Genomic DNA, 57,671 nt, shown 5'->3' with positions numbered 1-57,671 from the left:
CCGACGCTGACGGTTGTCACGTTATCGGTTGCCATATGAGAAACCGCCACAGCAAGCGGGTGGATCCGATACAGGATCCCCTCGGCGTCCACCAGAAAGTGATAGCTCGCCCCGGGCATCCCGAGCCGCTCCACCTGGTAAGCGGCGATCTGCAGAGGGGTGATCCCCGCCTCCGTCCCCGTCTGATGCAGAATGAGGCTCCGGATGTGCCCTAACGGGCGCAGCGGAAAAGCGGTTCCCGAACGGGTGGGGAGGCTTCCGGTCAGATCCCGCCACGCCGGCTCCGGCACCCCGGGCACCGGCATGCGGGCTTCTTCCAGGATCCGGCGAGCCGTCTCCCGGATCTTCGCGGCGTAGAGGGGGACATGACGAACGCGCTCCAGAGCCGATCGGATCCCAGACTCCTCCCCGAATGGAGCTCCCCCCGGGAAGAGCTCCTCGATGGCCTGGATCTGCGAGGGCCCCAGCCGAAGACGGGCGAGGAGCCACGCGCAGAGGCGAGCGGTTTGCTCGATTTGCGGCGGGGCAGGATCCTGATCCGCGCGCCATCCTGCCAGGCCGATCCCCACGCTCACCCGCCCATATCCCCCCGCATGACCGGTCATCGCTTCCAGAGGGAGCGTCCAGAAGATCTGCCCATCGGCCGTGATGTAAAAATGATAGGGGAATCCCGGTTGTCCCCCTTGCTCGACCAGGAAGGCCGCCAGGGCTTCCGGCGACAGATCCCCTGGAACCCTCAGGGGATGCAGGACCAGCCAGCGGATCCCCTCCAGAGGGCGCCGCGGCCACGGCGAAGGCTTCCGCCGGTGAAGGATCGGCTCCACCCACAACAGGGACAGGTTGAGACGCTGGAGATCCGCGTCGGTCCATGGGCGGGGGACGATGGGCACGGCCCGCGGATCCCCTTCCACGTTCGCATCGATGGCCCGGATCCATCCGATATGCGCATCGAACTGGGCTTGCCACCACCCTCGATCCGCGGTGGCCATCCGGGCCACCCCCCGCTGGCCTTCTGGAAGCTCCAGGACGGCCGGAGCATGAGCGGACGGGGCCATGCGAAGCGCCGCGGGCCGTCGCAGCGAAAGGAAAATGGGGCCCGGCGAATACAGCGGGACGCTCTGGGGATCCCCCTGGAGGATGAGGGCATCGCGGGGCAGCCACCCATGACGGCCGGTCTCTGGATGGAGCCACGCATACCATTCCCGATCCTCCGTGCAGGCGATGGCCACACCGGCCAGGCCCTCTGGAAGGGAAGCTCCCTCCATCCTTCCGCCCGGGCGATCGCAGGGCCGGATTTCCTGACGGACGATCGCCCGGGGATAGCGCTGGAACCCTGCATCCCAGCGGAAGCGCGCCGCCAGCGCCCGATCCAGATCGTCCAGCAAACGCTCTTTGCCCTCCATGAACCAGGGATCCACCCGCCGCCAGCGATAGAGGATCATGCACCGGATGCAAGAATGGGGCATCTCCGCGTTCCAGCGATGGATCTCCGCATAAGCTTCCGAGATCCACCCTGTATCCGCATCCGGCCAGGGGATCGGATGCCCCTCCTGGTCCCCCATGGAGGCTTCCGTGATGAAGATGGGCCGATAGCGCAGATGGGGAGGGATGGCTTCGATGAAATCGCGATACGCGCGGAAGCCACGACGACGGGCTTCATAGGGTGGGGGGAAGCGGTCCTCATCCGCAATGGAACGCGGGTCCGGGCTCTGGCTGGCGACGTGAAGGGCGATGCCGTCCAGATCCTCCCCGATCGCCGTCAGGACATCGTGGAAGTAAACCACCCAATCGCCCGTGGGGTTCCCGGGATAGCGGAGCGCGGCGGTGAAGGGCGCCACAGCGGCGGGGATAACGAGATCTTCCTCGTGGCCGGGCTGGCTGCGGATCTCCTCGCGGCATCGCCGGAAACAGCGTGCGTAGCGCTCCGGGGTGATCCACTCGGCCGCCTCGAGGCGCCGGGCGGAGGGATCCACCCGGGCGCCGGGCTGCTGCTGCGGGTGGTTGGGCTCGTTCCCAATGACCCAGATGTGGGCGCCCGGGGATGCCGCGACGAAACGGGCGCAACGCCGGGCGAAGGCCTCGTAGCGGTCAGAGGTCGGAAGCGTGCCGTTGGGATATCGGCCGTAGTTCAGCACAACGATGACCCCGAATCCCGCCTCCGCCCATGACTGGTAGGTCGAACCGCGCCCGCTCATATCCCCCGGATCGGCCCCGATGGTCTCTTCGAAAACCACCCAACCGGTCATGCCGGCCGTGCGGAACCGCTCTCGCCACGGGCCCGGGTCGTGGATGCCATACAGGTAAACCGGCCAGGGAATTCGAAGCATATCCGGTCGCGCTTTGCCCGATGGGGATCTCCAAGGGTGGGGAGCGGCCTTCAGCGGCCTGCACCCCACGAAAGAGCTCAGATCGAATGCGCGGCCCCTGCCCCTACCTTATCCCCATTCGCATCGAGGCGCTAATGCGCCTCGCGGAGGAACCCGGCCTGCACCACAAAGCGGCGAACCCGCTCCCGGAACTCCGGCTCGAAGAGCATAGGATCCGCGGTGGTCAGGATAGCCTGCTCTACATCCTCCAGGGCTCGGAGCAGATAGCGCCGGCGCTCCCCGTCCAGCTCCGCCATGACCTCGTCCAGCAACAGGACGGGGCTTTCCTGAAAGATAGAAGCCAGCCAGCGGGCAGCCGCCAGCTTGAAGGCCAGGATCGCTGTGCGCTGTTGCCCGCGAGAACCATAAAGGCCCAGGTCTACCCCGTCCACAACGAACCGCAGATCATCCCGATGGGGGCCGATCCGGGTGGTCCCCCGCCGGATATCCAGCGCGCGCTCACGAAGCAGAGCGCGCCGGAAAGCTTCCCGCAACTCGTCTTCCGGGAGGGTCTCCCCCCACGTCATCCCTCCCAGCGCCATCTGACCCTCCGCCTGAAAGGGATCCAGGCCGGGCACATATCGCAAGAACATGGGTTCCCCCCCGCTGAGGGCTTTGTGGATGTCCTCGGCATGGCGGGCGATGGCTCGCAGGGCGCGGGCCCGCTGATCCATCAGCGGGGCCCCATAGCGAGCCACCGCCTCATCCCATAGATCCAGCTGCGCCGGGTCGCCGCCCTCCTCCTGGAGCTGGCGGAGCAGCGCATTGCGCTGGGCGAGGGCGCGCTGATAAGCGGTTAGCGTCCGGGCGAAGGCTGACGAGGTCTGGGCGATCAGGAGATCCAGCAACCGCCGCCGCTCCGCCGGCGGCCCCCCCACCACCTCGACATCCTGCGGGGTGAACAGGACAACCGCGGCCTGTCCGAAGAGATCCAGCACCCGATGGGGAACCCCGTTGATTCGCACCTGCTTGCGGATGGAGGCGGCCTCTGGCGTGAGGGTCAGGCGGGAGGGTATGCCTCCCTCCGCCACCAGCGTGAGCTCCAGACGAACCGGGCCGTCCTTCCGCATAAATTCGGCGATCACCCGGGCGAACGGCATGGGGTCCTGCCAGGCCGACCAGTGGATCAGCTCCCGATCGCTGGAGGTGCGGAACGAGTGCCCCATGGCCGCATAGGCGATGGCCTCCAGGAGGTTCGTTTTCCCCTGGGCGTTCCCGCCGTAAATGATCATCACCCGCGGCTCCAATCGCCACTCGAGCCGCGCGTAGTTTCGAAACTGAGTCAGGCTGAGCGCTCGAAGCCACATCCCGGAACGCCGCGTGAAAGATTCCAGACGACATCCATCTCAGACTATAATCATATCAAATCATCGACGCTTATCCGATCGGGGCTGGCCGTAATTTCCAGCGCACGCTTGCAGTCAAGATGATGCTTCGCCCAGCTATGAAGCCGGATATGGGCCCCGAACCCTTGAAAAGGCGGATGACCCCTTTTCAGAATCCCGGTAAATGGGCGAAGCCATCCGCAGCGTCCATGGCGCGGATCGAGCAAATGGGGAGGAGGCGAGGATGGAGAAGCGCCCTCAGGATCCGGCTCCCACCATCGGCGCGCCCCGGGTCGCGCAACGGACGGTTCCCGTTCCCCGATGGCTGCATGCCGCGAGGGAAATCCGGCGGCGCCTGGAGAGCGCGCTGCCGGTTCTCCTGCTCACCCCCTCGGTGATCGCGGTGCTGATTTTCGTCTACGGGTTCATCGGGTGGACCGTCTACATCTCGCTGACCCGATGGAACGATGTGCTGCCGGATTACACGTTCGTCGGCCTGCGAAACTATATCGGGCTGTTTCAAACCCCACGGTTCCAGGCGGACATCCGCAACGTGATGGTCTTCACGACCCTCTTCCTACTGGGGGCGATCGGGGTGGGCTTCTTCGCCGCCCTTTTGCTGGATCAGCGGGTGAAGGGGGAGACGTTCTTCCGCAGCGTGTTCCTGTTCCCCATGGCCATCTCCTTCATCGTAACCGGCATCGCATGGCAATGGCTGTTCAACCCCCAAACCGGCATCAATCTTCTTTTAAAATATGTGGGCTACTCTGGACCGCTGCCGCGCTGGTTCACGGATCCTACCATTATGTTCGGCGTGAAGGCGGGGGCGATTCAGGTGGGGCTTCCGGTGGCGTTGATCCCGGTGGTGATCGCCGCCACGTGGCAGCTTTCCGGGTTTACCATGGCCATGTATCTGGCCGGCCTGCGGGGGATCCCGGAGGAGCTGCGGGAAGCCGCCCGGGTGGATGGGGCCAGCGAGTGGCAGATCTATCGCCATGTGGTCCTGCCGCTGCTCCGGCCGGTCACCCTGAGCGCTCTGATTGTGCTGGGGCATATCTCCCTCAAGATCTTTGACCTCACCGTGGCGATGACCGGCAGCGGCCCGGGGTTCGCCACAGACATGCCCGCCTACTTCATGTTTGAAACCACGTTCCGGGGGAACCATTTCGCCCAGGGAGCCGCGATCGCCACCATCATGCTCCTCACTGTCGCCGCCCTGATCATCCCCTACCTTCGCTACAGTCTGAGCCGGGAGACCGAGCTATGAGGCTGGGACGCGTCGGGATCTACGCGGCCTTATGGGCGCTAGCTCTCTTTTATCTGCTGCCCGTTTATGTGCTGCTCCTTACCGGCCTGAAGAGCTTCGCCGAGGCGGATCTGACGCGCATGTGGAACTGGCCGACCCAGCCCTCGCTGGCCGCTTTCGCCAAGGCATGGGAAAAGCTCTCCCCGAACTTCATGAACAGCGTCTACCTGGTGATCCCGGCCACCGTGATCTCTTCCTTCATCGGCTCCATCAACGGCTACATCCTGGCCCGGTGGCGCTTCCGAGGCTCGGAGCTCCTCTTCCCGGTCATCCTCTTCGGCATGTTCATCCCCTATCAGAGCATCCTGATCCCGCTGGTTCGTTTCCTTCAGTCCATCGGCCTCTACGGCTCCATACCGGGGCTCATCCTGGTCCACGTGGTTTACGGCATCCCCATCACCTCCCTCATCTTTCGCAATTACTACGCGTCGATCCCCGGGGAGCTGGTGGAGGCCGCCAAGATCGATGGGGCTTCTCTGCTGGGCATCTATCGCTGGGTGATGCTCCCCCTTTCCCAGCCTGGATTCGCCGTGGTGGCCATCTGGCAGTTCACCCAGATCTGGAACGATTTCCTCTTTGCGGTCACGGTGACCAACAAGCCGGCTCAGCAGCCGATCACGGTGGCGCTGCAGAACCTGGCGGGGAGCCAGATCGTCGAGTGGAATGTCCAGATGGCCGGCGCGCTGCTGGCCGCCCTGCCTACGCTGCTGGTTTACATCTTCCTGGGCCGCTTCTTCCTGCGCGGGTTGCTCGCGGGGGCCCTGAAAGGATAGACGAGCATGCCGATCAGGGGATCTCCCGAGCCCTGGGAAGGAGGAAGCCGTGGATTTGCGCCCGTGGGAAACTCGAGGATATATAAAAACCCCGGCAGGGGGCCGGGGTTCTGGTGCCCGGGGCGGGATTTGAACCCGCACGGCCTGAAGGGCCAGCGCCCCCTCAAGACGCCGCGTCTGCCTGTTCCGCCACCCGGGCAAGGCCATAGCAATTATACCAGCGGTCCGTCGCATCGACAAGATCCATCGCCTCAATTCGGTTTTTAACTGACATGAGGAGGCTGACCGTGAATAGCTTGCTCCGACGCGCAGGAAACCTTCTTCTATTCGCTATCCTGGCGACCGGATTGCTCGGCTCCGCGTTTTTAAGCGGGTTCGCCGTCGCATGGGGAATGCACCCAGCGCCTTCCCGGACCCGGTCCGCCGCGCCGGCGGTGACCACGCCAGCCGCGCCGCCCCAGGATCTCCAGCAAGCTTTCGGGATCTTCTGGGAAGCGTGGAAGCTGGTTCAGGAGGAATATTACGGCGAGATCCCTGCCCCCCAGACGGTGGTCTACGGCGCTGTGCGGGGCGCCCTGCAGACCCTGGGGGATCCCTATACGTCCTTCATCGAACCCAAGATCGCCCGGATCCTGGAGGAGGACGCTTCGGGGCAGTTTGAAGGGATCGGGGCCTTGGTGCGCATGAACCGGGACAACAAACTGGAGATCGTGCGCGTCTTCGAGGGCTCCCCAGCCCAGAAGGCCGGCATCCGGGCCGGGGACCTGGTGATCGAAGTCAACGGGCAATCGATCGTCGGCTACAGCATCTATGAGGCCGTGGCGCTGATCCGGGGCCCGGCCGACACCTCGGTGACCCTCACCATTGAACGCCCTGGGCAGCGCGAACCCCTCCGGGTCACCGTCACCCGGGCTCGCATCACCATCCCCGTTGTGGAAGCCCGCATGCTCCCTGAAAACATCGCGTATATCCGGCTGCTCGACTTCAGCGCCCAGGCGACCCGTCAGCTCCAGGAGCAACTGAAAGGGCTGCTGGCCCAGAACCCGCGGGGCCTCATCCTGGACCTGCGCGATAACCCGGGGGGGTTCCTGGACCAGGCTATTCAAGTCGCCGATCTCTTCCTGGACGAGGGAGTGATCGCCTATGAGCGCACGAAGGACGGCGAGGAGCGGGTGTTCCGCTCCAAGAGCGGCGATATCGGGGAAAAGATCCCCATGGTGGTGCTGGTGAACGCCGGAAGCGCCAGCGCCACAGAGATCGTGGCCGGCGCTCTGCAGGATCGCGGTCGGGCCCGACTGATCGGCGAGCGAACGTTCGGGAAGGGATCTGTGCAGCTCGTCCATACCCTTTCCGACGGCTCCGAGCTACGGGTCACCATCGCCCGCTGGTTCACGCCCAGCAACCGGGCGATCCACGGGGAAGGATTGAAGCCGGATATCGAGGTGAAGGCAGAGCCTGGAGCGGAAACCGGAGGGGTGGATCCTCAGCTGCAGCGTGCGGTGGAGGTCCTGCTGCAGGGGCAATGAGCCTTTATTGAATCACCGGCATCCCTTCGGGATCGTCGACAGCGGGATCCTTCTGGCCCTCGCCGGGTGGATCGCCCTCCTGTTTTCCGCCTTACGGGGCAATGACAGCTGTGTGGGTCCATGCTACAGCTGCCATGTCTCCCCCCATGCGTTGAGGCGCGTCCGGTAATCGGGGCGTTCGTAGCGATCCAGGGTGAAGGCGGAGGCGTAGTCCGGAAGCGGCTCCCCCAGGATGTGGGCGGCCAGGAGCTCCCCTGCCCCCATCGCCGCCATAATGCCGAAACCGGAGAGCGCGCCGATCAGATAGGCTCCCTCCACCGGCATCGGGCCGATCAGCGGCCGGTTCTCCGGCGTTCGGACATAGTATCCTCCGTCCACAACGGGGCGGGGCATACGGGCCCGGTAGACCTGAAGCCCGGGGATCGCTGTCATCAGGCCTCGCAGCACCACCTCCGGGAACAGGGGATCCTCCGGGAGCGGGAAGATCGGCTCGACCGGCTGTGCCGCATAGGGCCAGAGCATCAACACGTAGGGGCTCTCTGCGCCCCCCTCCGGCCGCAGATGGGCACCCCCGGGCAGCTCCTCCAGCAGCTCCGAACGCCCCATCTCCCTCAGCAGCTCCCGCTCTTCTTCCGACCACGGCAACCGCTGAGGATCCGCCCAGATCACCAGCGGCGCGTCCCGCGGGATCACCCGCTCCACATCCGGGAACATGGCTTTCCGGTGCAGCTCGCAAAAGACCGGCAGCTCAACCCCCATCATCCGGGCCACATCCGCGACAAATGGGCCTGCCGCGTTGACCAGACATCCGGCACTCACCGTTTCCTCGCCTCCGGGGAAAGCCAGCCGGACCGCCTGGAGACGGTTCCCTCGCACCGCAACCGCCTGGAGCGCCGCGGTGCGGAACACCACCCCGCGAGCCCGCGCCTGCTCCAAAAGCCCCATGCCCAGGCCGTAAGCGCTCAACCAGCCACACCGGCGAACGTGCAGGACGGCCACGGTTCGCTCGGAGAGATAGGGGAAGCGGCGGCGGATCTCCTGAGGATCCAGGAACACATCCACGCCGTCAGGCAGCCCATCGAAGCCTTCAGGCGGTGATGGGAGATAAGGGGAATCCGAGGGGGAACCTGCGCGCCGGCGGACCGGGCCGGCGCCATACCGGGCGGCCTGTTCGGCGGCCTGGAGAAGCTGTTCCGCCCGGGAGGGATCGGCGGTGGCGTAGAGGTAACCCCGACGGTTCATGCGGAAGGCGTTCTCACCGGATCGGGCCAGCTCCTCCAGGAGATCGATGCTCCGGTTCATCAGACGGACCATGGCGTCATCCGGACCGGGCCACCAGTTGCGATAGGCTTCCGTCGATTTATCGCTGGTGAGACCGAGAGGCGCTGCCCGATCGATCACGAGGATCCGAAGGGAGGGCTGGCGGAGGCTCAGATGATAGGCCGCGGAGATCCCGGCGATCCCCGCCCCGCAAATCACCACGTCCGCTGTCGCCATCACCGATTCCTGGACCTCATCCAAAGGGTCTTCGGGCTGGACGGCGGGCCTTCGCCCCCCCACCCAGCCCCCACAAGGCGGAATCCCCACCCGCAGGCGCTCGCTATCCGGAGTTCTCCCCGTTCCCTCCATTGCGCCGACCGCAGGTGCAGTTCTCCCCGTTGTGGCATGGCTTCTCCGCCTTCTGCTGGAGCGCTTTCAGCTCATCCAGGGGCTGGAGCTGATCCCTGGGAACCTCGTGGAGCTGATCCCCCACGCGGACCAGGGCGGCCTCTTTCAGGGGAAGCACCTCCACCACCACGCCTTCCCCATGGGGGGTCATCACCGCCTTGCCCTTCTTCGGCAGCTCCTGTTTCGCTCGAACGTATTGCTCGTATTCATAGATCAGGCAGCACCGAAGCCGCCCACACATGCCGGTGATGTCCTCCGGGTTCAGGGAAAGGCCCTGTTCCTTGGCCATTTTGATCGAGATCGGGCTGAATTCGGTCAGGAAGAGGGAGCAGCATCGGGTCTCCAGGCCGCATGCTCCCATCCCGCCGACGATCTTGGCCACATCCCGTGGGCCGATCAACCGCAGCTCCACCTGTCGTCCCCGGTAGGCTTCCTCCAGCCGCTGTCGCAAAGGCTCCAGATTGACTTTCTCCTCGGTGTGATAAAGGAACGAGATATGCTTCCCATCGAAGGAGATCTCCACCTTCACGATCTTGATCGAAAGCCCGAGCTGGCGGGCGTGGTCCCGGGCCACCACCAGGGCCTCGATCTCCTTGCGCTCCCAGTATTTGCGGATCGCCAGGTCCCGATTGGTGGCCGGCCGTTCCACCGGCCGCAGCGGTCCCTCGATCCGGCCGCTGCGGGGCATCCCTATGGAGACCACCTTGCCGAGCTGCTTGCCCCGCGGGGTCTCCACGATCACCCAATCGCCCACCTGCAACGCATAAGGTCCGGGGTCGAAGTGATAGATCTTTCCGACCGGATGGAACCGAACGCCCACCACCCGCTCGCTGGCTGAAACCATCTCTGCGGCCATCGCGATGCTCCATCCCCCATGGGTTTTCGAGCGGGAAGATCCAGGCCCTGGTGCCTCGCTGGGGGCGCGCCGCCCCTTTGAAGGCGGGTCACTCGATGGCGATCCACTCCATACGGGGGATCACCAGCCGCCAGCGGACATCGAAGCGCCACAGGCCGGCCTCCCGCGCGATCCGGAAAGCTTCCTCCATCTCCCGACGGAACACCCGCCGGTTGATCTCCGCATAGCGGGGATCCGTCTTCGCCTTCCAGGCCGGATAATATTGATCCATCAGGTTGACGTAGGTGTCCCGCGAGAGCCCGGCCAGCCACCGCATGATCTCCCGGGTTTCATCCAGAAGGCCGGGCATCACCAGGTGGCGCACCAGCACCCCTCGCACCGCCAGGCCCTCCTCATCCACCCGGAGCTCGCCCACCTGGCGGTGCATCTCGGCGATCGCCTGACGGGCCACCTCCGGGTAGTTCGCCGCCAGCAGATACTTCCGGCTCCGCTCGGGGGTCCACAGCTTGAAATCCGGCATGTAAATATCCACCAGCCCTTCCATCACCCGCAAGCTCTCCAGGCTGTCGTAGGCGCTGGTGTTATACACGAGAGGCACCCGCAGGCCCATCTCGATGGCATACGGGAGCGCCTCCACGATCTGCGGCACTACGTGCTCCGGGGTGACGAAGTTGATGTTATGGCACCCCATCTCCTGAAGTCGGATCATCAGCCGGGCCAGCTCCTTCGGCGTTAACTCCTCTCCCTCCCCGAGCTGACTGACCTCATAGTTCTGGCAATTTGAGACTGCAACAAACGAAGCAACATAAGAATGATCGGGATCATCGACCTCCAGGTTATAAACAAATCCATCGTATTTCTTGGTCTCAATTTTGCGTATAGCAACCAGATAGAAATCTCCCACATCTTTACAAAAGCCACGCTTTCGTCCTTTTTTCGGAAGCTTGACTATGTATACCGGGGATGGCTGCACCCATCGACCTTCAATCTGTTTAATCGGTTGTGGTTCCCATTGGTAAATAGAAGGGAAATATCCGAGACGAAAGCCTATCTCCAAGGCACCGAAAGCAAGCTTCCTGGACGTTGTGGTCAGGACCTCATCAGAGCGCTCGCGATGACCATCTCCCGCCAGCAAGCCATTCATGAAAGACTGCATTATGGCCTCTGAAGACAAGAATATGATTGAAGGAACCCTTTTGTTTTTCGAGTTATTGCCACATAGATGGTAGAATAACAGGGCAAGCGAGGTTTTACCGACCTCCACTGTAACAGTGGTTCGCCGCTCAACGTATTGAGGACGGATGCCGAATCGACGTTGGATGATCTTGGCCACACGGGCAGCCAGCTCCCTCTCATGAAGGCCAAACGAGAAAACTAATCGATAAGCATGAGGACGATTTCGAATCTTGGACACATGTCCTTCCGCACAATATATGCCCAGAAGCCAGGCAAGATCGGGAGTCAATCGAATACGCTCCGGTATCCCTGGGCGCTTCTCTGTCTGAAAGCGAATTTTCCCTTTTTCTACAACCAGAGTGTTGCTTGTGGAGAGCTCCGTCCCAGGATTCAAGCGCCCGCGTCGCCACATTCCTCGAAGCTTACGCAGATAAGCAGGATGATAGCCAGTCAAACCTGCCAGGTCCCTGGAGGTCAGAGGCTGAGCGAAGAGTGCGCTCAAATCTGTTACGGACAAACGCCGGGGCACTGCCTTGCGGAACGATCCTTCCTCCCTTGAAAGGAGCTCCCGGAGCCCCAGGATTTCCATCGCCTGAAATCCAGTTCGTTTGGGAACCAGAAGCCAGTGCTCACCGGTCAGTTGATCGGCTCGAACCCTGAGCACCTGATGCGGGGCGGAGGGATGAACCGCAAACACCTCATGGTTCGGAGTCAGAAGCAGGGGAGGGCCATAATAAGGCTCGATGCGGATCAGATCCCCTTTATAGGGATGTCGGAACGCTTTGCTCACCCATGCCAGCCGGGAATGCCGGGTGAAAACCCTCAGGGATTGATCGAAGAAGCGCACCTGACCTCCTGCATAATCCAGCTCCCGCTCGCCACGCTCAAAGATCTCACGGATCGGCAGCGGCCCTTCTTCCGTCATCACCATCGTGTCCGGCGGCATGCAAAAGACACAGCGCAGGTTGCACCAGGAGAAGAAGATGGTGCCTGATCCACGCCAGCCGCGGAGGACGTCCTCTTCCCCGAAGTGCGGGAACGCGCTGGCCACGCGGGCGTAGCGCCCCACCCGGCAGACCCCGAAGGCATTGGCCAGACGGTCCACCCCTTTGCACAGACGCGGGCACACCCGGCAGGAGGGCCCCAGGTGCGAAAGGGCCTCCTCCACCTTCTCCTTCAGACGGCCCTCTTCATAGGTCTTCAGATAGGCAGGGATGAACTCGCGGCGGGGGATCAGGAAACGGCCGTTCCCATGGACTTCCGGCGGGATCACCCAGCGCCCCATCCCTCCCTCCTTTCTTGAACCGACAGCCCGGCATCCAGGACTTCAGAGAGATGGCGAACCTGGATCGCTGATCCAGATCGACGGGCTCCCCACTCCAGCTGGAGCATGCATCCCGGGTTCGCGGTGACCACCACGGAGGCGCCGGTGGCAGCGATATCGGCCATCTTCCGCTCCAGCAGCCGGCGGGACATCGCCGGATGGGTCAGGTTGTAAATGCCCGCGCTCCCACAGCAGCGGGTCGCGTCGGGCAGCTCCCGGAACGTCGCCCCCTGCAGCCGGCGCAACAGCGCCCGGGGAGGCCGCCGAACCCCCTGCCCATGGCTCAGGTGGCATGGCTCATGATACGTCAGGCGGAGCCCCGGAGCGACCGGCTGGAGGTCCTCCGGCCAGATCACCTCCAGCCACTCCGTGAGATCCCGGACCCGGGAGGCGAAGGCGCGCGCGCGGTCCGCCCAATCCGGGTCATCCGCCAGAAGATGGGCGTATTCTTTGAGGAAGCCGCTGCACGCTGCGCAGTCGGCCACGATGGCATCGAGAGGCCCCAGGGCCTCGAAGGCAGCGATGTTCCGGCGGGCGAAGCGCCGCGCCGTCTCCCGCAGGCCCTGATCGTCCTGGGGCGCGCCGCAACAGACCGGATCCGGGGGGACGATCACGGCGCACCCCAGGCGCTCCAGCAGGCGGACGCTGGCGCGCACGACGTCGCCATACACCGCATTCATCACGCATCCCAGGAAGAAGCCCACCCGATAGCGCGGCGCCGGCGGGGAGGCCCGGCGCGTTAGCTCCTTTCGAACCGGACGGGCCGGCCGCGGGGCGAGATCCAGCAGCTCCCCCAGCGAGGGGAGGAAACGAAAGAGGCGACGGGCGAGAGGGATCAGGCCCAGGCGCCAGGCCCAGCGGAGGGGCGCGGCGGCCCATTCGGCCGCCCGGGGCGAGCCCAGGGCGCGCTCCAGGAGCAGACGCAGCCACCATGGGCGCGGACGCTGGACCGCGGCCGCCGCCCGTCCGGCCACGATCAGCTCCCCGATGGGGATCCCGGCCGGGCAGACCGTATTGCAGGCCCGACAATCCAGGCAATGATAGAGGTGCGCCTCCACCGTCTCATCCAGGGACAGCCGTCCCTCCTCCACCGCCCGGAGGAGCGCGAGACGCCCCCGGGGGGACTGCACCTCATGGAGGGTCTCCTGGTAAGTCGGACAAACCGGAAGGCAGCGCGCGCACCGGACGCAGGAAAGCAGGGCCTCATAATCCGGCCCCTCCGCCAGCGCCACCTGCCGGCCCGGGATCGGCTCGAACAGGCGAGAGGCGAATCCCTCCATTCATTCCCCTCTATCCATTATGCCATCGGATTCCAACCTGGAGCCCGGAAAACCGGAAAGCCAGCATGCAGGGATCCGACATCTTCAGCCGATTCGATGAACCAAGGACATGATTTTGAGGTCCGCTGGTTCCAGACAGAACTTCCATCACTCATTCTACCCCACGCAGGCCGATTTTCGAATACCCTATTGACAGATCCTCGATACAATGTTAGCATGTCGTTGGTTTGATTTTTGTTTGACCCCAACTGGAAGTTGAAGGAGCCCCGATGGTTCATCGCATCCCGATGGGCATGCTGATTCTGGGGTTGACCTTCTGCGGGAGCCCCTCGCTACCGATGTCTTCTCCTTTGCCGACGGTGGAAGCGACCGGGGTTCCCTCCTCGCTGCCGGCCTTCCCATTATCGATGGCCTCCCCGCCTCCGGCCCATGCGACCTCCACGCTCCCGGGGATCTCCCTCGCAATTTCCGCGACCGCAACCTACCGGCTGTATCTACCAGGGGTGTTCCGCCAGTTCGCCATGAGCAGCACAGACGAATGGACCCAACATGCCCACGACGCCCAGCGAACCAGTTCCACCAACCAGGTGGTGCCCCCTCCATGGCGCTGGAAATGGGCCTGGAACGGGCCGGATGCCCAGGGCCGGGTGAGCCCGGGGAAATTCCGCCTTCCCCGCAACAGCCAGCCGGTCACCGGCGGGGGGAGGGTTTACATCGCCGCCGGCGATCGGGGTGTCTTCGCCCTGGACAACATGAACGGACAGGTGATCTGGAACCGAAATCCTGGCGGGGCGCGGATTCACTCCACTCCGGCCTATGATGCAGACACCGGCTCCCTGTTCGTTCTCTCCACCAATGGAACCCTCTACCGGCTGAATGCTGCCACGGGGGAGATCACCGGGCAGTTCCCCACCGGGGCCTCCAGCGATCTCCCGCTCCCACCCGCCCTGTTCGGCGATCGCGTCTTCTTCTCCATGGGAAACCGCGTCTACGCGATCCACAAGAGCTCTATGTCCCTGCTCTGGTCCTATGACGCTGGCTCCTCAGTTCACACACCGCCCGCTTACTCCCCCTCCCGAGACCTGGTGGTCGTGGCCTCCCAGGATCTTTACGTGCACGCCATCCGCAACTCCGATGGATCCCGCGTCTGGCGGGTCAAGCCCACCCCTCGCCAGCCCGGAGATCCCGGGTCGTCTTCCAATTACGCGGAGGTTCGAAACGGCTGGCCGGTGATCGCCGAGGGTCATGGTCTGGTCCTCATCAAGCTGCGCCTGGATTGGGAGGCCATGTGGAAGCCGTGGAGTCCATGGCCCGGCGATAACGCTGCCATGCGAAGCGGGCTGTCCGCCCAGCCCCAGTATCAGGCCCTGCTGGCCCTGCGGCTGGCGGATGGATCTCCCGCTTTCATCGCCAATGTAGGCCACGGCGGGTTCGGGGATGGCGGCTATCTCCCTATGGGCCCCCAGCCGGTCGTTAAGCGTTTCCCGGATGGTCAGGAGGTCGCCTACGTCGTCATGCGCGGATCCCCATGTCTTCAATCCCCATGCGATGGGCGCTACGATTCCCGTCTGGGGGAGATGATGCTGGATGACACCACGGTCCCGGGCTACCGGGCGGGAGATGTTCGCTTCATGCAGAACACCTTCTTCCCTACGGATGAGCAAGCCAACCTTTCCATGTCGGGGGATTCCATCTTCGGGGCTCACTGGATGTTCGGCTTCGCCCACCAGATTCTGGATCGCTCCCCCTCTCGAGGCACTGGAAGCAATCCGATCCCCACTCAGAACCTGCCGCACATCATCACCTCAGCCAGCAACTGCGGTTTCAGCCCCAGCCACTACTGCCCGGACTTTTTAACTCAAGACGGCGACTCGCGGACGATCCCAGGAGGCTTCTACATTTACTACAATCAGGGGAAAGTATATGATCAGTTCTGGTCCGAATACGCGGCCTGGGTGATCAGCAACAACACCATCTACTTTGTCAGCGCGGACGGAGCAGTGATCGCCCTGGAACACGGGGATCCGCTCTCGGTCTCCTCGGGCTCCTCTCCAAGCCTTCCGGACGCCCGCGTGGAAACCTCATGGCCGGAGAAGGAGAGGCCTGCCGAACGCGCTCCGAACCTGAATCGACCGATCCCCGCTTCGCTCGCGGCGATGCACGTGGGAAAGGTCGGGGAGGTGGAGGGGGTCATCCGCTTCGTGTTCAACAACGGGAAAGCCGTTTACCTGGGATTCCAGAACCCACATCAAGGCGCGTTGAAAATTCGCATCCTGCGCCCCTACTGGGATCGCTTCCCGTTGCCGCCGGAGCAGATGATCCGGCCCGGCACCGCGATCCGGGTGCGCGGCCAGATCGACTGGTATCAGGGAGACCCGCAGATCCTCGTAGAACAACCAGATCAGATCCGCATCGTGGACTCCCCGTGGCTCACCGATCTGGCGCTCCTCCTCCGCGCCGGGGTCGTACGCCCATAGCGGATCGAGGAAAGCGCCCATCAAGGCGGGTAAACCACGTCCAGGGGACGACAGGCCACCCGATAGTCATACAACGCCCGGACGGTCTCCCGGCCGGCCTCGCCGATCCGGCGTGCTTCCTCGGGACATCGCAACATGGCCACCACGGCCTGAGCGAAGCCCTCTGGATCGTCGGCGATCCAGATGTTCTCCCCATGATGGGCTATCAGCCCCTCGCAGCCGATCGAGGTGCTCACCACCGGCATCCCCCGGGACCAGGCCTCCAGGATCTTGACCCGGATGCCGCTCCCCGCGTGGAGCGGGACGATCACCACAGCGCTCTGTCGCCAGTAGGGGGTGGGATCGGCCACGAAGCCCGGCACGACCACTGAGGGATCCCGGGCCGCCCAGGCGCGCAGATCCGCCGGCGGACGAGCGCCCACCAGGAACAGCCGGGCCTCCGGCTCCGCCGCCCGCACCCGTCCCCATACCTCCCGCAGGAACCACCGGATCCCCTCTGCGTTCGGAGGCCAGTGAAGACCCCCGATATGCAGAACGCCCTTCGCTCCAGGCTCCCGGGGAACCGGCGGGAAGTCCTCCGGATCCAGAGCGATCGGCATGATGAGGGCCGGAAGTCCCCTGCCAGCCGCTTCCTCCAGGGCCTCCCGATCGCTCTCGCTCACCGCCAGCACGTGATCGAAGGCCCGGCAGATCGCCCCCTCATAGCGCTTCAGGCGTTGTGCTTCCTGTCTCGCCAGAAAGCGTAATGGCCCCGCCGGCATCGCCCGGGCCAGCCGCTCGGCGATCCGCCAAACGGCGTTATGGGCGTCCAGCACCCGCCGGGCCCGCACCCGGAGCGCATAAGGGGCCATGTTGAGCTGATCGGCGTGAACGGCATCGAAAGCGCCGACCCCATTCAGTCGATCCAGCAGGCGATAAAGGGCCGGCCGATGATCCCGAGTGATCACAAAGGGCTCGCCGGTGATCACAGCCCGCAGGAGGGCGAACCCATCCCGGAGCCTGGAGCGGGGGAGGATAACCGTGTGAATGGCCTCGCAATAAGGCCGCAACGCCTCAGCGAACCGGGCCTCCCGGTCGGAACGAATGAAGGAAACCAGGGTGACACGATGATGCTGGGCCAGGTAGCGCAGGGTGTAATGGCTCTTGATCTGCGGTCCGCTGGCCAGCGGATAGGGCAGCACCTGGGTGAGCATCAGGATCCGCATCGATCGCCGCTCCGATCGGGGAAGCTCATGAAAGCCGCCGCAACGCCCACCCCCCGATGGCGCCGAGCAGAAGGATCGCGCCCCCGATCAGGCCCACCAGACGCATCGCCTCCGCGTCCGGACGGGGTTGGCCGGCCGGCAGCGCCGGATCGACCGCGCGGGGAATAAACGGCGTGGGAGAAGGAAGAGCCAGCACCCCGGAGGGCGTGGGGGGCAGAGGCGTCGGAGTGCGGGTTGGGATCGGGGTGCGCCAGACCGGCGGGGCATCCGTCAGAGCTGTGCTATACCAGACCGTATAGCGGGCTGCGTCCGAGTTATACATGTTCTCGGGATCCCGCTCGAACCAGACCAGGTGCAACCGGCGGCCTTCCGAAACCGCGATACGGGTCCACTCCGGGAAGTTCCGATCGGCCGAGACCAGGAAAGGCCCTTGCCACCCTATCCCATCCCCCATGAGATGCCAGACCCCCAACTGGCCTGCCGTCCCCACCGCCCCGACCCCTACAAAATGAAGACGTCCCAGACTGTCCGCAGCCACATCATAATCATCATACGGAATCTGGGTCCATGGGCGGGCCCGAAATCCTGGGAGCGGCTCCGGAGAGGACCAGGTCTCGCCATGATCAGTAGATCGCTGGAAGTAAACCGCCTCCCCCTCTGCGATCCGCCAGATCAGCAGGAGGACTCCGCGCCCATCCTCACCGATCACCGCCTGCTGGGGAGAGCCGACGGTCGACGTGATCCATATCGGATCCCGCCATGTGCGGCCCCGGTCCGGGGAACGGGCGAGACGCACGCCGGCGGGCTTCCCGCCCCCCACGAAGAGACCTTCGCTCTCCTGCCATGTCACATACAGCCAGCTCCCCCGACCAATCCAGAGATGAGGCTTCAGGGAATCGTGCCTGGGAGACTGAGAAAGATTCACCGGAGATGACCAGGTCTCTCCCTCATCGTCGGAATAACGATAAAAAATATCGGCACATCCCTCACAGGCTGGAGCTGCTCGGATCTCCGACCAGACCACATGGATCCGCCCTTCGGGATCCACGCCCAGCTCATTGTAGTAGGCCACATTGGATCCACTAAGCCGCCGGGGCGACGTCCAGGCCCGGGCCGAGGTCGCCTGATCTGCAGAGGCTTTCGAGAAATACAGGATCGTCGGCACCCGAAAGGTCACCAGCACATCCCCATATTGATCCAGGGCGATCGAATTGCGAACCGCATAGCTCATGTTCCCAACGATGGGGACGGCCTGGATGTCCACTGGCCATGACCATGACCCTTGCCGGAGCCGGGAAAGCATCAACGCATCGAACCGGGTCCGCCCCCGTCGGGCACCGCCGGACCAGATCACGATCACATCCCCCGCATCGCTGGCGGTCACATCCGGGAACCAAGCCAGCTGATCTGGATCGGAAAGCCGCACCGGCTTCTCCCACCGAACCTCCGCGCCCTGTCCCCAGGCAGGGGCCAGCCTCCCCGCCTCCAGTGCGAGGAGCCCGAGGAGCAGCCCCAGCCATGCGAACCAGAACCGCCTTCGCTTCATGGTTGAAGGCCCCCTTCCCCGGAAGGCGGGACCGCGCATTCCCGGGGGGCATACAGGCGATAGGGCCCGAAGGCCGCCACCGGACGCGGACAGTGTTCCTCCAGCTCCCGATACAGCTGCACCCACCGCCCGAACGCACCGACCAGGACGTAATCGGGCCGGGCGGAATCCCAGGCATAGAAGGCAGCAGGCGGCGGCCCGCCCAACCAGATGAACTGCGCCGCAACTTCCAGCAAAACCTGAGGAGGTTGATGATATGAATGATCGGTCAGCACCATCATCTCCGGCTCCCAAGTCTCAATCCGGGCGCTCTCCGGGATATGCTCCCGAAGGTATCGGGCCATTTCAAAGGCCGAGCCGTCCCCCTGTCGAGCAACCCGGCCCACGATGACGCCGGCGGAACCCACCAGGAGAAGCGCCAGCCATCCCATCAACGCCCGGCGGAGCGCCGGCGTTGCCACCCGGCTCCGCAGATCCTCGAGCATCCCCCCCGTCCCCAGGCTAAGCAGGGCCAGGCCGGGATAGGCGTAACGCAACCATCCATTGGAGGCCACCACCAGCCATCCCAGGTTCGTGGCAGCCAGGATCCCCACCAGCCCCCAGCGATAACCCTCCGGATCCCGCCGCAAGGCTTTTCCAAAAACATAGAGGGCCACCGGGAGCAACGCGCCATCGAAAACCGTCAACAGGCTTCGGGCCGTCGCCCCCATGCGGGGCGAGGGGAAAGCAGCCACGCTCCCCCCCGCGATCTGCCGCAATTCCCCCATGGTCCGGGCCGGATCCGGGATCAGCGCCCCCCACAGAATCCCCTGCCACACGCCCCACAGCCCGACGGCCACCCCCGCGGCGACCAGGTTCCCCGCCCACGATGGATCCCGGTAGAACCCCCTCCCCAGGAGGGCCATCGCGATCAAAGCCGGGATCAGGAAAAGCCCCCACTGGTTCTTTGTGATCATGGCCAAGCCGAAGCCCAGGCCGGCCAGGATCAGCCCTCCCTTCTGGCCCCGGGCCATCCGGGCCCAGCCGATCAGCCCCAGGGCGAGAAAGGCCATCCCGGGCACCTCCCCCAGCACCTGGCGGCCCAGCGTCAGCGTATCCAGGCTGCGGGCGAACGTGAACCAGAGCGTCGCGAAGGCCGCCCCCCACCCCGGCACCCAGCGACGGGCCACCGCGCTGAAAAGGCTGACGCCCAGCAGGAGGTAGCCCACCATAACCCATCGCGCGGACCACAGATCGATCCCAAAGAGGCGGAAGGCCCCGGCGATCGGCACCAGCACGGTGGGCCCCACGCCGAAAATCGGCCCGGAGAACCGAAAGCCCTCGCTGCTGTAATCGGCATAGACGCCCCAGCGGACCAGCGCCTTGGGCACGTGCAGATGGGATCCCTCATCGAACCATGTCGGCGGGTAGAGGGTCAGGCGGTAGAAGGCCAGGGCGCTGAGCCCGAGGATCCCGATCGCCCCAGCCCAAACCGGTTTCCATCGCTTCATCGCGGGCCATCCGGTTGGGATCTCGATACGTTCATACGCACCGCCAGCACCTTCGCGTTCGGACGCCGGAAAACCGGCACCAGCCACGGCGTTTCCTCGATCCCCCCATCCGCCCGCTCACGATCAGCTCCCACGATCACATAAGTGATCCCATATTGCTGCACCAGAGCCCGCCGCTCCGCCTCTTCCATCGCCGGGCTGTAGAACGCCCGGGTTTGCTCCCGCCGCTCGAAGAACCGCAAAGTTCCCGTCCAGTGGGCGAGAAACGCGCGGCATCCCGTCCACATCGGCACGAAAGCGCCCACCGCCTCGGGGGCCATCACCACGCCCCCTTCGCAACCGTGCTCCGCCACCCAGTCCAGGGCGGCCACCTCATCCCGATGCAGGCTGTAAGGCGGCTGCCCCCGGCTCAGATCCAGAACCCGCCAGCCCAGCAGATACAGGTTCGCGGGGAGGGAGAGGAGCAGAGCCCACCGCATCGCCCGGGAGAACGTGAGGGCGGGTCGCCGTTGCGTCCATCGTTCAACGCCGCGCACCGCCCAGTACGCCATGGGGACCTGCCAGCCGTTCAGCAGATGGATCTGAAAGCTGAGGGGCAGGTAGGCCAGCGGGAGATGGGCCAGGAACCACACCCCCATCCACGCCTCCACCGGCGTCCAGGCGTGCCAGCGTCGGGGATCCCCCAGGCCGATCAGGGCCAGGAGGAACGGGAGGCCCAGAAGCAGGAGGAGCTGGAAGGGCGGCGGGGTGAACACCCCGGCGTTGACGAACTGGGCCAGCACCTCCCGCCATGTGGGATCCCGCCCCGTCAGCCAGGCCATGTAGAACGCCCCGGGCGCGGCCATCCCCATCACCAGGGCCGCATGGGCGATCCAGCGCCATGGGACGGAACGGCTCACCGCCGTGCGCCACAGGACCAGCCCGCCGAGGACTGCTCCGATGGTGAGCAGGTCGTAAGTGTGATGGAGGCTGAGGGACAGCGCGAGCAGGCCGGCCCCCAGGCTGGCCCGCCAGCGGCCGGCCACCATCCCCTCCACGGCGAGCCAGAGAATGGCCGCGATGGAGGCCAGGGCGATCAGGAAATGGGGATAGGCGACGGCGGAAAAGAAGGTATTGGGTTCCGCAATGGAAGGGACATAAGGCGCCATCAGGGAAGGAACGGGAATCCACCCTTGCAGGCGTTTGGCCAGGGGATGCAGCCAGGCGAAGCCGCTCCCCAGCAACGCCATGGCCAGCATCGCCCGGGCCCTCGAGGGCGCGGGCGCCACCCGGCGATAGAGCAGGAACAGGACGACCACCCCGAGCAGGATGGCCAGAGCGCGCAATCCCTGATACGTCGCCTCGTAGCCCAACCCGACGACCCGGGAAACCCGGGCGAGGAGCCACCAGAGCAGGTTGAAATACGTGGGCGGCGTCGGCTCCGGGGTGAGCAGGTTGGAAGCCAGAAAGCCCCGCTGAAAGGCCCGCCACCAGGCGAAATACTGCACGTGATCGCTGACGTTGAAGGCGAAGCCCATAAACCGCCGTTCCGGGCCCACAGCGAGATAGCCAGCGCCGTAAGGAAGGCTGGAGACCAGCCCGATCCCCGCCGCCCAGAGCCCGACCTCCAGCCACTGGCTTCTCCGGGCAAACCATCGAAATCCGTCGATGAGTTGCATCCCCACCTCATTGGGAAAAGAGCTTTCTCACGGTTCCCCAAATAATCCGAATCCCTCCGGCCCGTAGATCCAGCGATCGCCTGGTCCCCATTCCCAACCCGGCAGCCGCACGCCGTTGTGCGCCCACCATCGCCACGGGCGGGATCCCGGGCGCACCCAGCGGGTCAGCTCCGGCTCGAAGAGGACGATGGCCTCTGCCCCGCCGGATGCCTCGTGTGTAAAAATCTGCTCCGCCCGGGGACGCTCGGCCGGATCCTCCAGGCCGAAGGGCAGCACCCGATATTCCGGCGCGTAGAAGTCAAAGAACCGCCACTGGGAAGCCACCACCAGCGTTCGTTCCGGGGGGAACTGCGCGTGAAGCAGGGCGAAACGCCCCGCCAGCGCGGCGTCGTGATTCCTCAGGGCGGAGAGATTCAGCAACCGGATCCCGTCCAGACCCATGGGATATTCGGGGGCCAGCAGGAAAATCCCGACATTCAGAAGCACCCCGGCCGCCCCCAGCCACCGGCCCCACGAACCGCCCGTTGCGGCTGCCCAGGCGGCCAGCAGGATCAGCGCGGGCAGGAACACCAGCACCAGGCCCTGCTGCCCCATGTGGATGAACGTGTAGAAGCTCAGGCTGGGCGTCACCCAGAGCCCCCACCCCAGCGCCGCCGGCCATCGCTCGGAAAGACGCTGGAGAACGGCGGGGAGAGCACGAAGTCCCCGAATCAGGACCAGCCCGGCCCCGGCGACCCCGTAGGCCGTGTAGGCGACCAGCTTGCCCGCATTCCGCTGGAGCGCGGAGAGGCCCCCAGGCCCGAAGACCAGCGTGGAGGTCCAGAAATGGGCGTTGAAGGCCCGCGAGATCTCCAGATAACGCTCCACCCCCCCACTGAGGGCCAGCAGAGGGATCAGCCATAGCATGATGAACCCGCCGAGCCAGAGCAGCGCCTCCCCCCGCGCCCGCCATCGCTGGCCAGATAGCCCCCAGAGGAAGATCGGCCCGAGGAACAGCAGGTTCTGCGGCCGCAGCCCGGAGGACACGGCCAGGGCCAGGGCGAGAGGGCGATGCATCCGTTCCCCCCGGGCGCACCGCCATGCCAGCCACACCACCAGCAACACGAACCCGGCATCCAGGGCATGGGGGAGGGCGATCTCCCCGTAGAACCAGACCAGGGGGCTGCTCAGCCAGAAGAGCGCCGCCCACTTCCCGGCACCGGACCCCACCCATTCCGCCCCCAGCCGGTAGATCAGGACGGCAGCCAGAGCGGTGCCGGCGACGCTGAGGGCGACCAGAGCCGTCTGCGCGTCCCCGAAAATCCAGCGGCTGATCCGCCCCAGCCCCACGTAGAGTGGGTAGCCCGGGATGTGCGGCTGGCCCCGGGCCACATCGAAGTGGTCCAGGGCCAGGGCGAAATTGACCGAGTCCCAGTGATAGAGCCATCGGCCTCGCAACGGCCATCGGGTCAGAACCGCTAAGGCAATCAGGACCCCCTCGGGACGCAGGGCCAGATCAAGGGCCCGATCCGTCCAGCGCCGGAGCCTCGTGATGGGGATGATCGAAGCGATGTTCACGGCCGGCCCTCCAGAACACGCGGTCCGATGCGTTCGGCTGCGAAACGGCGAGGCGGACGGGCGAGCCACCCGAGGCCCAGCCCCCATAGGGTCCCCAGAGGGAGCAGGCTCGAAGGTCCCCGCAACCCCAGCAGCATCCCCCAGTTCCGCGCGATATCTCCCGCCTGCCACCGGGGCCAGACGTATTCCACCAGAGGGAACCGTTGATATTGAGGGAACTGCTGACCGGCCAGGCTCTCGAGAACGACCATCCCGAAGCTCCAGAGCCCCAGCACGGCCACCAGCCCGATCCCCGCGCGACTTCGGGCGATCGCTGGAACGGCGAATCCAGCCGCCAGGGCGAGGAAGGGCACCATCGGCAGCAGATAGCGCGGCCCCACCGCGAACCCTCCGTCCCACATCACCGAGGACGCATTAAAGGCGATGAAACTGAGCACCGCCCATGTCGCCAGCCACCCTTCCGCCTGCCACTCCGGATCCCGGAGCATCCGCCATAGCCCTACAAAGCCGAGGAGGAGGAAAGGCGATCGGAAGAACAGCCCGCGATACGGGTTGAAGGTGATCCCCCACAGGGCCTCCAGGGAAGGCCCTCGCAGGCTGAAAAACCCCTGCCGATGGACGTCCTGCCAGAGGGCGGAATAGGCGTAACCCAGCCGGAAGGGGGAGCCGAACACCACGGCGTTATGCCAGGCGGCGAGCAGAAGAGGGATAGCGCCGCCCAGCGCCATCATCAGCGTCCATCGCGCAATGCGGCGGGGAGAACCCCCCTGTCCCCACAGGCTATACACCGCGATCCCCGCGGCGATGAGGATCGCCGGATACTCGGAGATCACGGCGTAGGCCAACAGAAAGCCCAGAGGGATCCGCCCGCCATCCCCGAGGAGTCCCCGTCGGATCCCCCAGGCGAGGGCGAAGGCGGCCATCAGCAGAGCGGCCACGAATTGATGGCTCACAAAGAGGTTCGCATACGCGAAGGCTGGCGTCCCGAGCCCATAGACCATGGGCAGGATCCAGGACACCGGGTGGGACCCGAACCGCTCGCGCAAGAGCCCGTGGAGCCAGATCCCAATCGCGGCAGAGGGGAAGGCGACCACCAGGGCGCTCAGAACCACCAGGGCAATGGCAAGGCGAACTTTCCAGGGGGAAACTCCGGTGCCAGCTGGATTCAGCGTGGCTCGGAAGGCTGCCGATCCCTCCAGATACCGGGCGAGCGGGGCGGCCAGCGGGTGCACCAGGGCCTGATGGAGGAGCGCATACACCGGAACGGCCGCGAAAGCCAGGCCCGGCGCTTTGTCGCTGTAGAAATGCCCCCCGACCACTGCGTAATCCCCGGTGTTCTCCACGAAGGCATCAATGCGAAACGTCCCCTGCTCCACCAGGGCCAGCACCAGATCCAGGCGGGAATTCTGATTCCAGTCCGCCCAGCGAGGGAAGGTGTAGATCGTGCTCAGAAAAAGGAGCATGAAGAGAAGGCCAGCGGTGGGTGTGAAGAAGATGCGGGCCCAGCGAAGCCACCCTTCCGGATGGATCACCGCGCCGTAAGCGGCGGCCTGCTCCCGGCGCCCGAGAAGGGTCATCCCCAACCATTTGAGAAGCGTGATGAGCCAGACCGCTGCCTGGTAAAGCGCGGCAATCAGAGGACCCCGGGCCCGACGGAGGAAGCGCGCCTTGCCGGCATACAGCCACCGCCGGCGCATGCCGTCCATCCGACGGGCCGTCGCGCTCCCCAGATGGATCACCCGGGCCTGGGGGACGACGGCGACCTGCCAGCCGGCCCGCCGGGCCCGCCAGCACCAGTCCACCTCTTCCCCATACATAAAATAACCTTCGTCCAGACCCCCGATGGCCTCCACCACCTCCCGGCGGACAAGGAGACACGCCCCCGAAACCCAGTCCACCGGCTTTGGGGACTCCGCCGGAGGATGAAAGGGGAAATGCGGGCCGCGGAGCCAGCGCCCGATTGGACCCGTCAGCAAAAGCAGCTCCGTCCCCAGGGTGGGGAAATCGGCAGCGCATCCCTGCGGGCTGCCGTCCGGGTTCAGGAGACTTCCCCCTGCTATCCCGATTTCCGGATGCTCCTCCAGATAATGCACCAGCGCGGCGAGAGCCCCCGGGCGCGGGATCGTGTCGGTGTTCAGCAGCAGGAAATAGCGACCCTGAGCCCGGGCCATGGCCTGGTTGTTCGCCGCCGCAAACCCCCGATTGCTCGGATTGCTCAGGATCTGGATCTGCGGATAGTGGGTCTGCAGCCAGGCCAGGGTATCATCCGTGGAACCGTTGTCCACCACCCAGATCTCGTAGGGGATTCCTGTCAGCGCCGCGGGGAGGGCCTCCAGGCAGCGGGCCAGGAGCTCCCGCGTGTTGTAGGTGACCAGGATCACAGAGACCATCGGTCTCATAACGCCCCTTTTCATCCTCATCCAGAGTGGACGCCGCTGGGCTCGAATCGGCCGCGAGCCCTCAGGTCACCAGGAGGCAACCGGTTGCGCAACTCCTGGCTTCCCCGGATGGACGCCGCATAGAAGAGCTGCAGCCGGAGGCTCCGATAATAGCGTCCCATCGCCACCGCCGCCCCGGCGAAAATCCATCCCCACACGGTATAGCGATAGCCGGCAATCGTTTGCGTGTAAGGGAACGGAAGGAACCAGTCCCCCAGACCCATCGCCACCAGCAGCCCGGTGAACCCTCCCATCAGCCCGGCAACCAGAGCGCGCGCCTGGTGATCAGACGCACGGACCCAGCGCCAGATCTGATAGACCTCCCGTCCCAGAGCCGCCAGGAACCAGAGGAAAAACCCCATGCCGATCAGGCCGGTCTGCGCCAGGACATCCAGATAGTTGTTGTGGGTGGCCATCGCCTGGTCCGGGAAATACGTCATGTAATAGGCGGCATATCCCGCCGGCCCCGTCCCGAACAGCAAATGCTCCCGGGTCACCTGCCAGTTCCGAAGCCATGCCTCCAGGCGGGTTACCCCACTGGTCTGGTAGTTGTAATCGAACATCCAGAACTGAAGCGGCCCCCAGTAGATCACGGTCAGCAACAGCAACACGCCGAACACCAGAGCAAAAAGCCGTCGGGATCGAAGCCACACGACCACCAGGAGGGCGATGATCGGCGGCAACCAGCCGCTGATCCAGGAGATCCCGGGGACCAGGACATACCACCCCCAGATCCCCAGCATGAGCCCGAGCCCCAGGCGAAGCCAGGCCGCCATCGGCCGGAACACCAGAAAGGCCACGCCGAAGCTGAACAGCCAAAGGGGGAACAGCCCCCCCGTGTTCAGAAAGGGGAATAATGGCTGCCCGGCCAGGATCTGGATCGCCCCCAGCGCGCCGGCGATCAGGAACATCCCCACCAGCCGATCCATCTGCCGGGGGTGGCGCAGGTGGGCGGCGGCCAGCCAGAGGGCCAGGGGCGAAAGCACCATCACCCCCAACCCCCCCAGCCGCGCCCGATACAGAAACCAGGATGGGATCATCGGATCCCGCCAGATCTCGCTCCAGAAAAACGAGATCACGGAAACCCCTATGAACCCCAGCAGCGGAACAACCGCGGGGGCTTTGGGCCAGTGCTCTTTCTCCCGCTCGAACACCCGCCGGAGCAGCCAGATCCCCCCGAAGAGGGCGGTGAGGAGCAAGCTGGCCACAATGGGGCTCTGAGAGCCCGTGGAGATCGTGAAGGGAACAAAGAGCGAAGCGAACAGGATGATCTCCACGGTGTAGCGGCTGAGGAAGAGCAGGATCGGAAACCCAAGCACCCCCAGCAGCCCGATCGCGACCCACTGACCCCGGGAGGTGAGCACCAGAACCCCGATCAGGGGCGCCAGGAGAAGCCCAGATCCGGCCCCCCAGACCGCAGGGGAAATCCGATCCCACCATCGGGACCCCCGGTCAGGCGATCGCGGCCATGCGATCCCGCTCATGGATCGTCCTCTCCACCAGCTGAAGATAGCGCTCCCCGATCCGCGCCCAGTCGTAATCCTCAACCGCCTCCCGGGCGATCTGTCCCTGCCGCATCCGCTGGTCCGGATCGTCCAGCAGGGCGAGGACAGCCCGGGCGAAATCCCGGGGGTCCTCTGCAATGGTCACCGCCCCTTCCCTTCGAAACGCCAGCCCTTCCGTCCCCTTCGGGGTCGAGACCACCGGCGTCCCCAGGGCCATGGCCTCCAGGATCTTCAACCGGGTCCCTCCACCGAACCGCAACGGCGCCACCATCGCCCAGGCGCGAGCGATCCACAGCCGGATATCCGACACATAGCCGGTGTAGATCCATCCGGGCGGATGGGGGAGCGGGGTGCCCTCCGGAAGCCGCCCTGTGATCCACAACCGGGTCGATGGGCGGCAGCGATGGATCTCCGGCCAGATGGCTTCGGCGAAGAAGACGAGCGCATCCCGGTTCGCCCAGTAAGTCGGCGCCCCCGTGAAGATGAGGGTATCCGGCTCGGGAGGCGCTTCCACTCCCCTATATCGCCGGAGATCGATCCCGTTGGGGATGACCGCCACGCGAGCATGCGGCGCGATCCCCCGAAGGATCCGCGCTTCCACCTCCGAGACCACCGTGCACACCGTGAAGTCGCGCGCCAGATCCCGCAGGAACCGGGCATACTTCCACCACATCAGCCACCGCCGCGCCCGCCGGAGCGAATCCCGAGCCAGGCGAACCTGATCCAGGAACAACCCGCTCTCGACCTCGTCCAGGATCTTCGGGACACCATCCAGGGCTCGGACATAGCGGGCGGATGGAAGCTGGGAGGCGATGATGAGATCGAACGCCCGCTCGGCGCAGAGATGGCGCACCCGCGCATGGACCTCCGGCAGATCCACATCGATCAGCCAGCGGGGCGTGGAGGAAAGGAACCCCCGGATCGCCCGCCAGCGGGTCGGCTGGAACTCGCGACGCGGAAAGATGTAAAGCGCCTCGCATCGGGCGGCCAGCTCCCCCTGGTAGCGTTCGATTTCCGCCTCCGGATCCGCCAGCACCACCAGAGTCAGCCGATGGCGAGGGGCCAGGGTGTCCAGGAGCTGGGAAAGCCGGATCCGCACCCCTTTATCGGGCGGCAGGGGAAACCAGCCCATTACCCAGAGGATACGGGCCACAGCGCCTCCTTTCCGGTTTTCCACGAAGCCGTTTCGCTCCCCCACGCCCCCCACCGGCGGGCGAAGAAATCATAGAGCCCCTCCCAGACGGCCTGGGCATGGGAAGGCTGATCTTCCCGTTCATACCTCCGCGCCAGGCGGATCGCGCCGTGAACCGCATGGAGGAGCGCTATCCATCGTCCCATGGATCCCCCATGCTCCCAGAAGAAGAGCAATCGATTTCGGGTCATGTAATAGAGCGTCGCGGGAGGGAGATCTTCTGGGTGAAGGGGAGCCTTGTGCCACATCTGCGCCCGGGGATCCACCTGGATGGAGAACCCAGCGCGGCGCGCCCGCTGACACCAGTCGGCCTCTTCCCAATACATGAAATATCGCTCATCGAAGCCCCCCACCGCCTCCAGCGCCTCGCACAGCAGCAGCATCCCGCAGCCAGGAACGAAATCCACCGGATGGGGATCGCGCCGGGAGGGCTCCGCGCGCCCGGCTTCTCGATGAGTCGTGTAGGCCCGGCGCCAGTGGATCTCCCCGCCCAGCGCCCAGATCCCCTGGGAGGGAGGCCATGCCCACACCAACGGCCCCACTGCCCCGATATGGGGCGCGGATCGCGCCGTCTCCAGCATTGCGACCAGACATCCGGCATCCACCAGCGTGTCATTGTTCAGGAGGAACACCCCTTCCATCCCCTGCTCCAGCGCCATACGGAGGGCCCGATTGTTCCCCGCCGCGTAGCCCAGGTTGTCCCCCAGCTCCCAGACCTGGACCTCGGGGAACGCCCGGCGGATCGCCTCCGGCGTCCCATCGGTGGAGCCGTTATCCAGGGCCACGATGGCTCCCACCGGTCCCTCCAGCTGCCGGACCGATTCCAGGCAGGCGAGGGTGTCATGCAGGCGGTTATAGGTCAGGACGGCGACCAGAACCCCTCCCATGGGTTGCGCCTCAGATCGGTTCATGGGCCACCGCCTCTTCCGCCGTCCCGGGGACCCGGACCTTCCCCGCGATCTCCGAATACAGCGCGATCCAGGCGGACATCGCCTGCTCGAAAGGGAAGACCGGCTTTGCGCGCATGCGCAACTGCTCCAGCCATTCCCGCTCCCGGACGGATCGGATCAGTGCCCGGGCAATGGCCTCTGGATCCCCGGGAGGCACCAGCCATCCGTTCTCCCCATGGCGGACCACCTCCGGGATCCCCCCCACCGCACTGGCCAGGACGGGAACCCCTGTGGCCAGGGCTTCCAGGACAACCATGGGGCTGTTCTCCAGCCAGATCGACGGCAGGGCCAGCCAGTCCGCCGCTATCAGCGCCTCCCCCAACCGCTCCCGGGGAAGGATCCCGGCCAGCCGGATGGTGGAGTCCCCCCCGATCTTCTGTTCCAGCAAGCGGCGATAAGCCGGGAACGCCTGGAGGTCCCCATAGATCGTCAACCGCAACATGCCCGCCTCATCTATGCCGAGACGATCCTTCGCCCGTTGCACCCCATCCATCAAAACATGAACTCCTTTGTGAGGAGCAACTTGACCGATGTATATCACGTGGACTTCACCGGTATCTTTTCGCTCTCGAGGCGAAGAAGATGGCCTCAGATCTGGAGGAGCAAAATTAGGGATGATACGAATACGATCCATGCGCATCCCGAAAGCCTGGTGAAGGCGGATCAGGAAACGCGAAGGGCTATGGATCTCGCGCACCTGATTCAGCTCCGCCATCGTGGTACGCCGCCGCGTTTCCATAACCTGAGCCCACGGCCGGAAGAACGGCCACAGTCGCAGGAAACGCCCGGCTTGCCGATGGGGAGATCCCACGCCGAGACGCGCCAGCCCTTGCTCCAGCCATCGGTAGCGACGGCCCTGGCTGAGCCAGCAATATGCGCAGCCAGCCGGATCCTCCGGCCCCGGGCAGACCTGCCCGCTGGGCCGCAACAGCGTGTGATGAGCGCACAGGAACCAGAAATCATGAAGCGAGACCACCGTGGGGACCCCGGCTTTCCTGGCCGCTCGCAACGGGGCGACGGTCAGGAGATACCCGCTGTGCAGATGGAACACATCCGGGCTGCAGCTGTGGAAATACGCCTGGAACCACAGCTGCATCGCCGGATTGTCGAAGCGATCCCGCAACCCCAGCGGGCCCTTCCGCCAGCGCACGGTCAGCCAGTGCACCGGGAATCCCTCTGATCGATCGACCCGCGCGGTCACCCGGGGAAACGGCCCGTATTCGATCCGTTCGACAGCGATCACTTCCACCCGGTGGCCCTGCTGATGCAGCCACCGGGCCAGGGATTGGACATAGAACTCCACACCCCCGATGTTGCGCGGCGGATAGTGCGGCGCGGCCAGGGCGATCCGCATGGCTCAACCCACCTCGCCGGATGCAGGCGTTCGCTGCGCCATCCGTCGAAGGAACTGCCATTCCGCCGATCCCACAGCCCCCAGTCCCCACAACGCCAGGCCATACACCAGCGCGCCGAGGGCCAGCAACACCGGTAGGGGAAATCCCTTCAAGATCCAGAGGATCCCCCCCATCGCCCCGGCGGCCAGCATCGGCTTCCCGAAAGAATCGAACGCCAGCCCTCGCCACAAACGAAGAAGGGTAATGTATTGCCCGACCAGCAGGAGCTCCGTGAACAGGGTGATCCAGGCAGCGGCCATCAGGCCGTAACGGGGGATCATAAAGAGATTCAACGCGACGTTAAACGAGGTGCTCAGGATCAGGGAACGCGCCACCAACCACTCCCGGTTCCGGACCAGGATCACATAGCCCAGATATTCCGAGAGGAACATCAACGGAACGACCCCAATCAGGATGTGGAAGGCTGGGACGGAGGGAGCAAACGAGGGGCCGTAAAGGGCGGGGATCAGGCGATCCCCCAGCACCCATCCTCCCACCGTAAAGGGAATGGAAAGCAGCCATAGATACCCCATCGCACGACGGACCACCGAGGCCAGGGCCTCCGGATCCGAGAGGGCGGCCATCGAAGGATAGAGCGCGACGTTGGCGGCGTTGGAGAGGATGGCGATCGAGAAGATCAGATTATAAGCCGCGTTATACCAGCCGACGACCCCCGCCGGCCACCAGATGCTGAGCAGGATGGTATCCACTTTATAGGAAAGATTAACCGCCAGGCCGATCAGGCCGAAGGGAAGGCCGGCGCGCAGCAGGAGGGGCCAGAGGCGCCATCGCGGGCGTTGAACGATCAGGAGGCCCAGAGCGCGAGCGGCCCAGGCGGTCAGGGCCAGCGCCGCGGCGGTTCCGACCAGAGAGGCGCCGATCAATCCATAGAAGCCTACACCGGACCAAAGGGCGAGCGCGCCCAGGACCACGAAGACCAGCTGCTGCAGCACGCCGGCCGCCGAGATCCAATCCAGCCGACGCGCCCCCTGCAGGGCCGCTTCCAGAGGTCCCTGGAAGGCATACAGGAGAAGCGAGAGCGAGGCGAGGGCGATACCTCCCAGCAAAAACATCGGCTGCCCGTTCCATTGCGCCAACCCCAAAATGAGCCCGATGGTTCCGAGGGCGAGCAGAAACCGGAGGGCCATCGCATTCCCCACCAGCTCGCCAGCCCGCCCCCGATCCCGGGCGATCTCTCGGACCAGATAGGGGGCCAGCCCCCAGTCGGAGAAAATCGCGAAAGCGGTCACATAGGCCAGGGCCGTTGCATACAATCCAAAGTCTTCCTGGCCCAGGCGCCGCACCACCCATACGGAGAACGCGAAAGCCAGGATCTTCACCGCGAGGCGCCCACCCAGCCCGAACATGGTGTTCCGAAGGACGGTGACGGCCAGCGCGCTCATCCGGATCGCTCCTCCGTTGTCTCCGAGCTGTCGGCGGAGGCAGACAGTTCCTCCTCGGCAGGGGCAAGCGTGGTCAGCCACTTCGAAACTTCCGCCAGCAGCTCGGGATCGATCTCTACAAACGGAGGGGCCGAAGGACGCCCGGCCTGGGAATCCTCCGAAAGCGACGGCGGCGCGGTTTCCAGACCCGGCTCTTCCTCGGGAAGGAAAGCCCCGATGAAGGGTCCGCTCCCCTCCGGGATCCCGGTGGGTTCCTCCACCGGAGCGATCTCCGGCGCCTCAGCCGGCTGCGCGGGCGGCGCAGGAGGAGGTGGGACAGGCGGCGAGGGCCTCACCAGAGGCCGAGAGAATTGTCGAACCATCCGCTCCCGCTCATGGCGCGGTGGAAGCGGCCAGGCCGGCGGATAGGGCTCCTGCGCCGATGGCACCGGGCGCCTGGCCCGCCACGTCTGGATCCCCCGGGAGATCCCCTCACGCCATGCCTGGAGCACCCTGGAGGCTGCAGATTTCTGGGGCGACCTGCGATCGTAGCGATAACCCCCATAAGCATAGCCATAGCCCGGCCCCAGCTTGCGGCGCGGGATGTCGTTGACCACAATCCCCAGGATCCGCTGACCCCGCAGGGCATACCGGGCCTGTCTGACCAGCCGTCGAGGCGTCTCTCCATCCCGGATCACCAGGAGGATGCCATCTGCAGTCCGGGCCAGGAGCTCGAGCTCCGCCAGGAACAGCGTGGGGGGCGCATCCAGGATCACCACCTCATAACGCGCCCGCAGCTGGTCCAGAAGAGATCGCCATCGGGGTGAGCTGAGCAACAACCCGGGATCCCGCGGGATCCCTCCGAGGGGAAGAATCGAGAACCTGCCATCTACCGGAAGGAGCAGGGCCTCCAGGTCCGTCGTGTCCACCTTCCCTTCCAGGTAATCGACGATGCCCCCACGGATCTCCTCCGGGGCCAGAAGAGCGACTGTGCCCCCTCGCAGATCTGCCTCGACCAGCACCGTCCGCAATCCCGCCTCCCCCATCGCCATCGCCAGATTGCTGGCCACAAAGGACTTGCCGTCCTCCGGCATGGGGCTGGTGACCAGCAGGGTCCGGGGGGAGTTTCCCTGCAGCATCTGCATGATCCGAAGGCGAAGGGAGCGCACCGCCTCCGCTTCCGCGGAGTCCGGCGCGGCGCGAACGATCAACGGGTCCTTCCGGTTGCGCCAGTGGGGAAGGACGCCCAGAACGGGGAAATTGAACATCGTCAGGCTGCCGTCCCAGCGCACCGCCCGGCCCATGAACAGCTCCAGGGCCATCAGCACGCTGAGACTGAGGAGCAATCCGGCTCCCCCGGAGAGGGCCAGATTGCGCGGCAGACTGGGGGAAACGGGGCGCGTGGGCGGAAGGGCCGGCTCCAGCACGCTGAGGGTGTTCACCCGCCCCTGGCTGATGACCGAGACCAGCTGCGCATACGTCTGCTGGTAATCCCGCTTCAGCTGCTCCATGGCCTGAAGCTGATCCTGGGCCTCTCGCAGCTCCGCCGCCGAGGTCATCGTCTCCATGCGACGCCGCAGTTCCTGGATCCGCTGGTCCACCTCCTCGATCTTCGCCTGGACATCGGCCAGCTGGCCGCGCAGGAACGGCTCGTCCGCCTGAGAGCGCGCCCCCGGAGCCTGTTCGATCAGGGTCTGGGCCAGGGCATTGGCCAGCGCCGCCGCCCGATCCGGGTCGAAGTCATAAACGTAGATCTCCAGGAGAGCGGCATTGAACACCACCCGGGTCTCCACCGCGCGGGCCAGGGCATCCGGCGAAAGATCCAGCTTCAGCCGCTTGATGGTTTGTTCCAGCACCGGCCGCCGGCGGGCCATCTCCCCGTAGATCTGGGCCAGCGTGCGGCTCAGGCCGATCTCCTGCGGATCCGGGCTGGGGCTGGTGATGCTGGAGCCCACCATCAGGGTCACCCGGGCGGCATACACCGGCCGCTGCTGTCGGGTGTAGAAATAGCCGCCGGCTCCCGCCAGCACCGCGCACAGCACCGGGAACCACCACCAGCGGCGGAGAGCATCCAGATAAGGTTGCAAGCGCTCCATTTGGGTTTTCCTCAGGGAGATAGAAGGGTCAGGCGGGGTGCCTTCAACGCTCCGCTCAGCCTCCCGAGGGATCCGCTGCGCCCCTTCCACCCCGGATCCCCTGGAAACACGTGAAGGCACATCACTGGGCCACTGACCCTCATCGGAGCCGATCCCGGAAAAAGGCGACGGTCCGCTCCAGCCCCTCCTCCAGATCCACCCGTGGCCGCCAACCCCAGGCCCGATACACACGATCCGCCTTCAGATAGATGCGGAACGTCTCCCCCACCTTCGGCGGGCCATAGATGGGCTCCCACCGATAGCCCGTGATCGCGGCCAGCATCCGAAAGATCTCGTTCACTGTTGTACCCCGTCCGCTTCCCAGGTTGAACACCCCCGCCCCCCCGTCCTCCAGCGCCATCCGGTTCGCCGCCACCACATCTTCCACATACACGAAATCCCGCATCTGCTCCCCCGTCCCATGGATCACCACCGGCTCCCCCCGGAGCATCCGCCCGATGAAAATCGCCACCACCCCTGCCTCGCCGTTCGGGTCCTGCCGCGGCCCATACACATTGGGATAGCGCAACACCGTGTAGCGGAGCCCGTAATGCTGATGGAAGAGCGCCAGATATTGCTCCACGATGAACTTGGTCACCCCATACGGGCAGAGGGGACGGATCGGATGGTCCTCATCGCACGGCAGGTAAACCGGCTCTCCATAGACCGCGCCCCCGCTGGAAATGTAAATGAACTTCTTCACCCCATACCGCAGGGAGAGGCGGATCAGGTTCAGGGAGCCCAGGACGTTCACATCGGCGTCATACATGGGATCGGCCATGGAAACCCGCACGCTCATCTGGGCTGCATGGTGATTGACCACCTCTGGCCGCTCCCGCTCGAACACCTCCGCCAGGGCCGGGCTGCGGATGTCGACTTCATAAAACCGCGCCCGCGGGTTTAGATTCTCCCGCCGCCCCGTGCTCAGATTGTCCACCACCACCACCTCGTGGCCATCCTCGATCAGCGCATCCACCACATGAGAGCCGATAAACCCCGCCCCCCCGGTGACCAGACATTTCATGGCTTCGCCTCCTGAGCGAGTCATGCTATCCATCCATCGACATCCTCTCGACCGAGGCCAATGGGGAAGATTGCGGACAGAAACGATAGCCCACCCCCCACACCGTCACGATATAGCGAGGCCGGTAAGGGTCGGGCTCGATCTTATTTCGCAGGTGGCGGATATAGAGCTTCAGGTAGTGAGGGTCCCACCCCTGATCCTCCCACCCGGCCCGGAGCAGCGCCTCGTGCGGGACCACGCGGCCCGCGTTCTCCAGCAAGCATGCCAGCAGCCGGTATTCGATCCGGGACATCCGAACCCGTTGCCCGCGGACCCGCACCTCCTGAAGCCGCAGATCGATCACCAGGTGCTCATCCGCGTAATAGGTGATCGTCCCCTGTTTCCCCCGCCAGTGGTAGCGGCGCAGATGGGCCTGCACCCGCGCCCGGAGCTCAGCGAAGGCAAAGGGTTTGGGAATGAAATCGTCCACCCCCATATCGAAGGCGTGGATGATGTCCCGATCGGAGCGAACCGCGGAGATCACCAGGATGGGGCTGGAGGTCATGGCGCGGAGCTGCTGACAGAACCGGAAGCCATCGTGATCCGGAAAGGCCAGCTCGGTGAGGATCACATCGGGGGTCACCACCGGGACCAGCGCCAGCGCTTCCGAGGGACGGGCGGCGACGAACACCGACATCTGCCCTGCGCTGAATTCCTGCTGCAGCAGGCGCCGTATCTCCGGGCTGGGATCCACGACCAGGATCCGCACTTCCGCACGATCCTCCGGCCGGTCTCTCGGGGAATCCAGCGGCTGGGCCATCCGGTCCTCCTCCGCTCCTGGTGATCGCAGCATCCATCACGCAACGCGGCCAGGCGATCGGTTCGGGAACGATCCAGAGGTCGCCTTTTGAGCGCCTGGCCTTTCGTTCTTCAACACTGTAACGGAGAGAAGTTTGAAAAGGTGAAGATTTTGGTTTGAATTCATTTAGAAGACCACGCCCCCTGCTGATCTCTCAAGGGGCAAAAAAGAGGGGGTTCGGGCGGATTTCCGCACCGGCCCGAACCCCCTCCGTTGCTGGGGCGCGCTGGATAGGGAAATCAACGGTGTCCCTTGCCAGGTTGGCGCGTTAATCACACTGGAACCGATATCCGATCCCCCATTCCGTCAAAATATACCGTGGGTGTCGAGGATCCGGCTCGATCTTCTGACGGAGGTAATGAATGTAAAGCTTGAGGTTATCGATGTCCTCGGCGTATTCCGGCCCCCAGACCTGAGTGAGGAGATACCGGTGGGGAAGCAGGCGCCCGGGATTCCGCATCATCACGCTCAGCAGCCGGAACTCGAGCGGGGTAAGCGACACCGGCCGCCCCGCAACGGTCACCGTGTGCTGATCCAGATCCAGCACGATCTCCCCACAGCGGTAGACCCCTTGCTCGGGCAGCGCCCGAGCGCTTGCGCGCCGCAGGAGCGCCCGGATCCGGGCCAGGAGGACATCCGCCTGGAAGGGCTTGGTGACGTAATCATCCGCCCCCAGCTCCAGGCCATACACCACATCCGTGGTCATCCCCTTGGCCGTCAGCATCAGGATGGGAACCGTGGAGATCTGCCGGATCCGTCTGCAAACCTCCCAGCCATCCATCCCGGGCATCATAATGTCCAGGATCACCAGATCCGGGCGCTCGGTTTCCAGCATCCGAAGGCCCGTTTCCCCATCCAGAGCGATCAGGAGCCGATAGCCAGCTCCCTCCAGGCGCTTGCGGAGCAGCTCCACAAACTCCCGGTCATCATCGATCACCAGCAAGGTGGCCATCACTCCGCCCTCCATGACCGAAAGGCTTTTGTTGCTGGCATGGGGAGAGGGAGACGATCCCTCCGCCTTTCTCCCCGCCGCTCTGGGGAAAGGGGACTCCCCGAACACACCCGTTGCCTTCCTGGCTCCCTATGGCCCCAAAAGTCCCTATCAGGCAACGAGGCAGATCATCTCGAAGGCACCAGCAGGCGCGTCGCGGGAACCCCGGTCAAGCGCAGAACGTGCGATCCGACAGCTGAGATGAAAAGCACAAAGAGCTCAGAGCAATCACAAAACAAGCAACAAGTTGTTTTGAATTTATAATAACCGAGAAACCTTCTTTGCGAATAGGACTTTTGTCCCACTCCACATTTCTTTGGGCCATCGAGGGGAGACCTTCAGAGCGCCCTGCCCTGGGGTTCAAACGGGGGGAGCTTACAACGATTCGCCAGAGGGAAGAAGACCGCTTACCATGAGGGTTCGGAAACCGTTCCAGAGCGAGGCGTTTCCCAGATCCATAGAAGGGACGAGAGCCACCGATGCGACGCGGCGTTCGAATCGACCGATGGCTGATCCTGATGATCCTGCTGGCCTTCGCCCTCCGGCTCCATCGGATCGCCGTCCAGAGCTGGTGGTGGGATGAAGGTTACAGCACCTATCTGGCCCGTCACGGCATCCTGACCGCCATCCGGATGACGGCGGTGGATATCCATCCCCCCCTTTACTACATCCTGCTCTCCATCTGGGGGACGTTCGTCGGTTACACCGAGTTCACCACCCGTTTCCTCTCCACGATCTTTGGGATCCTGATGCTCCCCCTGCTCTATCGGGTCGGCCGGGAGGGAGCGGGGCGCGCCGTGGGGCTCCTGGCCGCCGGGCTGGCGGTGCTGGCCCCCGCTTATGTGTATTATTCCCAGGAAACCCGAATGTATACGCTGTTCGCCCTGGAGTATCTTTTCGCCCTTTTCCTCCTCGGCCGCCTGATGGACGCCCAGCGCTGGCCCCCCGGCCTCCTGACGGCCATGGGCCTCACGGAGGCGGCGATGATGTATACGCACTACTTCTCCGTGGTCGCCATCCTCTTCCTGAACCTGGCTGCCCTTTTCCTGCTCCTGCGCCAGCCCATCGAAGATCGTCGCTGGAATTTCCGCCGCTGGGCCCTCACCCAGGCGCTGGTGGTCCTCGCTTACGGACCCTGGTTGCCCCCCGCCTACCGCCAGACAGGCCAGCACAGCGACGAGCGAGCCGCCTTCCCCACGCTGTTCGAGTTCCTCTCGCTGACCTGGCATTTCTTCAACATCGGCATCCGGGAGGTCCTGGGGAAGATGGGCGAGCCGCCGCCGCGACCCGGGTTTGTGGCCGCCTCGGCCGCTTATGGAATCGCCTTCGCCGGTGCGCTGGCGCTCGCCGGGCTGGCCACGTGGCGCCGCCATCCGCCGGTTCCCATCCGCCCTGCCATGTGGCTGGGGGCCTTCGCCCTTCCCCTGCTGCTGGTCTTCGGCATCACCCGGTGGAAACCCATCGTCCACCCCCGCTATATCCTGATGCTCACCCCGGCCCTCCTGCTCACCGATGCCTTCCTGATGGCGATGCTCTGGAGGGAACGCCCCCCCTGGCGCCTGCCCGGCCGGGCCCTGACCGCAGCGCTGGCCCTGGCCATCGGGGCAACCTTCCTGCAGGGGCTCTGGATCGTCTACTATGATCCAGCCTTCTTCCGGGAGGATGTGCGAGGAGTAGCGGCCTATCTGAGCGCGGTCACGACCCCGGATGACGCCATCGTGGTGGATTCCGAGGAATACACGTTGCAACAATATTACACCGGGCCCTCCCCGATCCAGGGGATCAAGATGCGAGGCCGGGAGGCGGAAGGCCTGGCCGAGCTCCAGGCGATCACCGCAGGCAAGCGGCGGGTCTTCCTGCTCCACTGGTTCCGTTCGGTGACCGATGACAAGCGCTTCATTCCGTTCCTGCTGGAATACGCCGGCCGGCTGATCGATCACCGGGAGTTCACCGGCTACACCCTGTGGGTCTATGAACTGGAGCGCGCGGTGGCGATGCCGCCGCTGCGACCGGTCTCGATCAACTTCGGGGATCGCCTGTGGCTATCCGGGGTCTTCATGGAGACCGAGGCACATGCCGGGGAAGGGGTGGCGGTCGCCCTCCGCTGGCGGATGCCGGCACCGATCCCGGAGAACCTGAAAGCCGCCGTCGCCCTCCTCGACGCCGGACGACAGCGGGTCAGCGGCATGGACTGGATGCTCATGAACGATCTCCACCGCTACACCGCCCGCTGGTCCCCCGGGGAAGAGACCACCACGTATTTTGTGGTCCCGGTTCCCCTGGGCGCGCCTCCCGGGCCTTACACGCTGACCGTGACGCTGTATCGGGAACCCGACCTGAAAGGGTTGGACATCCTGGATGAGGCCCACAACCCCGGGGGCCGGGCCCTAACCCTGGGCACTGTGGACGTGAGCCTGCCTCGTGCCATCGCGGATCCCTACGGGACGATGGCGGGGATCCCTCGTCTGGAGACCCCAGTGGCTCTGGGGGACGGCCTGCAGCTCCTGGGATTCCAGCTCCCGGCTTCGCCCCTCGCTCCCGGGGAACCCATGCGCGCGTGGCTGCTGCTCCAGTCAGACCGCCCGGGCCTGCCCGATCTCCCGTTGTCCCTGGAGATCCGGCGCGGGGAGGAGGTCCTGGGCCGCCAGGAGGGGGATCCGGGCTATGGTCGCTATCCGGTTTCCCGATGGATTCCCGGGCTGCCCGTTCTGGAGCGGCGAGCGGTCTGGATATCGCCCCAGGCGGGCGCCGGACCGGCGGAAGTGTGGCTGCGATGGGGAAACGGGCCCGGCGTCCCTCTAAGAACCATAGAAATCGCCGGGCGGCCGCGCCGGTTCGAGCCGCCGCCTTATGACATCCCGGTGGGCCAGCGCTTCCCCGGCCTGGCCGAGCTGGTCGGGATCTCGCTGGATCGCACCACCGTCCGGGATGGGGAAACCCTGAACATCCGCCTGGTCTGGCGCGCCCTCAACGAAGATCCCATCGAACGCCCCTACGTGGTTTCGGTGCAGGTCCTGAACGCCGGGGGGCGCCTGGTCGGTCAGGACGACCGGATGCCGGCCGATGGCGCTTCGCCGACCACCTCATGGGTCTACGGGGAATTCATCGAAGATCCCCATCCGGTGGCCTTCCGCGAGCCCCTCTCCGGCGAGGGCCGACTGATCGTCGTCCTCTATGATCCAGATACCATGCAACGAGTGCGAGCGGCCGATGGGCGCGATTACATCGAGCTGCCGGTGCGGGTCATGGGAGCCCCATCTCCATAGCAGGGCAACGGCAAGCCGTTGCCCTACTCATCGAGGCTCAACCGCGCGAGTCCTGTTCCACCTTTTCCACAACCATAAAATGGGAAAGGCCCAATCGGTTCATGGGGGTGTGTTCGAGGAAATCGGCCAGGCGGCGCAGGAGACGGCCCATCCCAGGATATCGCCGCTCGATCCGATCGAAGGCGGGGAAAATCCGCGTGTGATAGAGGACCCGGACAGGAAGGCCGGCGAAGAGGCGACGCAGGGCGCGGCCGCTGTAGGCCCGCACATGAGGCGCCAGACGCCGGCGCAAGGGGTCCGGCAGGTAGTTGATGAGCGGGGTGTTCCCGAAGTGGTAACGCCCTCGCCAGTAGTGCCCATGGGTCTCAAAGGGGAACCAGCGGTTGGGACAGAACAGGAGGATACGGCCGCCGGGTCGCAGCACACGGACCATCTCGGCCACCGCGCGGCGGTCATCGGCCACGTGCTCGATGACCTCGTGGGAAAGCACCACGTCGAACGTGTTATCGGAGTAGGGGAGGGCTTCGGCGGCGGCCACGACCAGGAGGCGGATCCCGCGCGCCTGCGCCTCGCGCAGGTATGCCTCCTCGATGTCCAGCCCATAGACCTCGGGGGTGAACGCCCGCAAAGCCTCCACATACATCCCGACCCCGCATCCATCCACCAGAACGCGGGCGTCCTCGAGGCGAGCGAACTGCCGCATGAGCGTCAGGCGGCGCGCCTGCCCTGGGCCCCAGATCAGGCTGGGCACCCCCCGCTGTGCGGCTTTCTCCAGCGAGATCATCCGGAGAGACCTCCATGGCTGGGCCCGGGGGATCCCGGGGCGCGATCGCAACCGGTGGCTGCTCTATTATAGAGCGGCTTTTTTGACGAGGTCCCCAGGAGGATGTAACCTGACCAGGGGGCCACCACAGGATGGCGGGGCGGGTTCGACCGCCTTCGGTCGAAACGTCCTCAGGGGTGGGCGGGATTCCAGAGATCGCCTCAGGAGGTCCATATGGAATACCCGGTGTGGGTGGTTCCCTTCCTCACGGCTCCGATGCTGATCCCCCTGGTGGCCATCCCCCATGTGATCGTGGCCCAGTTCGCTGTCGGAGGCGGCTTTCTTCTGGCCGATGGGGTGGCGTGGGCTTACCGGCATAACCGGAGGGATGCCCTGGATTACCTGCGGGATCTGGCCCGCTTCTTCGTGCTGCTGACCATTGTGTTTGGGGCCATCACCGGCGTGGGGATCTGGTGGACCATTGGCCTGACCTCGCCGGAGAGCACCAGCGCCCTCATCCATGTGTTCGTCTTCGGTTGGGCTACGGAATGGGTGGTCTTCGTCCTGGAGATCGTCTCCGCCTTCGCCTTTTACTACCTCTGGGATCGCCTGAGGCCGCGGGAACATATGGCGATGGGATGGATCTACGCCGCCTCCGCCTGGCTCAGCCTGGCGCTGATCACAGGCATCACCGCCTTCATGCTGACCACCGGGCGCTGGACTCCGGAATCGAATTTCTTCGCGGCCTTCTTTAATCCCTCTTTCCTGCCCCAGGTGCTGATCCGCACCGGAGGCTCTCTCGCCATCGCCGCCCTCTGGATCGGGGTGCATCTCTCCTTCCGGGCCTCCGAAGGGCTGCGGGACGAACTGGTCCCCCGCATCTCCCGCTGGGCCATCGCCGGGATGTTCCTCATCCTGATCGGCGGGATCGGGTATTTCGCTGTGCTCCCCGATCACGCCCGCCTCAACGTGATCCGCGCCCCGCTCCTGCTGATCATGACGGCGCTGAACTTCGGCGCGACGCTGACCGCCCTGGCCGCTTTCGGCCTGGGTTACCTCCGCGGAGGGCGCTGGATCAACCCGCCCGAAGCGATCCTGATGCTCCTCATCGGCATCGTGGCCATCACCAGCGGGGAGTTCCTCCGCGAAGGGGCGCGTAAGCCCTACCGCATCGAACGCTACATTTTCTCCCCGGGCATCCGGGTGGCGGAGGCCCCCCGCCTGCAGCAGGATGGCCTGATCGCTCATTCCCCCTGGCTCCAGCTCTATCTGCGGGAGACAATGGGATTATCCGAGGAGGAACTCCGCGACCCGGCCCGCCTCCCGGAGCCTCAGAAGGTCCGGGTCGGCGAGGCCCTCTACGTGTATCACTGCTCCGCCTGTCATGCGCTGGACGGCTACAACGGGATGCGGCCGCTGATCCAGCCATGGACTCCCGAGATGCTAGCGGACGCGGTCCGGCACCTGCATCGGACCAACCCGGCTATGCCCCCCTGGCTGGGGAACGAAGCGGAGCGCGAGGCCCTGATCGCTTACCTGATCCGTCTGCAGCAAGGAGGAGAACCGTGATGCCGCCGATCCCGAAACCGGACCCGCTGGGGATGCCGATCCCCATCGGCTATCTGTTTGCCCTGAAGGTGTTCGGCTTTTTCCTTCACATGGTGTTTATGAACCTGTGGCTCGCTGGGCTTCCAGTGGCCATCGCCCTGTCCCGGAGCCGTCCCCGGGTCTCGGAGCGCCTGTTCGTCGTCATGCCCTTCGCCATGGCCTTCGGGATCAACGCAGGGATCGTCCCCCTGCTCTTCCTGCAGACGCTCTATCCTCAGTTCTTCTACCCAGCCACTATCCTGCAGGCCTGGTTCTGGTTCCTGATCATCCCCCTCCTCCTGATGGCCTACACGGCCGTCTATGCGGCGGCCTTCGGGCGCTGGCGGATCGCCGCCAGCCTGATCGCCGCGGGGCTTCTCACCTGGATCGGTTTCCAGTTCTCGGCCGCGATGAGCCTCACGGCCCGGCCGGAGCGCTGGCCCGCCCTTTTCCAGATCGCCACCTCCGCTGGCGGAGTGCACGGCTTGACGATTTATCTGGATCGGGAGGCCCTCCTCCGCCTGGGATTGATGACCGGGATGGCTTTGGGGACCGTGGGGGCGTTCCTAACGCTCCTTGCGGAGATCGACCGGAAGGATCCTCGCTTTCGAGAGGAGGCCCGCCCGCTCGTCCCGATTCTCTTCACCCTCGGCCTGGGCCTCTTCGGGCTGGCCGGCAGCCAGTATGTTCCGATGGTAACGGATCGGCTGCCTGTGGCCCTGCAGCTTCTGGCCGGGGCCAGCATGCCCATCGCCTGCGCCGCCGCCTGGCTGTATCGAGCCCGGCCCGGTCGGGCGACGGCCATCGCCCTGGCGATCCTCCAGAGCGGGGTCCTCCTGAGCAACGCCACCGCCCGCCAGGTTGTCCAGGCCGCCGAGCTCGGCGCATGGGTGGATCTGCGGCAGGTTCCGGTGCGGGGCGAGTGGGGAAGCTTCGGGATGTTCCTCGCGGCGCTGCTGATCGGGCTGGGCGTCCTGGGATGGATCCTGCGAACAGTATGGATCCGGTTGTGGGAAGCGGCTTCCAGGGGATAAAAAATGGGGGCCACGCCGGTGATCTTCAGCATCCGGAGTGGCCCCTTAGGCAATGTCCTTAGAGCGCACGCCCCTGAGCACAGCTCCAGGAGCATGATCTTCCCGAACAGAGAATTCCCTCTACGGTGTCACCGTGGGGCAGCCGGTGCCGTTGCAGACAATGCGGCCCTGAATGGCCGGGGCCACCGGGCTGGCGGCCTGGATGTAAGCTTCCAGGACCTGATCCATCAGTTCCCGGGTGGCCGCCCGGCTGATCAGCACCGGATAGCCGTCCCCCCCGGAGGCCATGAAGTCGTTCATGGCGATGGTGTAGGCCGCGGCCGACGAGAAGTCCACCGCAGGCCCGGTGCAGGAGCCGTCAGCCGCCTGACGGACCGCGCTTATGACCCGGCTGCCGGACGGCGCATTGATGTCATAGGTGAAGCAGAGGCCGGAAACCTGGGGGAAGCGGCCATCCGGGGAAGGCATGCGGGAGACACCGTTCTCCAGGATGGCTTTGAGCTCGGCGCCGTTGACCTGGAGCGTGACCACCGCGTTGCCGAAGGGCAACACCTCCAGGATGTAGCCCCGCCGGATATTGAAGAACCCGGTCCCCGCATCCACATCGCCTGAGCGGGTGAGGTCCGCCCGCAGGCCGCCCGAGTTGATGACGGCGAAGTCCACCCCGTAAGTGAACCGCATGGCGTCCGTCACCAGGTTCCCGATCCTCGACTCACAGGTGCGGCCCAGCGGGTTCCCGCAGGCGTCCGCCCGCGGGATGGCGACCTTGGAGAGGCCAACGACCTGGTTGAGGATGGGCGCAAGCTCCGCCTGCAGTTCAGCCAACCGGGCCTGGATGGCCGGATCGGGAGCCATGCCGATGTTCCACGGTTTATGAAAGTCCGCCGTCTTATAGATGGCAGCCTTTGTGTTCGCATCCACAATGATACGGATGCGGGTGAAGCGGATTCCCTTGCTTCGATTCTCCACCACCAGGACTCCGCTGGGCCGCACTGCATTGACCTGGAAATCCGTATGATCGCCGATCACCACATCCACACCGTGCAACGCATCTGCAAAATCAATCAGGGGACCTGTAGGAGCGGTGATCGTCCCACCGGTGGCGCCCAGATGCCCCATGGCGATGATCGTGCGGATCCCCATCCTCCGGAGCCGATCCACCTCCTGCTGCGTCGTGGTCACCGGATCCAGGACGATGAAGTTTTCCAGACGCCCAGGGAAGATCAATTGAGGAATATCCGGGTTGCTGAAGCCCACCACCCCCACCTTGGCTGCGTCGAATTCAAAAACGTGGGAAGGCTTCCACTCCGGCGGCGGGCGGAGTGTGTCGCGGTCGACGATGTTGGACGAAAGATACGGGAAGGTCGCCAGAGGGATCAACACAGTGCGCAGGTAGGTGGCCCCCCGATCGAAGTTGTGGTTGCCCAGACCATCGGCGCTGAAGCCCATGAGGTTCATCATCTCAATGGTTGGCCGATCGCCGAAGAAGTTCGAGATCGGCGGTGTAGCCCCCACCGAGTCGCCACCAGCTACTGTGATCGTCCCATCCCGTGCCTCCAATCGATAGCGATCGAACCAGGCCTTCAGGAACGCCGCTCCCCCTATGGCGAAGGAAGGGCCCACCGTGTCCGCTCGCTCAGAGAGCGGGAGTAGATGGCCATGGTAATCGGAGATGTTAAGCACAGTGATTTCCTTCCACTGGCCAGGCCGTTCGAAGATCTCGTAGAGGATGCGGCCGCTGGCGTTCATAGGACCGGGTATCCCCAGATAGAAGGCGATCGTGGGGGCGAAATCGATTGCCCGCACGCCCGGAACTGTGCGATGACGAATGCCCGGCCCTGCGGCGAGGAAAACGGCGCGCATGTTGATGTTGTGCTCCAGATCCACCAGGTCGGGCATGTAGCCGTGCTGTCCGAAGAAGGGAGCGTCAGCGATCTTCACGCCCGGCGTGGCTGCATCGAATTGATAGGGCGGGAAGAGGACCACCACCACATCCCCGCTGCGGTTGGGGTGCAGGGAGTCCCCGCCGGGAAGGTTCCGCAGCTCCTCTTTCCGGAAAATGCGGTCCACCACCTTCGCCGTGGGGTTGTCCGGATCGCGCAGATTCGCAAAGGCCTCGATGGCTGCATTGCGCACGTCCTCGTAGGTGATTCCGGCTGGCAACGAGGGGTTGACATAAATCTGCACCGTCCCGCCTGCCCAGCAGGCTTTAGCAAGATCTTGGCTGGTCGCAGCGCAGTTGCTGGTAGCTGTGGCCCCGCTGGCGTGCAGGGAGACGCCCTTCACGCTGGCCTCATACAGCACGCGGCGGGCGTTGACCGCTTTCCACTGGGGGGCGAAGCCGTGGTCTGAGGAGGCGAAGACAGCGGCGCCAGGCATTAGGCGACGGGCCAGCCCCAGGGTGGCGTCGGCCCCCTGGTAGGCGCGGCGGATGAAGCCCTCCCGGATCGCCACCCGGCCGTCCGGCACCCCATCCCGATCGGCGTCGTCATAGACCGGGTTCGGCGCGCCGTCAGGCGCCGTGGGAGTGATCAGGGCCATAAACTGATGGGAGAACTCATCGGTAACCGGGTAGCCCAGGAAGAGGACCTCCGTATCCGGCTGGGCGACAGTGAGAATGTATTCCAGGATGCGATGGTGGGCGTCCTCCCAGAACAGCCCCTGCTCCACGTAGGTCTCCTCATCTACCAGCCCGGCCTCCAGGGGCGCGAAGTCCGCCGCTGTGGCCGTCGGGAAATCCCGGGCCAGGGTCTCCTCAAAGGCCCGAGAGCCCGTCGGCCCCAGGGCGTTGAACGAGGCGTTGATGCGGGTCACCGAGGTGAAGTAGAGGCGGAAGCGCGAGAGATCCGGAGCGAGGTCGATGATCTTCACGTAGAAGCCGGCCGTCTGGCCTGCGCGGGCTCCTGTGAGGGTCACTTTGATATCCGCCCACTGGCCCCGGGCGAGGTTCGCAGCCACCACGCTCGCATCCTTGTCAACATCCAGGATCACCCGATCGTAGTTGGTGACCCCGTCGTCCGTGCTGTCATAGATCAGCACGTTATAGAAGCGATGGGGGTTGACCGCGGTGGCCGTGGAGGTGATCACCAGCACCGTCTCCATCGGCGGGCTGAAGGAAGGCGGGGCGTTCGTCCAGCCCGAGGCCGGACGGAGGTCCACCCGCTCGTAGTCCAGGCCAAAGGCCTGGGCTCCCGCCGGCTGGCCGGGGAGGTCATAGTTCACCAGCACCCCTCGCCGGGAGAAGGAGGTGCGGAAGTCCACCACCGGTCCCTGGAGAGGGGGATCCAGATTGCGGGCACCCACCCACTCCACGGAGGCGACCTTCTTCCCAGCCCGCTCCGCAGCCTGTAGCAGCGTGTCCGCCTGGAGGATGCCGAAGGTCGCGAAGGAGGTCCTGCTAGTGAAAGGCTCTCCAGTGCGGTGGAAGGTGTTGTTCGTCGAGCCGTGCTCGCCGGGCCCGGTCCCGGTCGCCAGGGTATACCAGCCCACCCCGGTGTTGGGCGGGAAGGCCTGGACCAAGCCGTTCTCTCCCACTGCCCCCCGGCGCAGGAGCTCGGCGAAGGTCGGCATGGCCCCTTCCCGCGCGTAGCGCTCCATCAGGTCCGGCCGCATGCCGTCGGCCGCGAAGATAATGATCTGGTTCACCGTCGGCTTGGTCGGTAGGGCTGAAGCGGCGGGCCCGGCCGGGGCTGCCCCGACCAGGATCATCGCCCCCACCGCCAGCGCGATCGCCCAGCGCATTCACGTGCGATGGGACATGAAATCCCCCTTTCTGGCAGCCCCCACGATTCACGGAGTGACCCCGAAGCCGGCCAGGAAGCCCAGGGAATCCGGAATGTCCGTCCGGTAGGCGAAGGCAGCGCCCTTACAGTTGGCGTTGAGAACGAAGGAATTGACACCAACGATCACCTCCTCCCCGCTCTCCGTCCGGTGCAGCACCGGGCCGCCGGAGTCGCCGAAACAGGTGCCGCCCGGGCCAACCCCCTTCCCGGGGCTGTTGGAATAATGGAGGTTGTAGCCGTCCGTCAGCGCGCTACGCAGATCCACCAGGCTGACAGTCCCCACATAGCGGGTCCGCTCGCCTTCCAGGACAGGCTTCACCAGCTGGAGGCCGTAGCCCACCACCGTGAACTCCACATTCTGCAACCCCCGCCGGGTCGCGAGGCGATCGAGATACCCTTCCGGCGCGATCCGGCCGTATTGACCCCGGGTGACCTCCGCTGGGATCGCCTTGCGGAATGTGACCACCCCGATGTCATGGGTGTTGGGGATCGTGAGATATCCGGTCCATCCCGGGTGGGCATGGGGCGTGCCCCAGAAGCCACCGCCGCATGGATACCCCTGGATCTTGGGGGTGCATGCCGTCCCCGGAGTCCACGCCGGGTCGACCGGGATGGGCCCCGGATCGAACCACACCTGAGCCCAGGAGGGCGCGAAACCGAGCTCTGGGTCAAAGCCGGTACAATGGCCAGCCGTCAGCAACACCGTGGGGGAGATCAGGGATCCGGTGCACCGCCAGAGGGGAACCTTATGTTCGTCATAGAAGACCACCAGGCCCACATAGGGATGGCCATATCCATCGGGCTGGCCGTATTGCACAGCTACAGCAGGGGCAACGTGGAACAGCCCCACAACCCCCAGAAGCCATGCCAGGATCAACAGGATGCGAAACTTCATAGAAGCCTCCGCCATGGTCAGGATGGACTTGCTTCTCCACATGGGGGGATTTACGGCTTCCTTTCCCGATCCACCCGCAGCCACCAGGGGACTCGCAGGGTCTTCCCGCCACAGGTGAAAACCAGATCGCCCTCATAGTCCCCGGTGGGCAGGACCCGGCCGCCGGACATCGAGAGGGTGACCATGGCCGTGCCGCCGACGCAGCGGCACGGCCGCGCTGGATGCCACCCCGGAAGCGTAAGCCTGACGATAAGCCCCAAACGACAGCTCCGCCGGAGCTTTCACAGCGTTTACGGCGCAATAGCCTTGAAACGCTCCCAGGGGATGAGCACCCAGGTCTCGGTGGTGGCATGGCCCAGGGTGCGGATCACCGCGCTGGCCCGGGCAGCCACTTCCTCATTGGGGGCCTCGATGATGTCCAGGTAATCGCATGGCCCGAGGACAGCGTAACTGGCCACCCAGCGGGCTTCCGGGACCTGGGCCTTGAGGGCCTCGCTCACCTTCGCGCCCAGCTCCTGGATCGCCCCCGGGCGGGCGAGGGCTTCCGGAGAGAGCCGGGTGAGAATGGCGTAGAGGGCCATCTCCCACCTCCTCTCAAATCCAAAGGGGAGGGGAAGAGAGCAACCCCCTCCCCTCCCCGATCGCCTCAGGCTTCACGGTCCGACGATCGCGAAGAAGATATCCGAATCCGTCTTGCCCGGCCGAACGCCTGTCCAGACCGGGAAGGAGAAGCCGCGGAAGTCAATGGCCAGGCCGTTGTAGTCCCCGATAAACCGGCCGGTCCCGAAGAACGCATCGTCGAAGTTCGAGGCAAAATCCGAGACCCGGATCTCCGTCCAGGTCTGACCGCCATCCCATGAGCGGGCGAGGTAGGTATGCGCCCGCTTGTTCTCCGGATCGTCCCGCCGGTCGTAGAACACCACGTCCACCCGGCCATCCGGGGCCACGGCCACCCATGGGAACCACTGGTCCCGGTCGTTGCCCACCGGGTCCTGGTTCACCCGGACCGGCGGGCTCCAGGTGCGGCCGCCATCGGTGGACTTGCTGAGGAAGACATCGGTGTCCGTAGCCTTGCCTGCCGGGCATGGGTACCCGTCCGCCCGGCTGCCGACGAAAGTCGGGAAGGGGAACTCCCCTGCATGGCGGCGGTTGTCCGACCAGACCAGATAGAGATGGCCTGTGCGGGGATCGACCGCGATGTTGCCCGCGGAGTTCACCCGGAAGTTGCTGTTGCACAGGGTCTGGCGGCCATCCTGGTTGATCGGGTAATCGTTCAACCCATCGAAGAGATCCGCCACCTTAAAGGGACCTTCGATCTGGAAGGTGTCGGGGTTCACCCGGACCACCAGATACTGATTTCGGAAGCCATCGGCAGCGCCCTGGAACTGTTCGTTTTCGAAAGCGACCACCAGGGTGCCATCGGGCATCACCACCGGGATGGAGAACTGGTTCTCATCGCACTCCCCCGGCGGCCCGGAGACCTGGGTGCGGCAGAGCGCAGGGTTGGAGCCGCTGATCTCGATGGGATCGGAGAACGTCACCCCGTTGTCGTCGGAGTAGGCCATCATGATCGGGGATTCCTTATACTGGCCGTTGGCGAAGAAGAACCGCGTCCAGGTCACATAGATCCGCCCATCGTGGGGACCGCCCGTGTTATCCACCGTGATGAACTCCTTATCATGGAACACCGTGCAGTTCTGGGCGCTGGCCCAATAGACCACCGTGAAAAGCCCTTTGGGTGGGGCCAGCGGGGGAACCATGGGGCGGGTCCAGGTGCGGTCATTGTCCAGGGAGCGATAGACGAAGACCCCGTTCTCGCAGAACGTGACGCTGAAGCCAAGGGAGGCCATGTAGACGACCGGCCGCCGCACCCGGCCGCGAGTGAAACCATAAGCGAGGGCCGGATCCCCGGTCCCGATGGGCGCTTCGAGGAGGAACTGGGAGCCGGAGCCGCCCTTGCCGAAGAGGAGCGGGAACGGTGGGAAATAGTTGACGCCCTCGCTGTTGTAAACGCCGGTGCCGATGGGAACCCCGATACCATAGTCGTTGGCGCCGATCACCCAGGTGCCGGTGAGCACGGGATGGGTGGCGATGGTGGTTTCGTTCTGCGGGCGACGGTTCCAGTCGGCGTTGGCCTGGAGGGCAGCGGGGGAGAGGGCCTCGAGGGCCGCCTGTTGGGCCTCCCAGCGGATCAGCTCCGCCAGGTCCTCCGCGCCCAGCTCGTTCTCCCGGGCGAACCGTGAGAACAGGGCAGGCTGCGAAAGCGGAGGGCCTTTGCGTGGAGGAACGACGGGGGCAGCACTCGAGCGGGGGATGAAACCGAGGACAAGCATCAGGGCCATCAGGCTCGCTACCGCTATCCGACGGAACGCCATAGGCGCCTCCTTTCCGGGATCTGGGAATCCGTCCCTTCGACGCGCCCTCCAAAATCTATTATATGCAAATTTCAAGGTCCATGGGTTCGAAAATGGTTTCATATGGTTAAAATATTTTAACTTATTGCTTCTCATCCGAATGAAGGGGCATTTTGAAAGGGAATTCGCATCGCAGCGGTGGCTTCGTCGTTAGAGGGAGGAGACAGGCGTATAGAGGTTCTCGCAGAGGGTATGGCCATCGTCGGCGGCCATACCCTGCGATCGCCATGAGAGGGGATCGCTTTTCCGTCCCCCATCAACTGGCCTGCACGGGCTCGCTTTACGGCAGGTGCTTCAACACGTAAAGCCCGAACGACGATTCCAGTTCGGATCCTCAGCGGTCCGCTCCGCGGGATCCCCGCCGGGGGAGGGCTTGAGGGATCCAGCGCCCGGCGCGGCCGATGCTGGCTCCCAGCAGCGGCCCGATCAGCGCCATCGGCAGGCCCACGGGATCCGGCAAGCCCGGGAGATCCAGGTAGAAGGCGCTCAGGGTCAGCAGATCCAGGTAATACTTGAACCCCCATCCCAGATCGGGCAATCCCCAACGGAAAGAAACCCCATAGGCCCAGTAGAAGAGCAACACCTGCAGGGCGAAAGCCAGCGCGATCCCCCCGTAGGCCCGCAGGATCCCCTCAAAGGCCTCGCCCCAGCGACGCCCTTTCCAGATCCCGATGAGCAGGGCCACCACCCCTAATCCCAGCAACGCGTCCAGGATCCGGGCTATAAAGAAGGCCTCGATCTGGGCCTCCGTGTTGAAGACGGAGAGGGACCAGCGATAGCCGCGCCCGAAGTAAAGCCCCCACACGATCCCGAGGAAGACCAGCGTCCCCACCAGGATGGCCCCCCGATGGGGAGGCCGGAATAGGAGCGCGGCGATCAGCGCGATCAACGCCAAGCCGAGCAGGGCCACGGGGGTCCGCCCCAGGCGGTCCCGCCCGAGCCGATCCGCATATGCCCGGTCCAGCGCCCGGCTCGCCTCCCGATCAAAGGCCGGAAGGTCCCCCACCGTCCTCACGTCTGGGAGGCGCGTGGGCGGGCGCCCCAGGACCTGCTCGATCCGGTGGATCAGCAGAGTTCGCTGCTGCGCGGAAGCCCGAGCAATGGCATCCAGCGCCTCCGGCGGCCCCTCCAGGGCCCCATCAGGGGGCGACCCATGGCATGGACCGGGATGGGGATCCCCAGCAGCGCCGCAACCGTGGGCGCGATATCCGCCTGGGTCCCCTGCCCTTCCACCCCCACGCGGATCCCCTTCCCGGCCATCACCAGAGGGACTTCCTTCACGATGGGCTCCCAGCCTCCATGTCCCCCGGTGTCGATGTGGCCGTGATCGGTCGTCACGATCAGAGTTCCGCGACGCAGGTCCATCGCCGCCGCCACACGGGCCAGCCGCTCATCGGTCCGCCGGACGATCTCCCGATAGGCGGGGGAAGCGCCGCCGAAGGCGTGGCCGTATTCATCCGGTCCGGCGAAGTAAATCAGAATCAGACGGGCCTGCGGATCCTTCAACAGATCCAGCCCGCGCGCCAGGATCGCCTCGTCCAGGCGATCCACCTCCTCCGGCCGCTCCAGCGGCACATCGGGCACCTCCAGGCGATCGAACCCGGGGCCGAAGAGCTCCCCCCAGCCGCCGGTGCCCGCGCCGACCACGCGAAGGCCTGCCCGGCGGGCCTCCTGGAACACCGAATCCACCGGGACGGGGCCCTGGAACCAGTTGGTGGTGACGCCGCTCAGGCTCTGCCAGGCCCCGCTGCCGATGACGGTCCATCCCGGATAAGAAAGCGAGGGCTCGCCGACGCGGACGACATAACGGGCCCCGCGGCCCGCCAGCTGCTGGAGGGTCGGCATGGCCGCAGCCGCCGTATCCCGGCGCAACCCATCGATGACCACCAGGACCACCCGGTCGGTGAGCGGGGGCGTGGGAGGCGGCGGCGGGAGCTCCACGCCCAGATAGGGGCTCCGGTATTCCACCACGCTGTTCCAGGAGAAGAGGGCCCATCGAACGGCCCCCCAGCCGAGGGCGCTCAAGGCCACAATCAGCAGAACATGGCCTCCCAGACGCTGCCCCATCGATGTTCCTCCACAGGAGATGGATTCCGGCCGTTCGGCCGCACAGTAAGGATCCTTAGGGCCCAAAACAATTTCTAACTATTCGTATGTGATCATCCAACCCCCCTTATTTATACAATGAATAAATCGAAAACCGGACGTAATTTCGAAGATGCCTGACGGAGCTCTCCATCCAGATCGACCACCTCGAATCCTTCTCCGGAGGAGCCGCCGTGGTTCGGTCTCTTGCCTCGATGATGATCCTTGCCCTTGCCGTGTTTATGCTTTTTCTCCTTGGGACCGGGAGATCGAACCCCCATCCCCAACAGCTCTGGGTGGATGATGATGGAACCGTCGGAGCCGCCAGCCGTTCATGGGAAGGCACGGATACGGCTTACTTCAGTATTCAAGCGGCGCGGGATGGGGATGAGATCATAGTTTGCCCCGGGATCTATGTCGAGCAGATCACCATCCACCGGAACCAGCTCTCGATCCACATCTTTCGATCGATTGGCGCTGGATCCGAGCCCGGATACCATCCTGCGGCCGGCGGAGCTGGCCCCCGCAGGGGTGTGGATCCTCGGCGATGGGAACACCTTCGAAGGCTTCGTGGTGGAGGATAAAGCCCCGGATCCCCCGGCGCATCCTCACCCCCACACGCTCATCCTCGTTCAGGGGGATCGCAACATCATCCGGGCCAATCGCCTGATCGGCCGTGGAAACGCGGGCCAGCCCGATGAGGACATTATCGTGCACGGGGCGGATGTGGGCAATGGTGTTGCGGAGGGCAATCAGGTGGTTGAAAACGAGATCCTGAACCTTGCCGGCCATGGGATCCGAGGTTTCAGCCTCGCGCCAGGCCAAGCGGCTTACTGGACCACCGTGGCTCGCAACCAGGTGCATGACAACGCCGGCAGCGGCATTACCGTCGATCGCTCGCCCTACACGCAGGTGGAGCACAACCGCCTAACCCGCAACGGCATCGCCCTATCCTTCAACAGCGAGGCCTCTTTCCCCGGGACCGGAACGGTTTTCCGATGCAATGAAATTACAGGGAACGCCATGGGGGCGCGGAACGCAGCGACCGATGGGACCGTGATGGCCGCGGAGTTCAACGGGTGGGGGAACGCATCAGGTCCCCTGCATGACCTGCGCAACCCCTTCGGCGGAGGGGATCGAGCAGGCGATCATATCGATTTCGAGCCCTGGTTGAGCGAACCGCCCGGGCCGGTTTGTCCGCTGCTCCGGATCCGCATCGATGTCCAGCCGGGAACCGTCCCTAATCGCATTCCGCTCAACCGCCCGGTGGTCCTGCCGGTCGCCATCCTCTCGGAGCCCGGTTTCATGGCCACAGTGGATCTGGATCGGACCCGTATGACCTTCGGCCCAACCGGGGCTGAGGCTCCCGTGGTGAACTGTCAAACGACCGCAGGGGATCTCAATGGGGATGGGCTGGCGGACCTTCTTTGTTATTTCCGGGTTGATCAGATGGGCTTCCGCCCGGAGCACACCGTAGGCGTGCTCCGGGGGCAAACCCGGGAGGGCGTGCCCGTTGAGGGGCGGGACGCCGTTCAAGTTGTTCCGTAAGGGGGCTGCTGAAAGCGGCCTTCCCTTTTACAGCCTGCTCGATCCAGCTCAACATCTCGGTTTCACAAGGCAGGGCCTGATCGAAGCAAACCCAGGCTCATCAACGCCTGCTGAGCTGCCGGCGGGACCTGCAGAGTGGGTTCCAGGCCCTCCAGGGCCTGCAGAACCGGGCGAAGGGCGGATTCCCATGGTCCTGTCGTCAGCGCTTTCAACACGTGATGGGCGCCCTGGCGAAGCCATGCGGAGTCGGAATGATGAACCAGCGCCTCCAGCAGCGGGCGCAGGCTGGCTTCCCCCAGGCTCACCAGCCCCTCCGCGGCCATCCATCGAATGCCGGGGTCCGGGTCATCCATCAGGATCTGGACCAGCCGATCCGCCACCTGCGGATCCCGGATTTCTACCAGCGTTCGGGTGATCTCCCAGCGGAGGGAATCATCGGCCTGGGCCCTGGCCGCCCAGAGTGCCTCCACAACTTGAGCTCCCCTGGCCACCAGCGCTCGGCGGGCAGCATGCACAGCCGCATCATCTGCGCTGCTCAGCGCCATGAGATATTCCGATATTTCGGAGCTGGATCCTTGCATCTCGGCCATCTCCTCCCTCCTCAGCGATATGCATCATTTCGCTTTCGAATCTCCAGGATCTGAAGCAGGCCAGGCCCCCGCTTCACATAGAGGCGATATTCTCCCGCCCGGCGGCTCAGGAGGAGCCCCCGATCATGCCGGATCTTGGTTAGTTGGGGGTTTATCTCCTCCGCCAGCGATGCCACATGCTCCAGGATCTGCTGACGATGCTTCTCCGGCAGCCGTTCCAGAGCCTTCAGTGCCTTCTTGGTGAATTGGATGGTGAGCATCGTCCCCTCACCCCATACAAAACGTTGATCACGGCTGACGAGGGCTCTGACCGATCAAGCCCCCCATCCATCGGCAACTCAATCGCTTCGTGGCGCGTGGGCAGATCAGGGAAGGCCCGCCCGTCTCCCAGGAGGCGAAATCAGCCCCAGGCGAACACGATCAAAAAGAAAAGCCCCATTAGGGCCAGGCCCAGACCCCCGATGAGGATCCAGCCCTCAATCCGCCAGAGCTCCGCAGGCCGGGTGCGGCAGCGCAACAGAAGCCAGCCGACGCTCAGCAAGCCAAGGGAAAGCGCCAGCCAGGCTCTGGAAAGCCAGAAAGCCGACACCGGCCACGGTCCGATCCGCATCATCACGGATCCCGACGAGGAATAGCCCGGCACAATCATGAAGAAGCGGGAGGTTCCGGAGGCTCCCGGCCCTGAGCATGAGGCATCTCGAGGGGTTCCTCCGTCAGACCGCGGCGAAACTCCCGAACGCTCTGGCCCAGCTCCCGAGCAATCGCCGATAGCCGGCCCGGGCCGAAGAGGAGCAGGGCCAGCAGCAAGATCAGCAATAGCTCTTCCGCACCGATACGGATCATCGCTGGCGCTCTCCTTTTCGCCCACCCCCTTGTTCTGGCCCTTTCTCTGCGGCGCGAAGGGCAGTGGGCAGAAAATAAAAAACATAAAAAACATTTAGAAGAGAGGGGCTGCCTCCAGAGGCCCACGCCCCTTGCATGCTCCGCCTTTCCAGGAGGAGCAGCCTGCCGTCTATCGCCAGAGCTCCAGGGAACAAACCTCACCGAGCTCGGCGAACCCGGCTCATGAGCGTGACATACCAGGTGTCATCGAAGTGGCCAACCCCCAGGGCATTCACCCGATCCCCCACCTTGAAATCGTTCAGGGTAGGGCTCTTCACCCCGGGGACGCGGAAGCGTGTTCGGTCATCCGTGAGCAGGTTTACTTTCCCCCTCGCCGTTTCCAGAACGAGACGGTTCCCCTTGATTTCCACAATGGTGCCATGGAAGGTCCGGACCGGCGGCCGGACGCCGATCCGCAGTGCCACCACCTTCCCGTCCGCCCGCGTCCCCACCACCAGCACGCGCTCGTCGGGATGAAGATCCGCCCACGTCGGCTTGCGGATCCCGACCACCAGCAGGGCCGTCTTATCCGTTCCGGAAACCTCCACCATCTCCCCTTTCGCTGTCTTCACGGTCAGCGTCTTCGCCCCCGGGTCCACTTTAGCGATCGTCCCCCGCACGATGACACGGGCAGGCGTGCGGGTCTGAGGAGCCCCCTGAGGCCAGGCCATCCCGGTTCCCCAGCTGAGAAGCAACAGGCCTCCGAGCGCCGCGCCAATGACCTTCTTCCACCGCTGCAACGCGCCCATGTTTCCCCCTTTCCTCAGGACTTCCCTCGCTGGGCCCAATACGGAAGATGGTCAGATCCCTTCCCGGATGTATAGGGGAGCAGGCAGGGCACCCTTCAATGCCTCGCCCGCTCCCCCCACCGTTCCGACGGGCTCTTACTTCTGGATCGGCATTCCATCCGGGCCGATCACATACCAGAGCTTGTTAAACCCCTGACCGTTGGTATCACCGGGTTTGGCGTCGCCCGAGAAGTAATAGAGCGGATGGCCGTTGTAGGTGACCTGAATGGTGCCATCCTTGCGGCGGATGGTGCCCAGCAGAGCCGCGTTCACCCCCGGGCCAGCGATCGGCCTGCCCGCGGTGAGGAAGGGCGGCCATCGCTGCGCACACTCCGCCTCGCAGGTGCTGGTGTTCTTCGGGTCGTTCATAAACACATAAAGGGTGAACCCCTGCTCATCGGTGAGGAACTTCCCCAGGGCCGCGCTCTGGCCCACCTTCACCGTGACCGCCTTGCTCGGCGTAGGCCGGGGCGTGGCCGTCGGGGTCGGCGTCTGCGTCGGAGTAGGCGTGGGCGCCTTCGTCGGGGTCATGGTTGGCGTCGGGCTGGGCGGCGCCTTCGTAGGGGTGGCGGGCGGCCGGGTGGGCGCGGGCGTCGGCGAAGGCGTGGCCCGGGCACAAGCCGTCATGGCCAGCAACGCAACGAACCCGAGTCCC

General features: G+C 64.9%; 42 protein-coding genes, 1 tRNA gene and 1 pseudogene (1 of these 44 running past the window's edge). 8 read left to right on the top strand and 36 right to left on the bottom strand.

The genetic code is table 11. The features are described 5' to 3' along the window. Positions 1–2,327, bottom strand: the 5' portion of a protein-coding gene (locus tag VAE54_RS05715) for a peptidoglycan recognition family protein (RefSeq protein WP_322800980.1). It extends 229 nt beyond the left edge of the window; only the first 2,327 of its 2,556 coding nucleotides appear in the window; it begins with the start codon at positions 2,325–2,327; its stop codon lies beyond the left edge, outside the window. A 131-nt stretch (positions 2,328–2,458) separates the two neighbouring features. Next, positions 2,459–3,673, bottom strand: coding sequence for a DNA replication/repair protein RecF (recF, locus tag VAE54_RS05710; protein WP_322800979.1), 1,215 nt, complete (start codon positions 3,671–3,673; stop codon positions 2,459–2,461). 262 nt (positions 3,674–3,935) lie between these two features. On the opposite strand from recF, the gene VAE54_RS05705 reads away from it, so the two are divergent. Together VAE54_RS05705 and VAE54_RS05700 are read left to right on the top strand one after the other, a co-directional pair. Beyond that, entirely contained in the window at positions 3,936–4,958 is a 1,023-nt protein-coding gene (locus VAE54_RS05705; protein ID WP_322800978.1) for a sugar ABC transporter permease, read from the top strand. Continuing rightward, positions 4,955–5,770, top strand: coding sequence for a carbohydrate ABC transporter permease (locus VAE54_RS05700; protein ID WP_322800977.1), 816 nt, complete (start codon positions 4,955–4,957; stop codon positions 5,768–5,770). The genes VAE54_RS05705 and VAE54_RS05700 overlap by 4 nt, the downstream gene beginning before the upstream one ends. A 111-nt stretch (positions 5,771–5,881) precedes the next feature. On the opposite strand, the gene VAE54_RS05695 is transcribed toward VAE54_RS05700, so the two are convergent. Beyond that, positions 5,882–5,969, bottom strand: a tRNA-Leu gene (locus tag VAE54_RS05695). Positions 5,970–6,057: 88 nt separating this feature from the next. Between VAE54_RS05695 and VAE54_RS05690 the strand changes: the two genes are divergently transcribed. Further along, entirely contained in the window at positions 6,058–7,296 is a 1,239-nt protein-coding gene (locus VAE54_RS05690; protein WP_322800976.1) for a S41 family peptidase, read from the top strand. Positions 7,297–7,419: 123 nt separating this feature from the next. On the opposite strand, the gene VAE54_RS05685 is transcribed toward VAE54_RS05690, so the two are convergent. The 4 genes from VAE54_RS05685 to VAE54_RS05670 all read right to left on the bottom strand — a co-directional run bounded on the left by VAE54_RS05685 (position 7,420) and on the right by VAE54_RS05670 (position 13,600). After that, on the bottom strand, positions 7,420–8,793 hold the full coding sequence (locus VAE54_RS05685; protein WP_322800975.1) for an FAD-dependent oxidoreductase: 1,374 nt from the start codon (positions 8,791–8,793) through the stop codon (positions 7,420–7,422). A gap of 103 nt (positions 8,794–8,896) precedes the next feature. Continuing rightward, positions 8,897–9,820 carry a regulatory iron-sulfur-containing complex subunit RicT gene (locus tag VAE54_RS05680; protein ID WP_322800974.1) on the bottom strand — a complete coding sequence of 308 codons (924 nt, stop codon included), beginning with the start codon at positions 9,818–9,820 and terminating at the stop codon, positions 8,897–8,899. An 88-nt stretch (positions 9,821–9,908) separates the two neighbouring features. Further along, complete coding sequence (locus VAE54_RS05675) at positions 9,909–12,281, bottom strand: hypothetical protein (protein WP_322800973.1); 2,373 nt, start codon at positions 12,279–12,281, stop codon at positions 9,909–9,911. Continuing rightward, complete coding sequence (locus VAE54_RS05670; protein WP_322800972.1) at positions 12,266–13,600, bottom strand: (Fe-S)-binding protein; 1,335 nt, start codon at positions 13,598–13,600, stop codon at positions 12,266–12,268. Before VAE54_RS05670 ends, VAE54_RS05675 begins: the two co-directional genes overlap by 16 nt. 269 nt (positions 13,601–13,869) lie before the next feature. Between VAE54_RS05670 and VAE54_RS05665 the strand changes: the two genes are divergently transcribed. After that, positions 13,870–16,077, top strand: coding sequence for a PQQ-binding-like beta-propeller repeat protein (locus tag VAE54_RS05665; RefSeq protein ID WP_322800971.1), 2,208 nt, complete (start codon positions 13,870–13,872; stop codon positions 16,075–16,077). A 20-nt stretch (positions 16,078–16,097) separates the two neighbouring features. Here VAE54_RS05665 and VAE54_RS05660 read toward each other — a convergent pair whose 3' ends face one another. The 15 genes from VAE54_RS05660 to VAE54_RS05590 form a co-directional block, all read right to left on the bottom strand. Further along, positions 16,098–17,282: a glycosyltransferase gene (locus tag VAE54_RS05660; RefSeq protein WP_322800970.1), complete on the bottom strand. Its 1,185-nt coding sequence runs from the start codon at positions 17,280–17,282 to the stop codon at positions 16,098–16,100. 25 nt (positions 17,283–17,307) lie between these two features. Next, positions 17,308–18,828 carry a sialidase family protein gene (locus VAE54_RS05655; protein WP_322800969.1) on the bottom strand — a complete coding sequence of 507 codons (1,521 nt, stop codon included), beginning with the start codon at positions 18,826–18,828 and terminating at the stop codon, positions 17,308–17,310. Next, entirely contained in the window at positions 18,825–20,318 is a 1,494-nt protein-coding gene (locus tag VAE54_RS05650; protein WP_322800968.1) for an ArnT family glycosyltransferase, read from the bottom strand. The genes VAE54_RS05655 and VAE54_RS05650 overlap by 4 nt, the downstream gene beginning before the upstream one ends. Beyond that, a complete protein-coding gene (locus tag VAE54_RS05645) occupies positions 20,315–21,976 on the bottom strand; it encodes a hypothetical protein (RefSeq protein ID WP_322800967.1) in 1,662 nt (553 codons plus the stop codon). The genes VAE54_RS05650 and VAE54_RS05645 overlap by 4 nt, the downstream gene beginning before the upstream one ends. A 27-nt stretch (positions 21,977–22,003) precedes the next feature. Next, positions 22,004–23,533 (bottom strand): hypothetical protein, encoded by a 1,530-nt coding sequence (locus tag VAE54_RS05640; protein WP_322800966.1) that lies wholly within the window; start codon positions 23,531–23,533, stop codon positions 22,004–22,006. Further along, on the bottom strand, positions 23,530–25,923 hold the full coding sequence (locus VAE54_RS05635) for a glycosyltransferase (protein ID WP_322800965.1): 2,394 nt from the start codon (positions 25,921–25,923) through the stop codon (positions 23,530–23,532). Before VAE54_RS05635 ends, VAE54_RS05640 begins: the two co-directional genes overlap by 4 nt. A 26-nt stretch (positions 25,924–25,949) precedes the next feature. Beyond that, positions 25,950–27,455, bottom strand: coding sequence for an O-antigen ligase family protein (locus VAE54_RS05630; RefSeq protein WP_322800964.1), 1,506 nt, complete (start codon positions 27,453–27,455; stop codon positions 25,950–25,952). Continuing rightward, complete coding sequence (locus tag VAE54_RS05625; protein WP_322800963.1) at positions 27,424–28,629, bottom strand: glycosyltransferase; 1,206 nt, start codon at positions 28,627–28,629, stop codon at positions 27,424–27,426. Before VAE54_RS05625 ends, VAE54_RS05630 begins: the two co-directional genes overlap by 32 nt. Beyond that, a complete protein-coding gene (locus tag VAE54_RS05620; protein WP_322800962.1) occupies positions 28,608–29,579 on the bottom strand; it encodes a glycosyltransferase family 2 protein in 972 nt (323 codons plus the stop codon). Before VAE54_RS05620 ends, VAE54_RS05625 begins: the two co-directional genes overlap by 22 nt. After that, a complete protein-coding gene (locus VAE54_RS05615) occupies positions 29,566–30,972 on the bottom strand; it encodes a glycosyltransferase family 4 protein (RefSeq protein WP_322800961.1) in 1,407 nt (468 codons plus the stop codon). Before VAE54_RS05615 ends, VAE54_RS05620 begins: the two co-directional genes overlap by 14 nt. A gap of 3 nt (positions 30,973–30,975) precedes the next feature. Next, complete coding sequence (locus tag VAE54_RS05610; RefSeq protein ID WP_322800960.1) at positions 30,976–32,415, bottom strand: flippase; 1,440 nt, start codon at positions 32,413–32,415, stop codon at positions 30,976–30,978. Then, positions 32,412–34,490 carry a hypothetical protein gene (locus VAE54_RS05605; RefSeq protein WP_322800959.1) on the bottom strand — a complete coding sequence of 693 codons (2,079 nt, stop codon included), beginning with the start codon at positions 34,488–34,490 and terminating at the stop codon, positions 32,412–32,414. The genes VAE54_RS05610 and VAE54_RS05605 overlap by 4 nt, the downstream gene beginning before the upstream one ends. Positions 34,491–34,629: 139 nt before the next feature. After that, positions 34,630–35,553 carry an SDR family oxidoreductase gene (locus VAE54_RS05600; protein WP_322800958.1) on the bottom strand — a complete coding sequence of 308 codons (924 nt, stop codon included), beginning with the start codon at positions 35,551–35,553 and terminating at the stop codon, positions 34,630–34,632. A 25-nt stretch (positions 35,554–35,578) separates the two neighbouring features. After that, positions 35,579–36,352: a response regulator transcription factor gene (locus VAE54_RS05595; RefSeq protein WP_322800957.1), complete on the bottom strand. Its 774-nt coding sequence runs from the start codon at positions 36,350–36,352 to the stop codon at positions 35,579–35,581. 307 nt (positions 36,353–36,659) lie between these two features. After that, a complete protein-coding gene (locus VAE54_RS05590; RefSeq protein WP_322800956.1) occupies positions 36,660–37,343 on the bottom strand; it encodes a response regulator transcription factor in 684 nt (227 codons plus the stop codon). 518 nt (positions 37,344–37,861) lie between these two features. Here VAE54_RS05590 and VAE54_RS05585 point away from each other — a divergent pair. Then, a complete protein-coding gene (locus VAE54_RS05585) occupies positions 37,862–40,648 on the top strand; it encodes a glycosyltransferase family 39 protein (protein ID WP_322800955.1) in 2,787 nt (928 codons plus the stop codon). A gap of 37 nt (positions 40,649–40,685) precedes the next feature. On the opposite strand, the gene VAE54_RS05580 is transcribed toward VAE54_RS05585, so the two are convergent. Beyond that, complete coding sequence (locus VAE54_RS05580; protein ID WP_322800954.1) at positions 40,686–41,432, bottom strand: class I SAM-dependent methyltransferase; 747 nt, start codon at positions 41,430–41,432, stop codon at positions 40,686–40,688. Between the two features lie 213 nt (positions 41,433–41,645). On the opposite strand from VAE54_RS05580, the gene VAE54_RS05575 reads away from it, so the two are divergent. Beyond that, the gene (locus VAE54_RS05575) at positions 41,646–42,980 is read left to right on the top strand and encodes a cytochrome ubiquinol oxidase subunit I (RefSeq protein ID WP_322800953.1); all 1,335 of its coding nucleotides are present in this window, start codon (positions 41,646–41,648) and stop codon (positions 42,978–42,980) included. Beyond that, positions 42,980–44,032 (top strand): hypothetical protein, encoded by a 1,053-nt coding sequence (locus tag VAE54_RS05570; RefSeq protein ID WP_322800952.1) that lies wholly within the window; start codon positions 42,980–42,982, stop codon positions 44,030–44,032. The genes VAE54_RS05575 and VAE54_RS05570 overlap by 1 nt, the downstream gene beginning before the upstream one ends. A gap of 120 nt (positions 44,033–44,152) precedes the next feature. Here the strand turns inward: VAE54_RS05570 and VAE54_RS05565 are convergent, their stop codons facing one another. From VAE54_RS05565 to VAE54_RS05535, 7 genes are all read right to left on the bottom strand, one after another. After that, the gene (locus tag VAE54_RS05565; protein WP_322800951.1) at positions 44,153–47,773 is read right to left on the bottom strand and encodes a 5'-nucleotidase C-terminal domain-containing protein; all 3,621 of its coding nucleotides are present in this window, start codon (positions 47,771–47,773) and stop codon (positions 44,153–44,155) included. A 48-nt stretch (positions 47,774–47,821) separates the two neighbouring features. Continuing rightward, the gene (locus VAE54_RS05560; RefSeq protein WP_322800950.1) at positions 47,822–48,709 is read right to left on the bottom strand and encodes a trypsin-like serine protease; all 888 of its coding nucleotides are present in this window, start codon (positions 48,707–48,709) and stop codon (positions 47,822–47,824) included. Between the two features lie 50 nt (positions 48,710–48,759). Further along, the gene (locus VAE54_RS05555; RefSeq protein ID WP_322800949.1) at positions 48,760–48,969 is read right to left on the bottom strand and encodes a hypothetical protein; all 210 of its coding nucleotides are present in this window, start codon (positions 48,967–48,969) and stop codon (positions 48,760–48,762) included. 30 nt (positions 48,970–48,999) lie between these two features. Further along, positions 49,000–49,290, bottom strand: a complete 291-nt coding sequence (locus tag VAE54_RS05550; RefSeq protein WP_322800948.1) for a GYD domain-containing protein — start codon at positions 49,288–49,290, stop codon at positions 49,000–49,002. A gap of 72 nt (positions 49,291–49,362) precedes the next feature. Beyond that, entirely contained in the window at positions 49,363–51,084 is a 1,722-nt protein-coding gene (locus VAE54_RS05545; RefSeq protein WP_322800947.1) for a sialidase family protein, read from the bottom strand. A 373-nt stretch (positions 51,085–51,457) separates the two neighbouring features. Further along, positions 51,458–52,129, bottom strand: a complete 672-nt coding sequence (locus VAE54_RS05540; RefSeq protein ID WP_322800946.1) for a hypothetical protein — start codon at positions 52,127–52,129, stop codon at positions 51,458–51,460. A gap of 59 nt (positions 52,130–52,188) precedes the next feature. Beyond that, complete coding sequence (locus tag VAE54_RS05535; RefSeq protein ID WP_322800945.1) at positions 52,189–53,190, bottom strand: alkaline phosphatase family protein; 1,002 nt, start codon at positions 53,188–53,190, stop codon at positions 52,189–52,191. Between the two features lie 489 nt (positions 53,191–53,679). Between VAE54_RS05535 and VAE54_RS05530 the strand changes: the two genes are divergently transcribed. Beyond that, positions 53,680–54,756 carry a right-handed parallel beta-helix repeat-containing protein gene (locus tag VAE54_RS05530; protein ID WP_322800944.1) on the top strand — a complete coding sequence of 359 codons (1,077 nt, stop codon included), beginning with the start codon at positions 53,680–53,682 and terminating at the stop codon, positions 54,754–54,756. 62 nt (positions 54,757–54,818) lie between these two features. Here the strand turns inward: VAE54_RS05530 and VAE54_RS05525 are convergent, their stop codons facing one another. The 6 genes and pseudogenes from VAE54_RS05525 to VAE54_RS05500 form a co-directional block, all read right to left on the bottom strand. Beyond that, the gene (locus VAE54_RS05525; RefSeq protein ID WP_322800943.1) at positions 54,819–55,346 is read right to left on the bottom strand and encodes a HEAT repeat domain-containing protein; all 528 of its coding nucleotides are present in this window, start codon (positions 55,344–55,346) and stop codon (positions 54,819–54,821) included. Positions 55,347–55,357: 11 nt separating this feature from the next. Further along, positions 55,358–55,606, bottom strand: a complete 249-nt coding sequence (locus tag VAE54_RS05520) for a type II toxin-antitoxin system RelE family toxin (protein WP_322800942.1) — start codon at positions 55,604–55,606, stop codon at positions 55,358–55,360. Between the two features lie 140 nt (positions 55,607–55,746). After that, complete coding sequence (locus VAE54_RS05515) at positions 55,747–55,956, bottom strand: hypothetical protein (RefSeq protein WP_322800941.1); 210 nt, start codon at positions 55,954–55,956, stop codon at positions 55,747–55,749. Positions 55,957–55,991: 35 nt separating this feature from the next. After that, positions 55,992–56,189, bottom strand: a complete 198-nt coding sequence (locus tag VAE54_RS05510) for a twin-arginine translocase TatA/TatE family subunit (RefSeq protein ID WP_322800940.1) — start codon at positions 56,187–56,189, stop codon at positions 55,992–55,994. A 197-nt stretch (positions 56,190–56,386) separates the two neighbouring features. Continuing rightward, positions 56,387–56,977 (bottom strand): DUF5666 domain-containing protein, encoded by a 591-nt coding sequence (locus VAE54_RS05505; protein ID WP_322800939.1) that lies wholly within the window; start codon positions 56,975–56,977, stop codon positions 56,387–56,389. Between the two features lie 135 nt (positions 56,978–57,112). Next, positions 57,113–57,671 (bottom strand): annotated as a pseudogene (locus tag VAE54_RS05500) (hypothetical protein); the annotation flags it as partial.

Source organism: Thermoflexus sp., assembly GCF_034432235.1.
In the GTDB taxonomy this organism is placed as follows: Bacteria; Chloroflexota; Anaerolineae; order Thermoflexales; family Thermoflexaceae; genus Thermoflexus.
This window is presented reverse-complemented; position numbering and strand designations above follow the sequence as displayed.

Excerpts from the sequence above, each read along its gene's own strand:
- recF (WP_322800979.1), bottom strand. The coding sequence starts at position 3,673 with ATGTGGCTTCGAGCGCTCAGCCTGACTCAGTTTCGAAACTACGCGCGG.
- VAE54_RS05705 (WP_322800978.1), top strand. The coding sequence starts at position 3,936 with ATGGAGAAGCGCCCTCAGGATCCGGCTCCCACCATCGGCGCGCCCCGG.
- VAE54_RS05700 (WP_322800977.1), top strand. The coding sequence starts at position 4,955 with ATGAGGCTGGGACGCGTCGGGATCTACGCGGCCTTATGGGCGCTAGCT.
- VAE54_RS05685 (WP_322800975.1), bottom strand. The coding sequence starts at position 8,793 with ATGGCGACAGCGGACGTGGTGATTTGCGGGGCGGGGATCGCCGGGATC.
- VAE54_RS05680 (WP_322800974.1), bottom strand. The coding sequence starts at position 9,820 with ATGGCCGCAGAGATGGTTTCAGCCAGCGAGCGGGTGGTGGGCGTTCGG.
- VAE54_RS05675 (WP_322800973.1), bottom strand. The coding sequence starts at position 12,281 with ATGGGGCGCTGGGTGATCCCGCCGGAAGTCCATGGGAACGGCCGTTTC.
- VAE54_RS05670 (WP_322800972.1), bottom strand. The coding sequence starts at position 13,600 with ATGGAGGGATTCGCCTCTCGCCTGTTCGAGCCGATCCCGGGCCGGCAG.
- VAE54_RS05665 (WP_322800971.1), top strand. The coding sequence starts at position 13,870 with ATGGTTCATCGCATCCCGATGGGCATGCTGATTCTGGGGTTGACCTTC.
- VAE54_RS05660 (WP_322800970.1), bottom strand. The coding sequence starts at position 17,282 with ATGCGGATCCTGATGCTCACCCAGGTGCTGCCCTATCCGCTGGCCAGC.
- VAE54_RS05655 (WP_322800969.1), bottom strand. The coding sequence starts at position 18,828 with ATGAAGCGAAGGCGGTTCTGGTTCGCATGGCTGGGGCTGCTCCTCGGG.
- VAE54_RS05650 (WP_322800968.1), bottom strand. The coding sequence starts at position 20,318 with ATGAAGCGATGGAAACCGGTTTGGGCTGGGGCGATCGGGATCCTCGGG.
- VAE54_RS05645 (WP_322800967.1), bottom strand. The coding sequence starts at position 21,976 with ATGCAACTCATCGACGGATTTCGATGGTTTGCCCGGAGAAGCCAGTGG.
- VAE54_RS05635 (WP_322800965.1), bottom strand. The coding sequence starts at position 25,923 with ATGGTCTCTGTGATCCTGGTCACCTACAACACGCGGGAGCTCCTGGCC.
- VAE54_RS05630 (WP_322800964.1), bottom strand. The coding sequence starts at position 27,455 with ATGAGCGGGATCGCATGGCCGCGATCGCCTGACCGGGGGTCCCGATGG.
- VAE54_RS05620 (WP_322800962.1), bottom strand. The coding sequence starts at position 29,579 with ATGAACCGATCTGAGGCGCAACCCATGGGAGGGGTTCTGGTCGCCGTC.
- VAE54_RS05615 (WP_322800961.1), bottom strand. The coding sequence starts at position 30,972 with ATGCGGATCGCCCTGGCCGCGCCGCACTATCCGCCGCGCAACATCGGG.
- VAE54_RS05610 (WP_322800960.1), bottom strand. The coding sequence starts at position 32,415 with ATGAGCGCGCTGGCCGTCACCGTCCTTCGGAACACCATGTTCGGGCTG.
- VAE54_RS05605 (WP_322800959.1), bottom strand. The coding sequence starts at position 34,490 with ATGGAGCGCTTGCAACCTTATCTGGATGCTCTCCGCCGCTGGTGGTGG.
- VAE54_RS05600 (WP_322800958.1), bottom strand. The coding sequence starts at position 35,553 with ATGAAATGTCTGGTCACCGGGGGGGCGGGGTTTATCGGCTCTCATGTG.
- VAE54_RS05595 (WP_322800957.1), bottom strand. The coding sequence starts at position 36,352 with ATGGCCCAGCCGCTGGATTCCCCGAGAGACCGGCCGGAGGATCGTGCG.
- VAE54_RS05590 (WP_322800956.1), bottom strand. The coding sequence starts at position 37,343 with ATGGCCACCTTGCTGGTGATCGATGATGACCGGGAGTTTGTGGAGCTG.
- VAE54_RS05585 (WP_322800955.1), top strand. The coding sequence starts at position 37,862 with ATGCGACGCGGCGTTCGAATCGACCGATGGCTGATCCTGATGATCCTG.
- VAE54_RS05580 (WP_322800954.1), bottom strand. The coding sequence starts at position 41,432 with ATGATCTCGCTGGAGAAAGCCGCACAGCGGGGGGTGCCCAGCCTGATC.
- VAE54_RS05575 (WP_322800953.1), top strand. The coding sequence starts at position 41,646 with ATGGAATACCCGGTGTGGGTGGTTCCCTTCCTCACGGCTCCGATGCTG.
- VAE54_RS05570 (WP_322800952.1), top strand. The coding sequence starts at position 42,980 with ATGCCGCCGATCCCGAAACCGGACCCGCTGGGGATGCCGATCCCCATC.
- VAE54_RS05565 (WP_322800951.1), bottom strand. The coding sequence starts at position 47,773 with ATGCGCTGGGCGATCGCGCTGGCGGTGGGGGCGATGATCCTGGTCGGG.
- VAE54_RS05560 (WP_322800950.1), bottom strand. The coding sequence starts at position 48,709 with ATGAAGTTTCGCATCCTGTTGATCCTGGCATGGCTTCTGGGGGTTGTG.
- VAE54_RS05550 (WP_322800948.1), bottom strand. The coding sequence starts at position 49,290 with ATGGCCCTCTACGCCATTCTCACCCGGCTCTCTCCGGAAGCCCTCGCC.
- VAE54_RS05545 (WP_322800947.1), bottom strand. The coding sequence starts at position 51,084 with ATGGCGTTCCGTCGGATAGCGGTAGCGAGCCTGATGGCCCTGATGCTT.
- VAE54_RS05535 (WP_322800945.1), bottom strand. The coding sequence starts at position 53,190 with ATGGGGCAGCGTCTGGGAGGCCATGTTCTGCTGATTGTGGCCTTGAGC.
- VAE54_RS05525 (WP_322800943.1), bottom strand. The coding sequence starts at position 55,346 with ATGGCCGAGATGCAAGGATCCAGCTCCGAAATATCGGAATATCTCATG.
- VAE54_RS05520 (WP_322800942.1), bottom strand. The coding sequence starts at position 55,606 with ATGCTCACCATCCAATTCACCAAGAAGGCACTGAAGGCTCTGGAACGG.
- VAE54_RS05515 (WP_322800941.1), bottom strand. The coding sequence starts at position 55,956 with ATGCGGATCGGACCGTGGCCGGTGTCGGCTTTCTGGCTTTCCAGAGCC.
- VAE54_RS05510 (WP_322800940.1), bottom strand. The coding sequence starts at position 56,189 with ATGATCCGTATCGGTGCGGAAGAGCTATTGCTGATCTTGCTGCTGGCC.
- VAE54_RS05505 (WP_322800939.1), bottom strand. The coding sequence starts at position 56,977 with ATGGGCGCGTTGCAGCGGTGGAAGAAGGTCATTGGCGCGGCGCTCGGA.